Below are 44,851 nucleotides of genomic sequence, written 5' to 3'. Positions count from 1 at the left end.
CTCACTATAACTCTAAAAAGAAAAATAGTGGGTAAAGTCATCCGTCGATGACTTTACCCACTAATCTTAGTATGTTTTTATCATTAGTCAGTTATTTTCTTGTCGGTCTTCTTCCTGTCTTTTTTCCGCCTCATCGGCATTTTCAATCTTTTTGTTGACGGAAGTCGGATCTCCCATTTCTTCTGCTCTTTCTTTTTTCAATTCGAAATACTTGTCCATAACACGCTGTGAAATATACTTATTCACATAAGGGTCGGCGACTCCGCTCGCCTGCACATGTGATGCAGGTACCAATGTTGCGTATGCCACTTCGGGCTGATTGAATGGAGCGTAGCCGATCAATGTCGTATTATAGCTCAGCTTTCCGTCAATATATGTCTCGGCGGTACCGGATTTACCCGCTGCGTTATAAGGGGCATCCTTGAACTGTGCATAGGCCGTTCCCTCAGGACTGTGATACACACGGTAAAATCCTTTTTGAACATGTTCAATCTGTGATTGAGTCGCTTCTACGCGATTCAATACATTCGTTTCTTTTTCATAAAGAATTGGACCCAGCCTGTCTTTCTCGTCTATCGGTTCCCTGATTTCTTTCATGATATGCGGCTGTACCCGATATCCGTCATTCGCAATCGTTGAAACATACTGTGCGAGCTGCATCGTAGAATACGTGTCAAATTGTCCGATGGCGAAATCCAGGAGCAATCCGGGATTTGTAAGGTTTCCTTCGATACCGCTCGCTTCACCTGGAAGATCGATTCCCGTTGATACCCCCAACCCAAATTGGGAGAAGTGGTTCCGGAACGTCTTGATTGCCTGCGGATTGACCGGCATATTGGCGTGCGGCACGTATTCCTGACCATTGATCCTCATGGCCACTTTGAACATATAGGAGTTAGAAGACTTCTCCAAGGCATACAGGTCAGACATCGGTATCCTTCCATATCGGTTGAACCAGGATGTCTTCGGGGTACCCTCTTTACCGATGATGATCGGTTCATCAATCTGCACTTCACCCGGAGTCAGTTTCCCTGTCATATATCCGGTCAGCACGGTTGCACCCTTTACCACAGAACCCACTTCATAAGTGGTCGTGAAGGTGCCGAGCGCTGCATCGCGCATTTCATACTTCCCTGTTTCCGGGTCCTTGACGTATTGCTTTCCGGCCATAGCGAGGATTTCACCTGTATTCGGGTCCATCATGACTACATAGGCACGGTCAAGATCCGGTGATTCACTGCGGTTGACCACTTGCTTCATCAATTCTTCTTCGATGATTTTTTCGACTTCGCGCTGCAGTTCCATATCGATTGTCAGTACGACGTCCTTGCCTCGCTGCCCTTCCTGGATCAGAAGGGATTCGAGTACACTTCCGCCTTTTGTGACGTTTTTAATCTGTTCTTTCTGGCCTTGCAGCACTTCTTCGTATTCCAATTCAACATAGCTTTTCCCCACCCGGTCATTGCGGTTGTAGTCTCTAGCTAAATAGGAATCTACCAGATCCTTTGGAAGCCCTTCACGTGCGGATGAAACATTTCCAAGGATTGTCCGGAGTGTATCATCGAACATATAGGACCGTTTCCAGTCAGTTGTTGTATTGACGCCCGGAAGTTCACTCAAGTGTTCACTGACAACCGCAAATTCCTGGGGTGTGACCCCTTCGTTTTTAACGATTTGAGGATTCAGTGCATAGCCGGTTGTAAACTCCCTATAAATCGCAATCACTTCCAGGTCTTTATCCGTCAGTGATGAGAGCTCCTTCTCAGTGATCCGGTCAAGCCTCATTTTATAGACTTTTGCGTTCACCTCTTCTTCTGATAAATCTTCATTGTTCTGAAGCTTTTCAATTTCCTTTTCAGACACCTTTGCCTCTGCTTCTTCCTTGTTGTTGATGATCCAGTAATCTTTTTTATCCCGCTCGGTCACTTCTTTTGTATCTTTCTCGATAAAATCCGAAAGCTTAGAAGCTACATCAAGCATTTCTTCAATCGAAGTGTTATTTGTCCGTGTATAGGTAATCGCATTTAAAGGGATGTTATCGACAATCACATTCCCGTAGCGGTCAAAAATTTTGCCGCGGGGCACACTTGTTTTCACCACTACGTCTTCTGTTCGTTCGACTTCTTTTTTGTAGCTTTCACCGTTCACGATTTGAACGAGCCCAAGTCTCAGAACCAAAAGAGAAAACAACAAGAACACCGCAAAAAACAGCAAATTCATTCTTACGGGGACATGTGTCTTTTTCTTTCTCTTACTTTTTTTCAATCGTTCCAGTCCTTCCTCTATGTAAAAGTAGTGCACATCTTTCTGTCCATCCCTTATTTTATAGAAAATAAACCAGTTTTTCTACTATCATGAAGCGGAAATCACACAACAAAGAGAGGAAATGATTCCCTCTCTTTGTACGTATTTACATATTCAGGATACAGGTAACTCCACTTTTTTCACAAAAAAGTATATTAATGAGTGGCCGGCTCCCAATATTAAAAGCAGAATCGGTATGCTCTGATCCTGATTGAAGTAAGTCACCGCTATTATGAACGCTGCAACCGATACGATCCTCCCAAGATTGAGGAACAACTCCCTCACTACGATGTATTCGATCCTCATTTCCGCTGCCTGCCATCCGGTCCCTATCACATCATAGGTCATGGAAATATAAGGTACCAGCAGGATAGGATAAGCGATGGCGATCGTAGCTGCATAAATGAGCAGCTTTGTATAGGTTACATCAAACACAATCAGGAATATGGCCAGATAAAGAAGCATTCCGCCAAGAAGGATGGCGCGTTTCCGGAACTGTTTCTTAATGACCCTGGAGACGACATAATAGCCGACAAACGCAATTCCCGAATTGATCAGGCCGAATGTCCCGATGGCAAACTCACTTCCGGTGCTGATAAACACAAAGACGGAAATGATGAATACAAAGGTCCCTTCCCTCAGGCCCTGAAAGAAGTGGGCATTGGTGATCAGCCTCCAGTTATTGTTATGTTTTCTTTCCTCGAATATCCTTACAAACAGATACCGTCCCGAAGCAGGACGTCTCTTCAAGAAAAAGCTTAACAGAACAGCAACGGTAAATAGTGCAAGTGAGATGCCAAACACGATAGTATATCCTTTAAATGAAGCAAATCTTGAAATGATATAACCGGCAAGAATAGGGCCAAGCATTCCCCCTGCAGATGTCAGGGTCCCCAGGAATCCATTGAAAAAGTCCCTTGTCTCCGGTTCGGTTATTTCGAATGTCAGCACATTGAAGGCCAGCCAGTAAAAACCATATCCTATCCCCAATAGGGCACCCAGGACAATCAGGAAGTCCTCGGCCGATTCCCCGAAAGACAATACGGATATGTAGAATACAGCCAAAAAGATAACACCGAACCTCAAGACGATCACCCGGTCCACTTTTTTTGCCAGCCTTCCCGCCAGGATGAATGTCAACGGTTGAAAAATCACGACGGTCAAGTTGTAAATGCCAAGATCGATAAATTCACCGGACTGTTTCCATAAATAGATATTTACGAATGTATTCGATAACGCGATACTAAGTGAATATAAACCGCCAATAAGCAATAACAAGGTAAGGTCTCTTGTTAAATCAATGTCGCCTAAGATCTTTTTAAAGCTGCTCATCATTAAAACTCCCCTTTTGCGTACCCCTATCTTTTGAAAAAGGGCGGGAAGTTATGCAGAAAAAAGAGAGGTTCTAAAAAGAACCTCTCTGCTCAGTTAAATGATAATTATTTTGCAGCTGAATAACGCTTAGCCACTTCATCCCAGTTTACTACATTCCAGAATGCACTGATGTAGTCAGGACGACGGTTTTGATAATTCAAGTAGTAAGCGTGCTCCCAAACGTCAAGTCCAAGGACAGGTGTCTTACCTTCCATCAATGGGCTGTCCTGATTAAGAGTGCTTGTTACTTCCAACTCACCATTGTTAACGACCAGCCAAGCCCAGCCTGAACCGAAGCGGGTTGCAGCAGCGTTTGCAAATTCTTCTTTGAATTTGTCAAAGCTTCCGAATTTTGAAGTGATCGCGTCAGCCAGTTCACCGCTTGGAGCTCCTCCGCCGTTTGGAGAAAGGATCGTCCAGAATAATGAATGGTTAGCGTGTCCCCCGCCATTGTTGCGGACTGCTGTGCGTGCTCCTTCTGGAACTGCATCCAGGTTGGATACAAGATCTTCGATTGATTTGCTTAGAAGGTCGTCATGTCCTTGAAGGGCATCGTTTACTTTTGTTACATATGCGTTATGGTGCTTTGTGTGGTGGATGTTCATTGTTTCCTTGTCGATATGAGGCTCGAGGGCATCATAAGCGTAAGGAAGTTCAGGTAATTTGTAAGCCATAATAAAATTCCTCCCTATGTAAGTTTCCTGAAGATTTCTTCAGGTCGTTTCAGTATAAGATTACCAAATCTCCTATATGTGTTCAAATATTTTGATTGGTTATTCTTACAAGGGTTAAAATGCCCTTTTTTTTAGTATTTAACCAACGATATATTCGGTTATAAATGCCGCTTTTGATTTCCGTGCAAGACTTCGCTTTCCGCGGGCGGTTGGTGAGCCTCCTTTGACAAGTGGGTTAACTGTCTAGCTGCAGGGCTTAGAGGAGTCTTCGTCTTGCACTCCAATCAACCACTGGAAGGAACCAAAACCTTTAATTTAGACCAAGATTAAAGCACCAAGAAAAAGTAAATCACCATAACCAGTTGAATCAATCCTTTTGTGAACACGCTTGAGATGAATCCCACCACCGAGCCGATCCCGACTTTAATGGTCTTTTTGAATGAGGATCGGTGGACGATCCATTCTCCGATTATGGCCCCGAGAAATGGCCCCAGGATGATACCGAAGACCGGTATGATGAATGGGCCGATCAGAAGACCGATTGTACTGCCCCATATCCCTGCTTTTGTCCCTCCAAAACGTTTGACACCGAATAAATTCGCTAAGTAGTCTGCACCGAATAATAACAGCACAAATAGGACCTGTATAGTCCAAAACAGCCAGTTGAATGGGGAGAAGTCAAAGAAGATACCATAGAGCAAAAAGCTCGCCAACAGAAATAAAACACTCGGTATGATCGGATAGACAAGTCCGACGAACGCTAAAACCATGAGTACGATGATGATCGTCCAATATAACACATCCATTATTACTGCACCCTCCCTTTAAAAAAAAGACTGACTCAAGCTAATTGAGTCAGTCTTTACTATGCTTTCTTCTATTATTCTACACCGAGTACTGCTTCTGCAATATTTACGGCGTGATCCCCTATACGTTCCAGGTTAGAGATGATATCGACAAATACGATTCCAGCCTGTCCTGAGCATTTTCCTTCATTCAGGCGAAGGATGTGCTGCTTGCGGAGCTTTCTTTCCATTTTATCGATTTGATCTTCTTTTTCTGCTACTTCACGTGCGATGTCTGTGTCATTCAGATCGAGTGACGTTAGAGATCTTTCAACAGTATCGATAGTCAAACTGAACATTGTTTCAAGATCCTGCATCGCATCATCCGTGATTTTCACTTTGTTGGACTGCTGATACTCGATCAGTTCAACGATGTTTTCGAAATGGTCGCCGATCCGCTCTATGTCACGGACAGTGTCCATCAAGATAGAGTGACGCTCTGATTCATTTTCAGATAATGAAGAAGAAGACAGATCCACTAAATAATTTGTGATTTTCTTATCCAGGTTATTGATGGCCCCTTCGATTTGATAAGCAGCCTCTGAATTTTTTGAGCTTTTCGTCTTCAGGAACTCATTTGTCTCCTGCAGACCTTTCACCGCAAATTGACCCATTCGAAGGACTTCTTCCTTGGCTTGTCCCAATGCGATCGATGGAGACTGCTCAATGAACACTGGATCCAAATGCTTTGAGTTTGAATCGACGAATGTGTCCTGTCCAGGGATCAGTTTCGTCACGATCACTGCGAGTAAAGCAATGAAAGGGAACTGAATGATTGTATTGGTCACATTGAACGTCCCGTGAGCAAAAGCGATGGTCATTGGATCATTCAGGTTAAGCTGTGATTGAAGGAACACAATGAATTTTTCAAAAAACGGCAATATGATCAGGAAGATCGTTGAACCGATCAAATTGAACATGACATGAACTGCCGCTGCCCTTCTGGCTGCAACAGAAGCACCAAGTGCCGCAAGAACGGCGGTGATGGTCGTTCCGATATTGTCACCGAATAAAACCGGCAGAGCTGCCTGTAAATCGATCAGGTCAGAACTATAAAGTTCCTGAAGGATACCGATTGTCGCAGATGAACTCTGTACGATCACCGTGAATAAAGTACCGATGACCACTCCAAGGATCGGACTTGAACTCATACTGACGGTCAGATCATGGAATGATTCCAATGAACGGAGCGGCTTCATGCCGTCCCCCATCAATTCGAGACCATAGAAGAGCGCCCCGAAACCGAAAACCAGTTGTCCGATATTCTGGATCTTTTTATTTTTAAAGAAGAACAATAAGATGGTTCCAACTGCAATGATCGGCAGCGCATACGCACCAATATCAAAGCCGATGATGAACGCAGTGACGGTTGTCCCGATGTTCGCACCCATGATGACCCCGATTGCCTGTCTGAGCGTCATGAAGCCCGCACTGACAAGTCCGACCACGATAACCGTGGTACCACTGCTTGATTGAATCAGGACAGTTACAAAAATACCTGCAAGTACACCCATGAACGGGTTGGTCGTGAACTTATCAAGAATATCCTTCAGACGTTCACCTGCAGACTTCTGCAGTCCGTCCCCCATGTATTTGATTCCAAAGAGGAAGATCCCCAGTCCACCAAAGAACTGAAACAGCATCTCTTGCCAATTTAATTCCATTTTTTCAACCCCTACTTAAATTTTCGACATTAACTAACAAAAACCCCATACCATTTTTAAACTATTTTTGAGTTTACGTAAATAGATTTCTGTGCAAATTTACAATAGGTTAATAAAAGGGGATTTTTATTACAGTTACATTACAAATTATAATAATTATAAAATAATGAACACCCGTTTTTCATGGATATATTTATTACTGCCTATTCCTTGATGAGATTATTTATTTTTACTTTCCCCCGATGGCCAGCGAGCATGTAAAAAAGAATATTCACCGCAGAGAATAGAAAGCTAATGATGTACATACCGGTATCATTTTTCATCCACGAAGAGTATGCAATCGGTCCAAGTGCAACTCCAAGAAACCTTGCAGCTCCGTACATACTTACCACAAACCCTCTCTCTCCTTCCTCCACACTTCCGGTAATGAATGTGTTAAGTACGGGAAGGATCAACCCTAATCCTCCGAAACATACGGTGAGGAGGAAAAGGAGCGCACTCAATGAGTGAAAGAATACCAATATACCCAGCGGGACACTCATCAATCCCAATCCCCATTTTATGTAGTACCATCCCCGTTCTTCATCCGTCTTAATCCTTTTTCCGCTCCAAAAGGAAGAAATCGTCATGGCTCCCAGCGGGAACATAAATGTAAATCCTTTAAAAAAGCCGTCGATGTGAAAAGTATTTTCAATATGGTAGGAAAGGAAGAACAGGATGCCGAATAATAGGAATAAGCCTATTCCGCCTATCGCATATAGAGGGAGCAGCAATTGCCATTTCGTCATCATTACAGATGCAAGATCCCTTGCATACTTTTTCACTCCCTGTGTATGTTTTTTTTCATTGATAAGCTCCAAGCTGCTTTTCAGACCAAAGAGAATCGCTAGACAAAGAAGGGGAAAAACCCAAAATGCATGATTCCAGCTCAGGAAAATTGTCAGGCCCGCACCGATAATCGGGGCCAACACCTTTCCCATGCCGTTAAATACTTCCAGTGCCCCCAAAACTTTGGATCGCTCTTCACCATTGTAAAGATCACCTGCCAACGCGATCGCCAGCGGCGCAGTGCCGGCAGCCCCAACCCCCTGAAGCCCCCTTCCTCCCATGAATAGGAAAGCCGGGTCTTTCAGCATTACACTCACGGCACATAAAATACTTCCAGCCAAGATGGTCCATAACGAATATCTGATCAGGCGATTACGCCCGAACCTGTCTGATAAGAAACCTATGAACGGGATGCAGACTGCTGCAGGAATTGTAAATGAACTTAATATCCATCCAGACCACCTTTCATCGATATCAAGCCCCTTCTCAATGCTCGGCAGAATGGGGATCAGCATGGAGTTGCCGAGTACCATGAGAACCGGAAGCAATCCGATCACGGTAACCAGTTTTTTGTTCGTCATTGCCTTTGTCTCCTTTACCCAACTTCATTTACAGGAGGTTCATTATGAAACGGATGTTTATTTTCTTCGGTATTATCATTCTTCTTTACAGCGTCTATTATGATTTAAATAAGGGTACTTTAAATTTATTAACCGAAAAACATTCCACCGTTGTAACCGCCCGCCCGCAGGAAATGGAGAAAGAAGATGTTGAATCTGTGCCACTGCCCTCCGGACCCGATGTATCCCAAAAGTATGTCGAAAAGGAAATCAAACCAGGCGACACTGTGTTAAGCCTCGTAGAAGAATCACTGCAGGGCAGGCTGCCCGTCTCCATCGAACAGGTCGTCTCGGACTTTGAAGAGCTGAATGACACCACGCCGGGTAAGATCCAGATAGGCAGGACGTATAAAATTCCTCTATATGCCGACTGACTTCTTCACTGCAGTACACCTAATTCTTGTCAATTGATGCAAAACACTGTTACAATGGCTTCGTATTATTTATAATGTATAGTTGAAGAACCTTTCTAAAGGAGCGAATTACACTTGAGTGAAATTATACATCGTTCAAAAACACGTCCAGTAAAAGTCGGGGACTTAACAATCGGCGGAAACAACGAATTAGTTATACAGAGCATGACGACCACCAAGACTCATGACGTTGAAGCGACAGTAAAGGAAATTCACCGTCTTGAGGAAGCAGGATGCCAGGTTGTCCGGGTTGCGTGCCCAGATGAGCGGGCGGCAAATGCCATCGCTGATATCAAGAAACAGATCAACATTCCGTTAGTCGTGGATATCCATTTTGATTACAAGCTTGCCTTGAAAGCGATCGAAGGCGGAGCGGATAAGATCCGGATCAATCCGGGGAATATCGGACGCCGCGAAAAAGTGGAAGCAGTCGTAAAGGCTGCGAAGGAAAAAGGCATCCCTATCCGTATCGGGGTGAATGCGGGAAGCCTGGAAAGAAAAATTCTTGAGAAATATGGCTATCCAACAGCCGACGGCATGGTTGAGAGTGCGCTTCATCATATCAAGATCCTTGAGGACCTTGATTTTCACGACATCATCGTTTCAATGAAGGCATCAGATGTCAATTTAGCCATTGAAGCTTATACGAAAGCCGCTCAGGCGTTTGACTACCCTCTTCACCTTGGGATCACGGAGTCCGGAACGTTATTTGCCGGAACCGTAAAAAGTGCGGCAGGTCTCGGAGCCATCCTCAGCCTCGGAATCGGTAACACGTTAAGGATCTCCCTGAGTGCCGATCCTGTGGAGGAAGTGAAGGTTGCCCGCGAGCTGTTGAAATCTTTCGGTCTCGCTTCAAATGCGGCAACATTGATTTCATGTCCTACATGCGGCCGTATCGAAATCGACCTGATTTCAATCGCCAATGAAGTCGAAGAATACATCCAAACCATTAAAGCACCAATCAAGGTCGCAGTGCTCGGCTGCGCGGTCAATGGACCTGGTGAAGCCCGCGAAGCGGATATCGGGATTGCCGGTGCACGCGGGGAAGGTCTCTTATTCCGTAAAGGAAAAACCGTCCGGAAAGTTCCTGAGGAAACAATGGTCGAAGAATTGAAAAAGGAAATCGACAAGATTGCACAGGAATACTACGATAAGCAAGAAGCAGAGAAGAAAGAAAAAGAAGGACAATTATAAAGAAAAGCTCCAGCGCCTTGTTCAGCCCCCATTTGTTTCACGGGCCCGGCGCTTCAGTAAAGCAAAGAGGACTGATCACTCAGTCCTCTTTTTACTTTTTTAAAACGCTCCCCATTTTAAAAAAGTGATTTATTTAAAAGAAGGGCAGTACAAACAGTCCAACGATGATTGATACTGCGCCTATCCCTATTGCCCATGCCCCAAGAGTTTCTGCTCCCCGCCTTCTGGCAACGAATCCGAGTACAATCCCGGCCGCCCCCATGATGACTGGGAGAATGAAAAGGGAAAGAATAGATAGTGCAAGTGCCGAGTATCCGAGCACCCGCCCTGAAGTCGTGCTTTCCTCTGCTGCATCTTCCTCAAAATCGCGGCTTACGTTTACCGGCGCAGCGATTTCTGCAGCCGTTTCTTCATTGAATTCCTGGTCTCTGTCCAAAATTTCCGGATTGTCGTAATATACGTCGATCTCTTCACGATCTCGATGTCGTTCATCTGCCATACAGCAATCCCTCACTTTCGATGTTTGGGAGCCTTCTTATTGTTTGTCACGGACTGTATTTTACTATGCTAATGTTTGTCATTTATGTAAGATGTACTTTTCTGCATCGAGCAAAACTTAGTCTTATGGGATAAGCTGTTATGTGTTACACTTGAATAAGTTTGGATAAGAGGAGCATGATAACGCATGAAACGCTTTGGAATTGATATAGACGGCACTGTGACGTCTCCGGAATCTTTACTGCCTCATATAAATGATTTCTTCAATTTAAATCTTTCTTTAAATGATATAACTCAATACGAACTGACTAAAGTACTTGATATTTCCCCGGAAGTCTTCGGCAATTGGTTCAAAGAAGCTGAACCGCTTATTTATAAGCAGTCACCGCTCGCTTCAGGGGCAAAGAAAATCCTTGATGACTGGAAAGAACATCACGAACTGTACTTCATAAGCGCCCGTCCATCAGAGCTTCTTCAATTGACCAAAGAATGGTTTGATGCAAAGGACTTGATGTATCATCATATTGAATTGATCGGTTCTCATAATAAAATTGCAACCGCACAGAAACACGATGTCGACATCTTTTTTGAAGACAAGCATGACAATGCAGTCATGATCAATGAGGAGTTGAACATCCCTGTCATCCTCTTCAATACCCCTTATAACCAAACGGCCATCCCTGAAGGGGTCATACGCGTGAATGACTGGATGGAAGCCAATCATTGGGTTCAAAATTGGCTCCGCAATAGTAAATAATAAAAAAGCCTTGGACACTACTAATTGTCCAAGGCTTTTTTTATGATTACAGATCACTGGCACTGTGGGCACTTTCCGTAAATTTCAAATTTATGGCCTGAAATATCATAACCTGTTTCTTCAATGCTCTCTTTAAGTGCATCCATCGGGCATGTGTGGATTTCCTTAGTTTTGCCGCAGTCCATGCAAATGAAATGGTGGTGGTGATGGCTGCTTTCACAGGTAAACCTGAAATGCCTTTCCCCTGATAACTCTGTTTCTTCAAGGATCCCGAGTTCGACAAATAAACTTAAATTTCTATAGATGGTGTCAAAACTCAAGGATGGATAGTCACTTTTCATATGTTCCAGGACATCCTTCGCCGTAAGATATTTATTGGAATCGGAAAACAGTTGAAGCAGTTCCTGTCTTTTGCCCGTATGTTTATATCCTTCAGATTTTAAAAGGTCCATTGCTTGAGTTACATTCATTTTTTACACCTCTGCTTTTTCAGAATGCCTGGATGAAATGATCTTCTTTACGGCTATCGTAATCAATAATATAAGAATTGCCGTGACGACAATCGTTCCACCCGGGGCAAGATCTAAATAAAACGCGCTGATCAATCCAACGACGACGGAGATTTCCCCGAACAGGACAGAAAAGCCGATTGTCTGCTTGAACCCCCTTGCGATCCGGATGCTCGCTGCAACCGGAAGCGTCATTAGTGATGACACCAGCAAGATTCCTACGATCCTCATCGAGGCAGCTATGACCAATGCCACCATCACCATGAAAATAAAATGAATTGCTTTAGCCGGAATCCCGGATGCCTTTGCATGGTCTTCATCAAAAGAAAGAAGGAACAATTCTTTATAAAGCAGGAAGATCACAAGTATGACCACAATGCTGATCCCTGTAATCAGATATAAATCACTCCTGCTCACTGCACTGACACTTCCGAATAGATAACTGAATAAATCTGTTGTAAATCCGTCAGCGAGTGATATGAAAATGACCCCGATTCCTATTCCGCCGGAAAGGATGATCGGGATGGCGAGTTCCTGATAATGCTTATACAATGTCCTCAGGCGCTCGATGAAGAGGGAACCCGTAACGGAAAAAAGCATTCCGAAATACAGCGGGTTAAGTCCCTGCAGCGATGGAACCGTCTTGCTGAAGTACAGACTTGCCGCAATCCCGGATAATGTTACGTGACTGAGAGCATCCGCTATCAGTGAAAGTCTCCTCACCACAATGAACGCCCCTAACATCGGAGCGATGATTCCAATCAGGATCCCTGTAAGAAAAGCATTTTGTAAAAATTCATATTGAAAAATTGCCTGAAGCACCCGCTTTTCCTCCAATCAATGGTGTTCGTGCTGCAAAAAGTGGACATCGTGCCCATAAAACGAAGACATCTCACCTTCTCTAAGCTGTTCGAATTCTTCCGTCCGCCCGTGAAAATGCAGATGTTTATTCAAACATGCGACATGGGTTACTTTATTGGAAATGGAGCCGATATCATGGGTCACCAGTAAGAGTGTGATTCCCAAATCCTTATTCAAATGATCGAGCATGTCATAAAAATGCTGGACATTTTTACTGTCCACCCCGACTGTCGGCTCATCCAGGATCAACATATCCGGCTTGCTGACAAGAGCCCGCGCAATAAATACCCTCTGCTGCTGGCCGCCGGATAATTCACCGATGTTCCTCTTTGCGAAAGGGGTCATCCCCACTGATTCGATTGCTTCCTCGATGTCTTTTCGATAGGTATAGGACACCCTCCTGAACAATCCGGCTTTTTTTGATAATCCGCTGGCCACAACTTCCTGTACCGTAGCAGGAAAGCCGGTATTGAAACTATTTGCTTTTTGAGAGACAAATCCGATGCGGTCCCACTGCCTGAATTTCTGCTGCGGGGTCCCGAACAATTCGATATCCCCCTGCTTCACTTTCAATAGACCGAGCATAAGCTTCAATAAGGTCGATTTACCGGAACCATTCGGACCGACAATGCCGAGGAACGCACCCTGCGGGATGGAAAGATTTATATCTTCGAGCACCCGTTCACGATCGTATCTATAGCTCAGGTTTTCTATTTTTATTATAGGAGTCTGATTTTGTTCCATTGTATTCAACTCTCTTTTTAAGAATCATTACGATTTAAAGCACTTAAGAAAGTATACAATATGGGAAATTGATTGTAAACTGCAGTGCTTCCCGTTTTCTCTTTTTCTCCTTTAAAAAAATGTCACTTTCTTCACTGAAGTCACATATGTATTTTTTGAGGAGTGATTTGAATGAAACTATTACAAAATGTGATCAATCATAAGATCAATACGATCAACCGTGCAGAATTGCTTAAGTATGCCAATCAATACAATGTTTCGTTGACAACCAAGCAGGCAGATGCGATTGTTGACAAAGTCAAAGGGAAAAACATCAATATCTTTGATGACGCCGGCAGGAGCAAACTTGTAAAGGATCTTGCTAAAGTAATCGGCCCTTCCAAAGCAAAAGAAATCAATCAGCTTTTCATGCAGCTGATCAGATAAATACTTAAAAAGGAGGCTGCTTCAATACGAGAAGAGCCTCCTTAAAATTATTGATTTTCAATTTTGGTCAAAACGTCTTCATCAAATTGCTGATTACGGAGCATATTGATCTCAAATTTGTAAGGGGCCTTCTTGTTTTTCTTATCTTCCCCTACATAAGGCGTCTCGAGAATCTTTGGCACCTCTGACAGCTGAGGATGATGGACGATATAGTTCAATGCCTTGAATCCGATATGGCCGAAACCGATATTTTCATGACGGTCTTTCCTCGCACCTGTCGGATTCTTGCTGTCATTGATGTGAAGGACCATAAGTCTGTCGATTCCGATGATCTTATCGAATTCTTCCAATACACCATCGAAATCTTCCACTATGTTATACCCTGCATCATGAGTATGGCATGTATCGAAACAGATCGACAGCCTGTCATTGAGTTCCACTCCATCAATGATCTGAGCGAGTTCTTCGAAGGACCTTCCGCATTCAGATCCTTTGCCAGCCATGGTTTCAAGGGCAATTTGAACAGTATGATCTTTCGTCAATACTTCATTCAGCCCTTCAATGATTCTGGCAATCCCTTTATCTGCTCCCGCACCAACATGGGCACCCGGATGAAGAACGATTTGACCAGCACCGAGCGCTTCGGTACGGTCGATTTCAGATCTGAGAAAATTAACACCCAATTCATACGTCGCTGGATTGGTTGTATTCCCGATATTGATTATATAAGGGGCATGTACAACAATATCTTGAATATTGTTTTCCTTCATATGCTGAAGGCCTGCTTCAATATTCAAATCCTCGATTTTCTTCCTTCTTGTGTTCTGAGGTGCACCGGTATAAATCATAAACGTATTGGCACCATAGGATACAGCTTCCTCACTGGAAGCAAGCAGCATCTTTTTGCCGCTCATTGAAACGTGCGATCCGATCTTGACCATTCTCCTCAACTCCTAAGAAAATCTCTTCGTCCATTTTATCGAATGTGTGAAAATGAATCACGTCATATGACTTATTTGCTTCTGTTTTTCTTTCTTCTTTCTTTCTTTTTGATTTGTTCCATCTTGTATTTCATTTTCTTTTTGTAACCAGGCTTTACATTCTTGGGTTTACGCACAAGGGATTTTGCTTTTACATCAATTTCATCCGCCCCTGTCTTCTGGCGGCTTTTTCTCTTATTCAATGCCGGGAGCTCTATCCATTCACCCTTCTTCAGTTCCATGTTTTTGAATGAGATACCCATTTTTTCTAGACGGTTCAATGCATCTTCATCAGACGGTTCATAAATCGTGTATGCGATTCCTGAATTACCCGCTCTTGCTGTACGGCCAGATCGATGCACATAAAAATCCAGATCCTGAGGAAGTTCAAAATTGATGATGTGACTGACACCTTCAATATCGATCCCTCTGGCAGCAAGATCAGTCGCAACGATATATTGGTAATCAAGGTTGCGCACCTGCTTCATCATCTTTTTGCGCTCACGGGGAGAGAGATCGCCATGTATCCTGCCGACTTTCAGCCCTTTCATGATCAAGGCATTTGCCACTTCATCCGCATTTGACTTTGTATTGGTGAAAACGATCCCTAAATATGGGTTGATTTCCACTAAAAGATCGTACAGGACATTCACTTTGTCACGGCTTTTTTTCGGAATAATGATGTGTTCGATGTTCTTTGCCGAAATCCGTTCCGGCTCCACATGGGCATACTGTGGATTTTCCATGTACTTCTTCAAGAAAGGCTTCAGTTTTTCAGGAATAGTTGCAGAGAAAACCAGCATCTGCAGCTTTTCAGGCATTTTTGCGGCAATCTGATCGACATCTTCGATAAAGCCCATATCAAGCATAAGGTCCGCTTCATCAATCACGAGCATTGAAGCAGTATGAACAAACAGCGCCTGCTCCTTTACAAGGTCATTGATGCGCCCGGGAGTTCCGACCACGATGTGCGGCTGGGTCTTCAGCTTTTCAATCGTCCTTTGTTTATCCGTCCCGCCGATAAAGCAGCGGGAAGTGATTTCGCTGTTTTTCGTGAGTTTCAGGACTTCTGTATAAATCTGCTGAGCAAGCTCCCTTGTCGGTGCTGTGATGACAGCCTGTACCTGTTCCGCTGAAGCGTCTGCCTTTTCAATGATGGGCAGCAGATAGGAATGTGTCTTTCCTGTTCCTGTCTGTGACTGACCGATCGCACTCTGCCCCTTCAGGATCAAGGGAATCATTTTCTTCTGGATCTCAGTCGGCTCATAGAAACCCAGTTCTTCTATCGCCCCGATAATAAAGGGTTGAAAGTCATATTCCAGAAATAAATTCTTTTTCATCTGTTTCATCTCCTTATTGATAATATTCTTCTATTTAAACGTAAGTAGTCGTCGTTATATTTTAAAGAACATCTAATCATTATAATAAACTTTTCCTAAAACATCTAGTTACACTTTCAGAGATTCGCTCAATTTGATTCTATCCCCTTTTCACGCAACTTGCATACTCTATAATGATATAAAGTATTTTCAGCGAAAGGAGGCAGGCAGCATGCCGCCTAGATTACGAATGAGAAGGCAGAACCAGCAGCAGGGCAGCCCTTTCGGAATGATGCCCCGGGGCATGGGAAGAAGACCGTTCGGCCAGCAGCGTGAAATGAGAAATCAGAACCCTTTCGGAATGGGAAACGCCCAGCCATCTCCCTTTCAGATGGGTCCGCCAATGAATGGATTCATGGGCCAGCAGGGACGGCCGCCAATGAACATGCAGGGTATAGGTGGTAGACCGAGAAATGGGGGCGGAGGTGGACCGAGAAAAGGGCGCGGAGGTGGACTCCTGTCGAAGTTATTAAAAAAAGGTGATCGAAACAATGGCCAGGGCCAGGCACAGGGAAATATCCTTCAGCAATTCAGCAGGGGGGATTCAGCAGGAGCAGCTTCGGGATTTGAACGCAGTCCGGCAGCAGGGGCAGCTGGCGCATCAACAATCGGCAGCCTGCTTAATCCAGGGAATATCACCTCTTTTCTCTCAAATACTCAGCAGGTCCTGAATGCAGCTCAGCAATTCGGCCCGATGATTTCACAGTACGGACCCATGGTGAAGAATATACCGGCACTTTGGAAGCTTTACCGGGGAATCAAGGACTTTTCGGCAGACGACGCTTCTTCAGGAGACGGCCCTAAAGAAGAAGCTGATAAGAAAGACGGTTTAAAGGAATCAGATGAAAAACCGTTAAAGAAGAAAAAGAAAAAAACGAAGAAAAAAACGGAATCAGCAGAAGGATCGGCTGATCATCTTCCAAAGGAAAAACATTCACAAGGAAGCTCGAAGCCCAAATTATATATATAATACCCAATCCCTCAGGCATGCCTGTTTGCAGGGATTTTTCTTTTGTCTTGAAAAACTGCCCCCCCTTCTCTTTGTCAGAATATCCATTCTCCTTTATAATAGAATCACAACCTTTTCTCAAAGTAGGAGGATTTTCATAGATGGATATTATTAAGATAACTCCGAGGGGCTATTGCTATGGTGTTGTTGATGCAATGGTCATTGCAAGAAACGCCGCTCTCGACAAATCGCTGCCTCGTCCGATTTATATACTGGGGATGATCGTCCACAATAAACACGTCACTGATGCATTTGAAGAAGAAGGCATCATTACGCTCGACGGAAAAAACCGAAAAGAAATCATCGAACAGGTAAATGAAGGGACCGTCATCTTCACCGCGCACGGAGTCTCACCTGAAGTGAAGGAAATCGCAAGGAAAAAAGGTCTTGTCACACTTGATGCCACCTGTCCGGACGTAACGAAGACACATGACCTCATCCGGGCCAAACAAGCTGAAGGATATGATGTCATCTACATCGGCAAGAAGGGGCACCCCGAACCTGAAGGTGCTGTAGGGGTCGCTCCCGATATCGTCCACTTAGTGGAGACAGCTAAAGATGTAGAAAAATTGACCATAGAGAATGACAAAATCATTGTGACGAATCAGACGACCATGAGCCAATGGGATGTTCTTGACACAATGGATAAAGTGAAAGAGATGTTCCCGCACGTTGAACTGCATAAGGAAATCTGCCTTGCAACCCAGGTGCGGCAGGAAGCGGTAGCGGAACAGGCAGGCGATGCAGATGTGCTGATCGTCGTCGGTGATCCCAAAAGCAATAACTCAAACCGTCTCGCTCAGGTATCCAAAGAAATTGCCGGAACGCCGGCCTACAGGATTTCAGATATCAGCGAGCTCGATATCGAATGGATCAAGCAGGCAAAAGTTGCAGCGGTCACAGCAGGGGCTTCAACTCCTACGCCAATCGTAAAAGAAGTCATCAAATTTCTTCAGGCGTTTGATCCGGAAGATGAAACGACCTGGACAAGGGAAAATAGTGTCCCGTTGAATAAAATTCTTCCAAAGGTAAAGAAATCAAAGCTAAGCTAAAATAGCAGAAATCCCCCCGGCATACTTGCCGGGGGGATTTCTATTAGAATTACATGAATGTAAATGGGTTCGTATTTGCCTTTGAGGCGAAAATATTTACGATATATCCTTTTTTTGCACATTTTTTCGCTAAATACTCCGCAACCCCATCCTTCATGACCTTCTCAATGTGATGGCCGGCATCCACGACATTCAGCCCCATCATCATGGCATCATGGGCAGTGTGATAGTAAATATCACCTGAAACAAATGCATCTGCGCCCTGCCGCTTGGCCGCAGAAATGAATTTATTCCCGTCACCACCCAGAACGGCGACTTTTCTCACTTTCGCTTCCATATCCCCGATGACCCTGATTCCGTCCATGCCGAAGGTTTCCTTAACGGCCGCGGCAAATTGTTTCAGTGGCACTTCCTCCTGGAGCTTGCCTATCCTTCCAAGCCCGAGGGCTTCTCCCTTATTTTCGAGGGAATAAATATCATAGGCCACTTCTTCGTACGGATGGTGGGTGAACATTGCTTTCAGAACCTTTTTTTCAAGTGAGCGGAGGTAGATCGTTTCGATTTTTTCTTCACTGACCTCTTCAAGTTTCCCCTTCTGGCCGATATGGGGATCTGTTTCTTCACCAGGCAAAAACCTGCCCGTTCCTTCTGTCGAAAAGCTGCAGTGTGAGTAATTCCCGATGTGACCAGCACCTGCTTTGCCCAATGCATTCCTCAGCTCTTCACTGTTCTCCTTCGGAACATACACAACAAGCTTTCTTAGTTGTTCAGAATGGGTTGGAAGCAAAACAGTCGTTTCTTGAAGGCCAAGGGCATCTGCCAGAAGATCGTTAACCCCTCCGGAAGCCACATCCAGGTTCGTGTGAGCTGCATAGACAGCAATATCATGTTTGATCAACTTTTCAATCATTCTCCCTTGATAGGTGTCTGTATGGAGGGACTTAAGCGGCCTGAACAATGGCGGGTGATGGGCAATGATCAATTTGACATTATTTTTAATCGCTTCATCCACGACATTTTCAAGCACATCCAATGTAATCATGACATTTTCCATTTTTTCATTCAGCTTCCCTATCTGCAGACCGATCGGGTCACCCTCTTCTGCGAGATGTTTCGGTGAGAACTCTTCAAAGAGTTGAATGATTTCGTGTCCGTTTACCGTTTTCATTTGGAAAGAGCCTCCTCAACCATTTGAATTTTGTGCATTAATTCAGCTTTTCTTTCATTCAGCGCATCTGTTTGCTCTGCTTTTTCCATGTTGGCCAGTATGTTTTTCCACTGGCCACTCTCCTGTGTCCATTTCTTACTGAACGCGTCATTTCGTTCCTGCATTAAGAAAGGACCGAGCAGGAGTTCTTTTTGGCGTTCGTCCCTTGAGTATGGACGTTCAGGTTCGCCCTTGTCGGCAGTCAGTATTTCATACACCTTGCCGTCTTCCTCGAGTATTTCTTCGGCCGTCAGCTCCCAGCCGTTTTGGAGAAGCCACACCCGTATCGATTTGGCACTGACATTCGGCTGAAGGATCAACCTTTTCACAGAGGCAAGCTTATCTTTTCCCTCTTCCAATATAGAAGCGATAAGAGCTCCGCCCATCCCTGCTATCGTGATGCAATCCACTTCCCCCGGTGCTACGACTTCGAGTCCATTGCCAAGCCTGACCTCGATTTTATCGTGGAGGCAGGCATCTTTCACCTGCTTCTCTGCTGACAAATACGGGCCTTTCACGACTTCGCCTGCTATGGCCGTTTCGGCTATTCCTTTTCTCACTGCAAAACAGGGAAGATAAGCGTGGTCTGATCCGATATCAGCAATTCTGGATCCTTTCGGTATATATGAAACGACTGTTTCTAAACGTTTGGATAATTGTTCGATATTCATGACTTCACCTTTTTATTTTAATTTGATACTTAGTATGTACGTTTTACATTCTATCTGACTTTCTTCCATAAAAAAAGTCCTTTGCCCCAAGAGACAAAGAACCTTTTAAGCGTATACATTATTTAAGTGATTTGACCCACTCAGCCATTGCATCGAGATTTTCGTCTGCAATCAGGCCGGCCGGCATCGGAGACTTACCGTTCTTGATGATTGTTTTAATCTCATCAACAGACTTGTCCGTTCCTTTAAGGGCAGGACCCATGCCGCCTTCATAGTTTCCACCGTGACAAGACAGACAGTTGTCCTTGTATGCTTGTTCCGGGTCGAATTCGCCGCTTGAAGCCTGTTCGCCTTCTCCGCCTGCTTTTTCGCCGTGTTCCGCTTCTTTCGCTTTTTCATCAGCATTGTTCAGGCCTTCAAGAGACATGAAGAATACAAGGCCGATCCCCATAGCCATGATCAGAATGAATGGAATGATTGGATTACGATTCATGATTTAACCTCCTTTATGTACAACATCCAAAATAGTGCTAGTAAACACCTTATATTTTACTTTAAAAAGGGACAAAGGAAAAGTCCTATAGATTAACTTTTCCATCTTTCTCACAAATTAGACACATTTGTTTGTTTTTCTTATCCTTACTATTTGAATTGCCGCTGTTGGTTTCCGTGCAGGACTTTACTTTCCGCGGGCGCTTGGTGAGCCTCCCTTTCTTATTCATGGTGGCACGCTGTCCAGCTACAGGACTTAGAGGCACATGTCATAAGCTTCTGGGCCAAGCCTGCTGCTTTTCTTATAGGAGCCTTCGTCCTGCACTCAAATCAGCAACTGGAAGCTATGAATAACAAAACTATCTCATTCATCTTACCGACAAACAGTCTTCTTGAAAATAAAATCAACTATTAAAACAAAGAGCTGCAGGTGCGGTTAGCCAGCCTACAGCTCTTTGTTATTGTTATGTTGGTTAGTTATTAACCCCGATCAGGCGGGAGATGACCATGCGCTGGACTTCGGATGTTCCTTCACCGATTTCGAGCAGCTTGGCATCACGCAAATACCTTTCGACGTGATATTCTTTCATGTAGCCGTATCCACCATGTATCTGGATTGCTTCATCCGCTACTTCCATGCTGATTTCTGAGGCATACAGTTTACACATGGAGGCTTCTTTAGAGAAAGGTCTTCCTTGATCCTTCAGCCATGCAGCTTTGTGGACCATATTGCGGGCAAGTTCGATTTTCATGGCCATATCTGCGAGTTTAAACTGAGTGACCTGAAACTCGGAAAGGGTCTTGCCGAACTGTTTTCTTTCCTTGGAATATTGCAATGCTTTCTCAAATGCGGCCTGGGCCACCCCTACAGCCATTGCACCTATACCGATGCGGCCGCCATCAAGTGTGACGAGGAATTGTTTGAATCCTTCCCCGCGCTTACCAAGAAGGTTTTCTTTTGGAACTTCTACATCCTCCAGGACCAATTCAGTCGTATTGGAAGAATGCAGCCCCATTTTCTCGTAGTTGTCAATCACAGTGAAGCCCTTTGCCTTGGTAGGCGCGATGATCGCACTTATCTCTTTCCTGCCATTTTCCCTGCCTGTGATTGCAGTCAGCGCCAGGTGGTCAGCATAGCTTGCATTGGTAATATAACATTTATTGCCGTTGATCACCCATTTATCCCCTTTATCCTCTGCAGTGGTTTGCGTCCCGCCTGCATCGGATCCAGCATTGGGTTCCGTCAATCCGAAGGCTCCGAATGATTCCCCTGTACATATCGGAGTAAGATATTTTTCCTTTTGTTCATGAGTCCCGAACAGATTGATCGGAGCGCCGCCTAATGAAATATGCGCGGAATATGTGATTCCGGTAGATGCACAAGCCCTGCTCAATTCTTCCGTCACAATCGCAAAGCTGACCGTGTCTGCACCGGCACCTCCATATTCCTCGGGAAACGGAAGGCCCATCATTCCCAAATCAGAAAGTTTTTTAAAGATTTCTTTTGGAAATTCTTTAGTCCTGTCCCTGTCCAGTGCACCTGGAGCGACTTCCTCCTCAGCGAATTCACGGATCGTTTTTTTAATCATTGCCTGTTCTTGCGTTAAGTCAAAATTCATCCTTATCCCCCTTGTATTTACTTGATGAACGAAAGCCTGTTTTGGCTCAGGCTGTTAATCGCGCAAGCCTATCAATATTTCTATGAATGCGCTCTCATTCCTATTATAAAAGGGAATGGTGAATTTTCTCAACTTTAAAAAACTTTTAAAAATTCAGAAGTTATTGTAATATAGAGATTAGCAAGATGAGCATGCCCAATGCGCCAGACAAAGTGAAATAATGCAGCTTTCTCTTCAATCCCCATCCCACCCACAAAAAACAGTTCAAAAACAATACTGCATAGGTCATGTATGGGGAATCACCAAACAAGGGTTCCGTAATGTCCAATGAAATAAGCAGGAGGAGGAACGCTGCTGCAATACGAATAAATGAAGACGAGATTTTTTTCTTAGTATAATAATTTCGTATTCCAAATAATAATACGACAAAACCTGTCAAAATCGCTGTTTGCAAAACGACTGACAATTCAGTAAAATAAATGACAAATAATGAAATTGATATGATGGACACTGAAATGATAATGGCTATGATGTGGAGATTCCTTGTCCCTTTGTTCTCAGTGGATCCTGGAATATGTTCGCTGCCATTTGTATAAAGTGCCAACAAATAGTCGCAGTATTGATCGGGAAGCATATTATTCTGCTTCCAAAACTTGATTTCATTGATAATCACAGCTTCTCTGCCGTTTTTAGATTTTGACATAGTGAACTCTCTTTCTGTAAATTGACCTTTTTGTTTTATTCGTCACATGTCAGGAAAATTCCTTTTAAATCTCAAAAAACCTCTACCATTTACATGGTAGAGGTTCAGGATTCTATTCCAGGAAGTCCTTCAATCGTTTACTGCGGCTTGGATGGCGCAATTTACGAAGTGCCTTCGCTTCGATTTGACGAATACGTTCCCGTGTGACACCGAATACCTTTCCAACTTCCTCGAGTGTGCGTGTTCTTCCGTCATCAAGGCCGAAACGTAAACGAAGAACGTTTTCTTCACGGTCGGTAAGGGTATCAAGAACATCTTCCAATTGTTCCTTAAGCAATTCGTAAGCTGCATGCTCAGAAGGTGACTGAGCTTCTGCATCTTCAATGAAATCTCCAAGGTGTGAGTCATCTTCTTCACCAATCGGAGTTTCAAGTGAAACAGGTTCTTGTGCAATCTTTAAAATTTCCCTGACTTTTTCAGGAGTCAGATCCATTTCTTCAGCAATTTCCTCTGGTGACGGTTCACGGCCGAGGTCCTGAAGCAATTGTCTTTGGACACGGATCAATTTATTGATCGTTTCAACCATATGAACCGGTATACGGATCGTCCTGGCCTGGTCTGCAATGGCACGGGTGATTGCCTGACGGATCCACCAAGTGGCATACGTACTGAATTTATACCCTTTACGGTAATCAAATTTCTCTACTGCTTTAATCAGACCCATATTACCTTCTTGAATCAGGTCCAGGAAAAGCATACCGCGTCCTACATATCTCTTGGCGATGCTCACGACAAGACGGAGGTTCGCTTCTGCGAGACGCCGCTTGGCTTCTTCATCACCATCTTCGATTCTTTTCGCAAGATTGATTTCTTCTTCTGCCGACAGGAGATCGACTCTTCCGATTTCCTTCAGATACATTCTGACGGGATCATTTATCTTAACTCCCGGAGGAACACTTAAATCATTTAAGTTGAATTCTTCCTCTTCTTCTTTCTCAAGTTCATTGGCACCCGGATCGTCATCTTCTTCATTTTCATTGATGATTTCTACACCCTGCTCACCTAAGTGATCGTAGAATTCATCCATTTGATCTGAGTCTAATTCAAATCCGGACAGCTTATCAGCAATATCCTCGTAAGTAAGGACGCCTCTTTTCTTTCCTTGGTTTACTAAAAATTCTTTCACCTGATCAACAGATAATTCAGACGCTATTTGTTTGGAACGCGCGGACTTTTCAGCCATTTGTTCCCCTCCTTCCAACTTCCTTGAACAATACTTTATAAAGACTTACGCAGCTGTAAGATTTCCATTGCTATTTGAGCTTCTTTGCGGTAATCATTTTGTCTCTGTGCTTCTTTTCTTTCGGATTCCTTTTCTTTTATCTTCAACATCTTTTGATGTTTTAAGACGGACTGCACATAATCCAGCAGCTCTTGATCCGAGCATTCATCGCTGATGGACATCATTTCAATCTCTGTGACAATCCTCCTCAACCGTTCATCTGGCAGAAATCCTATGAAAGAACTGGTACCCGGAGGCATCCCTTCCTCATAATAACCGAATAAATAAGTAATAATGGCTTGATGCTCATCAATATTAAGGTGGGTGCCGTCAAGCCAGTCCTGAACCTTAAAGGCTATATTGGGATCTTTAAGCATATAGGCAATGAGACGTCTTTCTGCAGTCTGATATGCAGGCAGGAGTTTTGTCTGCACATGCGGACGATATGGCTTTGGTGCCGGAGCCTTTTTGACAGGCTTTGAATTCTCCTTCAACGCGCCGCCGATCTCAGCAAGCTGCTGCTGGAGGGCTTCTAAAGAAACATCGAATTCTTCTGCCAGGTACCTTAGGTAATAGTCCTTTTCGACTGCGTTCGTAAGATGGATGATCTCCTTAAGTATGTCTTCTATATACTGAAGGCGGTCTCCTTCATCATTCAAATTTTTATTCAGCTTATAATACCTAAGCTTAAATGCCATAAACGTCAAACTGGCCCCTATTACATCCTGTTGAAACTTTTCTTTGCCATACTTTGAAATGTAGTCATCAGGGTCCAGACGTTCAGGTATCATCGCCACCCGTATGGATAACTGGTGCTTCAGGAGCAGGTTACCTGCCCTGAATGCAGCTTCCACACCGGCTGAATCACCGTCGTAGCATATGACAACTGAGTCTGTCAGCCGCTTGATCAATCCAATCTGTCCTTCAGTCAGTGATGTCCCCATTGTGGCTACACCATTTTCGACAGAAGCACCATTGGCGGAGATCACGTCTGCAAATCCTTCGAAAAGGATGACTTGCTGCTTTCTTCTAATGATCGTCCTTGATTCATGAAAGTTATAAAGAATACGGCTCTTATTGAAAATCTTTGTTTCAGGGCTATTCAGGTATTTAGGCTCATCATCAGAATGAAGGCTCCTGCCTGAAAACCCTACGACTTTCCCTTTTGGATTGGTAATGGGGAACATGATCCTTCCCCTGAAGCGATCGAGGAATGATTGGTCTTTTTCCCTTCTGACCAATAATCCGGCCGCTTCCATCAAATCGAGCGAGTACCCTCTCTTTTGCAGGAATTTGACTGTGAAATCCCAGCTCGGCAAGGACCATCCAATCTGGAACTTGCTGATACTCTCGGTCGTAAACCCCCTTGAAAGTAAATATTCAAGAGCTTCCTGACCCTCCTTTGTATTTAAGAGGAGATGATGGTAAAATTTACTTAACAGCTCATGAGCCTGAAGCATTTGCTTTTCATCTTCCCGAGGCGGCGCTTCCTGTTCACCTGAAGCCGTCGGGACAGAAATTTCTTCCCCGATCTTGCTTCCAAGCTTCCGTGCCGCTTCAACGAATGACAGGCCGTCGACGTCCATCAGGAATGTAAAGGCATTTCCTCCTGCCCCGCAGCCGAAACAATGAAATATTTGTTTGTCTGGCGCTACAGAGAAGGATGGTGTGTTTTCCCCGTGAAAAGGACACAGGCCGAAATAATTACGGCCCTGCTTCTTGAGCTGTACATAATCACTGACAACATCTACGATATCCGTAGAGGATAAAATCTTATTTATTGTTTCTTCAGGGATTCTCTCAGACACTATATATCACCTGGTTTTCATTTCCCTCTTTATGCATTCGGTAAGAATAATCATTCTCCTGCAACCTTCGACAAAATTTTCTCGAACTGCGCAGAAAATTCTTTCCGGTCATCATCCGTAAAAGGCTTTGGCCCTTTACCATAATTCCCTTTCCTTCTTTCCTTCGCTGCCACATAACGGTAATCAAGCGCAGTCACTATGCTCTCTTCTCTGTAAACCTTTCCCCTGGGGGATAGGACGTAAACTTTTTTCGGAAGCACCAAGCTTGCGAGTCCAATATCCTGTGTCACCAGGATATCATCTGTCCGGACATGGTTCATGATATAAAGATCTGCTGCTTCTTTTTCACTGTCCACGTAAACCCATGTCCCTTCATCAGGGCTATTCTTCCTATGGGCATGGGAAGCAACAAAAACCACTTCAAAACCAAAAATACCGGAAATCCGGATGACTTCCTGTTTAACCGGGCAAGCATCGGCGTCTACAAAAACTGTAGATTTTAGTTTGCTATTACTAACTATTCTACATCACTCCGCATTATCCTTCTCTCCTCAGGAACTTTTCCCGGGAATTCAGGTAGAATATCGAAAAAAATCGAGATGAGGCTTGACATATCACAATAATTAGTTTATTCCTTAAGAGTTTAGTCTAAACCTATTTTAAATATTTTTATCACAATTTTTTATTATAGTACAATCGGACAAGTTTGACCACTAATTTACCCGAAAGAATTTTATGGTTTTTTTTTCACAAAAGTAAAGAACGATCCTCACCATAAATGGGCCAGGATCGTTCCATTATTAATTATTTATTCGCTGGTAGATGTTTGTGATGATATTGGCTGTTTCTTCTACTGCTTTGTTGGTCACATCGATTACATGACAGCCCATTCTTTCTGAAATCTTTTCGAAGTAAGTGAGCTCTTCTTCTATGCGCCTGATATTCGCATAACTCGCCTCATCATTGAGGCCGAGTGATTTAAGCCGTTCTCTCCTGATCGTATTGAGCTTCTGAGGAGAGATCTTCAAACCAAAACACTTCTTCGGTGAAACCTTGAAGAGTTCTTCAGGAGGATCCACTTCGGGGACCAGCGGGACATTCGCCACCTTGAACCGCTTATGCGCAAGATACTGGGAAAGAGGGGTCTTGCTTGTTCTTGATACCCCGACAAGGACGATATCCGCTTTAAGAATGCCTCTTGGATCTCTGCCATCATCATATTTCACAGCAAACTCGATTGCTTCCACTTTTTTGAAATAATCATCATCAAGCTTTCTTACTGTACCAGGTTCGAATAAGGGTTCTTTTTCATAAATCGTCTGGTACGTATCCATCAAGGGACCGATGATATCAAAAGCGTAAAGCTCTTCTTTTTCAGCCTGCTCTTTAATATAGGCCCTCATGTCCGGCTTTACAAGCGTGTAGACAATCAGTCCCTGATTCAGTTTCGCAAGGGAAATGACTTCATCGATATTTTCAAAGTCCTCAATATACGGAAAGCGTTTGATGACCGTATTGGAACCATTAAATTGACTAATGGCCGCTTTAGTTACTAATTCAGCAGTCTCACCCACCGAGTCGGAAACAACATAAATAATCGGTTCTTTCACGATCGTTCACCACCTTCTACTCTTCTTCTGCAAGTGCAACAAATGCTTTTGTAATGTTGGTCTTCGTGACCCTTCCGGTGACTTCCATGTCCCCGTTTTCTGTTTTCTTCACTACCGGTACGGAATCAATCTGTTTATGAATGAGATCCTTTGCCACCGAAATCAACAAATCGTCTTTTTCACAAGTCGTGATATTGGGCATCCTCGTCATTATGATATTCACCGGCAATGTGCTGAGTTCTTGCTTCCCGATACTTGCACGCAGGAGATCCTTCCTGGATAATACACCAACAAGATATGTATTAGCATCCACCACAAATAAAGTCCCTACGTCCTCCAGGAACATTGTAACAATGGCATCATATACCGACACATTCTCATTCACTACGACTGGAATGGATTGATAGTCTTTAACATAAATTTTATTCAGGTTTTCTGTCAAGAGCTGAGTACCCGTTTTACCTGTGTAAAAATAGCCGACACGCGGCCTGGCATCCAAATAACCCGCCATAGTCAGAATAGCGAGGTCGGGTCTGAGCGTTGCCCTTGTAAGGTTTAACTGGTCGGCGATCTGTTCCCCGGTAATTGGTCCATTGTCTTTAACGATCTGCAAAATATGTTCTTGCCTTTTATTTAGTTCGATTGTTACTCACCACCTAACGAACAAACGATTAATGTCATACTTTATAATAAATATTATATACTATTTACGGAAAATGAAAAGAGAATATTGTCTTCACATTGTGACAACACTATGCATATTATCAAAGAGTATCTTTTTTTCACAAAAACATCAAATGTTTTATCTTTGCAGCGGTTGGAGTTGTTATTTCAGCACCGTCATGATAAAATATCTTCATCTTACAACCTTATAGATGCTGAGACGGATACATAAGTACTTGCATTCTAAAGCGACCGGGGATGGTGAAAGCCCGGAAAGCAGGGAAACGGCAGTCCTGAGCTGATCTAATCTAAAGTGGGTATACGGCAGCACCGTATATCAACTAGGGTGGAACCGCGAGTTACAAGCTCGTCCCTAGGCTTAGCCTAGGGACGAGCTTTTTTTATTTTCTCAACCAAATGGACTGGTAATGAACAATTGTGTGATTTACCGGTTCCAGCTGTTGAATTGGAGTGCAAGACGAAGACTCCTGCGGGAGAAGTGGCCGATGTGAGACTTGTCCAGCTGCAGGGCTTAGAGGCACATATCATAAGCCAACTCGCCCAAGAAGGCAAAGAACGCCTTCGTGGTCAATTCGTCTTATGCCACCCGCCTCTCTTCAAAGCCCCTCCGCTTTTCTTCTCGGAGGTGAAGCCGAGGAGGGTTACGGGTCACCCGCGGAAAGCGAAGTCTTGCACGGAAATCAACAGCGGTGATAAAAGGGTGAACTACAAAAAGGAGTGACTTATATGTCAATGGAACAAGTAGTAAATTTAGCAAAACACCGCGGATTTGTATTCCCGGGATCCGAAATCTACGGAGGCCTTGCAAATACATGGGATTACGGACCACTTGGTGTAGAACTTAAAAACAACATCAAAAAAGCATGGTGGAAAAAATTCGTACAGGAATCCCCATACAATGTCGGACTTGACGCAAGCATCCTTATGAACCCTCAAACTTGGGTAGCATCCGGACACGTCGGAAACTTCAACGATCCGATGATCGACTGTAAGGAATGCAAGACACGTCACCGGGCGGATAAAATCATTGAAAATGCACTTGAAGAGAAAGGCATCGAAATGATCGTTGACGGCCTTCCATTCGATAAAATGGAAGAAATCATTAAAGAACACAATATTAAGTGCCCGGATTGCGGAAGTGAAAATTTCACAGAAATCCGTCAATTCGATTTAATGTTCAAGACACACCAGGGTGTAACAGAGTCGTCTACAAATGAAATTTACCTGCGTCCCGAAACAGCTCAGGGTATTTTTGTAAACTTCAAAAATGTCCAGCGCTCCATGCGTAAAAAGATGCCATTCGGTATTGCACAAGTGGGAAAAAGCTTTAGAAATGAAATCACTCCAGGTAACTTTACATTCAGGACCCGTGAATTTGAACAAATGGAACTTGAATTCTTCTGTAAACCAGGCGAAGACTTGGAGTGGTTCTCTTACTGGCGTGAATTCTGTAAGAACTGGCTGCTCAACCTGGGAATGAATGAAGAAAACATGCGCCTGCGCGATCATGATAAAGAAGAGCTTTCCCATTACAGTAATGCGACAACGGATATCGAATACAAATTCCCGTTCGGCTGGGGGGAACTTTGGGGAGTTGCAGACAGAACGGACTTTGATCTTAAGCGTCATATGGAACATTCCAATGAAGATTTTCATTACATGGACCCTCAGACGAATGAAAAATATGTCCCATACTGCATCGAGCCATCCCTTGGAGCCGACCGTGTGACCCTTGCCTTTCTATGTGATGCATATGAAGAAGAGGAATTGGAAAATGATTCGAGAACAGTCCTTCGATTCCATCCGGCACTCGCCCCGTTCAAAGCGGCGGTACTGCCTTTATCGAAGAAGCTTTCCGACGAAGCGTTCAAAGTGTATGAAGAATTGTCAAATGAGTTGATGATCGATTTTGACGAAACGGCATCCATCGGTAAACGCTACCGCCGCCAGGATGAAATCGGTACACCGTTCTGCATCACATTCGATTTTGACTCAGTCGAAGACGGTCAAGTTACAGTCCGCGACCGTGACACGATGGATCAGGTCAGAATGCCGATCAGTGAAGTGAAATCCTTCTTGATGGAGAAAATCAAGTTTTAATTTGGTTAAAAAGCGTCCAAGAGGCTATCCTTTTGGACGCTTTTTATGTTATGTCTGCTTTTGGGTGAAATGGAAGTATACCGTTAGAAGATCGCCAATACCACAATAGGTTTCTTCAAGTTTTTATGGGCGAAATAATATTTTATGAGCCAAATTCCGGATATATGGGCGAAATTTTCATTTTAAGGGCGAAATCCAGAATTTATGAGCGAACTGCCGATTTTTCGAAAAATACTTCGAAGTACCCTCCTTACGAAACGAACATCCCCTCAATCAAAAAAACATAATAAAAAACCGGCCCTAATCAAAGAGCCGGCAAAAATCACAATATGCTTTAAAAACTAGAATAAGTCCTTAAGGTTATTCATTTGATCAAGGAATCTCCTGGATTTTAATGTAAGCCCTGAATTTTCGTCGTAATAAGTCCTGATTACCCGTTTGAGCTGAGCTTTTGTTTCATCTTTAACCGAGATATTTCCCAACCTGGTGATATCAAAATAATAAAACAGCCTCAGTAATTTTACGGTACTTTGTGATAAAGGCAGATGGTGCGGATCCTTCCCGACACATCGGTGGCAGATAAAGCCATTTTCCTTGAATGAAAAACCGAATGTCCCTTCGGCTTCACCACAGACTGAACAACCATCCAAGTACGGATGCAGCCCCAGGACAGGGAGCATCTTCATTTCAAAAATATACATCAATATCTCGGGGTCGTAATCTTCATTTAGGTACTGAAGCACCTTATACAGCAATTCAAACAGAAAGGGGTTGGGCTTTCTGTCTTCTGTACTTTTATCGAGGAGATCCACGATATAAGTGGCATATGCCGTCTTGAACAAGTCCTCTCTCACATGCCTCAGTGATTCAGCAATTTCACCTTGCTGAAGGGTCCCCAGCCCACTGCCTTTAATGAATAAGAAATACCCATATGTAAACAATTGGGAAATAGCGGAAAGACGGCTGTTGGACTTTTTTGCGCCCCGTGCCATCAATCCGATTTTCCCGAATTCCCTGGTGTATATGGTAACGATCTTATTTGACTCACCATAATGGTTCGTTCTGATTACAATTCCTTCACACTTCTGCAGAATGTTGGCCACCTCCCGGATTCACGCTTGGGTGATGACAACCTATTACGTCAGGGGAAAGTCGACCTCCGACACTTCTTCTTCCAGTTGAAATGGTTGGTCCACTCTTTCTTTTTCAAGCTCCTTAAAAAGTAAATATGTGTCGATATTGCCTGTTTGCGAAAACACTTTCCAAGTTAAGTCTAACATCAAAAACCCACCTTTCTGGATTTAAACTAGCAAGACTTCAAAGCTTTCTTGTGATTAGATTTAGCATCTTTTTAGCAAAGCATGTGAACTAAATATTGTTAATTCTGTTCGCTTGACATTCTTAGAACGGGAAGATCAATATTCATCATCATTGAAACCATAATCGCGTAAATTTGACGCACGGTTTCTCCAATCTTTTTGGACTTTCACCCATAATTCCAGATACACTTTGGAACCAAGCAGATTTTCGATATCCATGCGGGAGCGCTTCCCTACTTCCTTCAGCATCGACCCCTGCTTTCCTATGATGATCCCTTTCTGCGAATCCCTTTCGACTATGATCGTAGCGAGTACATCAATGAGATTCTTGTCGTCTTTTCTTTCCATTTTATCAATGACGACTGCTATACTGTGCGGGATTTCTTCCCTCGTTAAATGAAGTACTTTTTCCCGGATCAATTCCGAGACGATAAAGCGTTCAGGGTGGTCGGTAATCTGGTCTGCCGGGTAAAATTGCGGACCTTCGGGAAGGTTCTCCTGAATCAATTCAAGGAGATGTTCCACATTATTGCCTTCAAGCGCTGAAATCGGTACAGTTGCTGCAAAAGGATACAGTTCATTGTACTTCTGGATGATGGGCAGCAGCTCATCAGGATGGATCTGATCGATTTTATTGAGAATCAGGAATACCGGGGTTTTGACCCCTTTCAGCTTCTCAATAATGAATTGATCTCCTTTTCCCAGCCCTTCTTCCACATTCACCATAAAGAGGATGATGTCTACTTCTTTCAATGTGTTTTGGGCGATCTTCATCATGAAATCCCCCAGCTTATGTTTGGGCTTGTGGATCCCCGGGGTATCGATGAAAATCATTTGTGATTGATCAGTTGTCAGAACACCTTGAACTTTATTGCGTGTAGTCTGCGGTTTGTCACTCATGATGGCGATTTTCTGACCGATGACCCGATTCAGAAACGTTGATTTACCTACATTGGGACGTCCTATGATCGAAATGAACCCTGATTTATATGCTGCGTTATCTGTATTATTCATGTAAATCCTCCGGAGAAAATGCTCCCGGCAATAACTCTGCAACGGATAATTCTTCAACATCGCCCTTGAGATTCGTCAATACCACTCTCATATCCTTCGAACAAAGCTCGGAAATTACCTGACGGCATGCCCCGCACGGCGGTACCGGCCTTGCCGTATCAGCGACTACTGCAATCATGGAAAATTCTTTATCGCCTTCTGAGTAAGCTTTGAAGAGTGCCGTTCTTTCTGCACAATTACACATACTGTATGCTGCATTTTCAATGTTGCATCCGTGATATACTTTTCCATCTTTCGTAAGAAGAGCTGCACCGACCTGGAATTTGCTATATGGTACGTATGCTTTTTCGCGTGCGGCTTTTGCTTCTTGGATTAATTGTTCTTTATTCATTCGATTAACTCTCCTTTTGACCCTTACATATTTCATTTTACTATAATTTTCATAAAAGAAAATGGGCTGTTATCATTTTGTAATAAAATAGTTAGATAATTCAAACTATTTACGGGCACCTTGTGTATGCGCGCTTAACTTATTCTATACAACAATAAGAGCGTTTTCAAATTAAAAAGAGGCTTGTACGAAGAAAAACTCTCCGTGCAGCCTCTTTTCAATCGATAAAGCATTGATTACGATAAAATTTTCGGGATGAAAATGATGCATCCTATGATGAAGGCACCGATTGCGTACAAAAGAACAGCGGCCGCTGCGGCGTCTTTGGAAATTTTGGCGAGCGGGTGATACTCGGGAGTGACGAGGTCGACCGCTTTTTCGATTGCGGTATTCATCGTTTCAAGCGCCATCATTCCAGAAATGAGTAAAATGACGATGATCCACTCGGTTACTGAAATTGATAACATCACCCCCAGGGCGACTGCAACGGCTGCAGCTGCTGTATGGATCCTGAAATTCTGTTCCGATGACCATACAAATCTGATTCCCTGCCAGGCGTGGCCAAACGATTTCCGGAGACGTTTAAGCCCGAATTTACTCTCTTGGGAGCCCGTAGTCATTAAGGATGTCCTTTTGTCTTTGGAACATTACTTTTTCATCCTGCTCATCCATATGATCATACCCCAATAAATGAAGGAAACCATGGAGTGCCAGGAACCCAAGCTCCCGCGAAAAAGAATGATTGTATTCTTCTGCCTGCTCTTTCGCCCTTTCGACAGAAATGATGATATCACCGAGTACTCTCGGGATATCCGCTCCTACTATTTCAATTTCATCTTCACCCATTTCTTCCAGTGCAAAAGAAATTACATCTGTCGGCTGATCTTTATCGCGGTATTCGCGGTTGATTTCTTGGATCCTTTCATTCGAAACGAAGGTCACAGAAACCTCACTGCCCTCTTCCAATTCCTCTTTGCCGGCTGCAAAATTCAGTATCCCGTTGATCATTCCGGTCTCTTTATCTGATAATTGTCCGGTCTCATCTATAAAGTCGATTGATAATGTCATTCTTTATTCTTCTCCTTTATCCTTAAGTTCAGGGTATTCAATTCTTGGATGGTAAATGCCGTTCAACGTCTCACATAAGGACTTTTTAACCTTTTCAAGTTCTTTTAACGAAAGATCGCACTCATTGAATTGACCGTCATTCAAGCGGTCTTTAACGATTGCTGCCACAAGGTTCCTGATTTCCTCCTGGGTCGGGGATGTTTTGGAACGGACGGCAGCTTCGACACTGTCTGCGATATTGATGATTGCAGTCTCTTTTGTTTGAGGCTTGGGACCTGGGTATCTATATTCTTCTTCACTTACATCTTTCCCCTGTTCCTTCGCCTTATAATAAAAATATTTCAGCAGCGTGGTTCCGTGATGCTGTTCTGCAATATCGATGATTTCTTTCGGAAGCTTGTGTTTCCTCAGCATGTCTGCACCGTCTGTGGCATGATCGATGATAATTGTCCTGCTTGTCTCAGGTGTCATCCGATCATGCGGGTTCTCTATATTCATCTGATTTTCAATAAAGAAATGGGGACGCTTCGATTTACCGACGTCATGGTAATAACATCCGACCCTTGCAAGAAGTCCATTCGCCCCTATGGCTTCACAGGCAGATTCAGCCAGATTGGCAACCATTACACTATGATGATAGGTACCCGGGGCTTCTGTCAACAACTTCTTTAATAACGGCTGATTCGGACTCGAAAGCTCAACCAGCCGCATGGAAGACAAGATCCCGAATCCGGTTTCAAAAAACGGAAGGAATCCAATGGTCAGGATGGAGGAGCCGATTCCGGATACCAATGCGAACACAAGATAATAAATGTATTCGGTACTCGTATAAGACACATCACTCAAAAGGACCAGGAAGGCAATGATCAAAATATTTACGAATGCCACATAAATACCTGCGCGGAGCACATTGGTTCGCTGATTCCGGCTGATGAGCGTCATGATTCCTGCGACACCGCTGAACAACGTATAAATCGCAACCTGGATATCGATGGAACCGGAAAATTCCTCATTGAAAACGATACTCGCACATGCAGCAATGATGAATACCATCATCATCGCAATGCGCTCATTCAGGAGGATACGGAGAATCATCCCCGTAAATGCCGCCGGGAATAAGAATGCAATATCATTGATCTCAAGCTGCTTCAACAATCCGGTGATTTTCATGATTAGCAGGGATATGACAAACACGATACTCGTTAAAATCAAGTAGTTCTGTTTCTGTTCTTCCTTTACTTCGAGTGTGTAAAAGAAATAATATAACGAACTTATGATCACAACAATGAACAGAATAAGTCCGATGATCGGCTTTAAAGAAAAATCCTCTTCTACCATGCCAAAGTCATTCAATGTATCATAGATAGCCGGGGTGACCAAATCTCCCTCTTCTACAATGACTTCACCATCGATGACTTTCACTGGCTGGACTTCCTTTACCGCTTGTTTTTTCAGCTGTTCTGTTTTTTCCTCGTCGTAATACTCGGTCGGTTCTATTGCAACATTCCCGAGAGCAACAGCAGCATCGGATAAAGTCCCTGAAAACGTAAAATTCTTTATCCGCTGCTCCAAATTGACCCTTGCCTCTTTCAATTCTTCTTCCTTCACTTTATCCTGCATGATGACCTGCAGCTGTGTCGTAACGATGGATTCCACTCTTTCCAATTCTGTATCAGACGCAGACAACAGAGACTCCAATATCTTATCGGTCAATGATTTTGTTACAAGGTTATCATTGCGGTCGGGAAGACGCTTCTTCAACTCTTCGATCTGCTTGTTGATTTGAGAGTTTTTAGGATTGGCCGCCTCCTCTTCCGGAGAAACTTCTTTGAATTCACCTTTTACATCTAGCACACTGTCGATCAATGAACTCACCAGCGTGACTGCATTATCAACAGCCCCCTCCTTCGCGCTGTAGACTTTTTCAATCTGGGCGGCAGCGTCCTCTTTTTTCTTTTCAGTGGCTTCTTTATCTTCAAGGGTCTTAGGCGCCCTGATGGTGGACGGGGCTTCCTCGTAAAGACTGATATCGAGCGGCTTGGGCTTAACGTTGCCGTAGAGGATGCCAAACACGATGAGTCCTAGCAGAATGAACATTAAATTTGTGAATAAGCGGTAACTCAGAAACTTTCTTATTTTATGTAATAATGGGTGCGTCTGCATAAAGTACCCCCTGTAATCTAACGGATCAGGTTTGATCTACGATGTATAGCATTCTTCTAATATGTAAAATCATAACAGTTTTTAACTTATTTATCTATTCCAATCATGGAAAAGCTTGCAGCATGTGATAAAAAAAGATTGACCTCCCTTTAACCAGGTACGGTCAATCTTTACGAAAACATTATTCATTTTTTTCGAAAGCGTCAATGATTTTAGCGACCAGGGGATGCCTTACTACGTCTGCCTGTTCCAGATAGATGAAGGAAACGCCTTTTACGTCTTTCAGTATCCTTTCAGAAGAGACAAGACCTGACTGTACGCCCCTAGGCAGATCTACCTGTGAGCGGTCTCCGGTGATGATCATTTTTGAATCGAACCCAAGACGCGTCAAGAACATTTTCATTTGTGCCTGCGTCGTGTTCTGGGCCTCATCCAGGATGACAAATGCATCGTCCAGGGTCCGCCCTCTCATATACGCAAGCGGAGCGATTTCGATTGTTCCTCTTTCGATGAGCCGCGCCGTATGCTCTGCACCCAATACGTCATGCAAGGCATCATACAGCGGCCGCAGATACGGGTCAACCTTTTCTTTTAAGTCCCCTGGAAGGAAGCCCAGGCTTTCACCCGCTTCAACCGCCGGCCTTGTAAGGATGATTTTCTTTACCTGTCCGGTTTTCAGTGCATGGACTGCCATGACGACGGCAAGATACGTTTTTCCCGTACCCGCTGGCCCGATGCCGAAAACCATATCATGTTTGCGTATGGCATGTATATATTGTCTTTGGCCGAGGGTTTTCACTCGGATCGATTTCCCTTTGGCATTCTTCGTGATTTCTTCATTATACAAGTCGATGAAATACTCCAATGTGCCGTTCTTGCCCATTTGAACGGCGTGGAGGACATCGCGCTGGCTTATATTGATGCCTTTCTTGATGACACTCACTAAAACGTCGCAAATTTCAAGGGCCAGCCCGGCTTGTTCTTCTTTCCCTGAAACCAGCAACTCTTCGCCTCTTGTTACAATTGAAACGCCTAACTCTTGTTCGATTATTTTAAGGTGAGAATCTGAAACCCCAAATAAAGCGATTGCTTCGTTTGGATTTTCCAGCTGTAATTTCATTAAGATATCATCTGACATTCATTAGTCTCCTTGGATAATTGGTTGTCCTTCAGCAATATTTTCTACTACTTTAAAGTGAAGATTTACCTTAACTTTACCATTCTCCACCTGTTCTTGCAAAATTTTTTCACCGATTATTTCTGCTTCATCAGGCAGGTTTGATTCCAGATTGTTTCTGGCCAGTTCTTTTGCTTCCTTGACGGCCTGCTCCCTTGTATAAGATCTTTCAACTTGCTCCTTTTCTTTCATACTCTGATCGATGTAGGAAACCGGCAGCTCCCATTTCAGGAATTTGACTGGCTTCTCCATCTCTTCTGTTACTGCTTCTTTAAACTCAGGTTTCCCAAAACCCCAAATGGGGATTCTTAAAGAACCGATTTCGATATAATGCTTTCTTTTCTCGTTCCCGCTGAACACAACGAAATCCGTTTTCATTGGAAGTTCTACCGAGGTTTTATACCAGGTCTCCCCCATTATTTTTGCTTTTGCAGGAACGCCTTTTGACTTTTCTTCATTTCCGATCACTCCAGAGACGAGGAGTTGTCCCTTCTGAACGTAATCATTCACCTTAACCTGCGGATCCCCTTCTTCCACAAACATATCGACGATGATCGCTTTTTTCTTTGCGACTATATGCTGCAGACCCGTGGATTCAACTTGTTCAGGTGCATTTTTTTCAACGACCTGGAAGTGAAAGGTTGTCCCTCTTAACTCGACACCCACCCATGTAATATTGTCCATTCTTGAGGATAGTTCCCGCTGAATATTTTCAACATCGGGAATTGAGAATTGGAGTTTACCGGTCTTGACCCCCATCGCTGTGAGTTCCTTTCGGATGTGATGTTCAGTTTCAGGAGTCGCACCCTTGATCTGGATACCCCAAACCATATTAGACAACAGCATGACAATGATGAGGAATGATAGGCCGCCGAGGAGAAAACCGGAATTTTTGAACGCCCGTTTCAAAAGGAACGGCCCTCCCTGCCCCCTGAGGAATGTCACTTTGCACCCTGATGACCTTACCGCTCTCCTGAAGTTATGTACATCCTCTAAGGCTATATAAAACGTAATCGTATCAGTCCCTGCCCTTTTTACATTCCAAATGGATATATCTGAACGCAGCAATTGGTTGATTACGCTCTCGATCAGCCTGCCTTCCATTTTCACGAACACATTCCCCTTCAACGAGGTGATCCATTGGTTCTTCAAATTTGTCCCTCCTAGTTTTCTAAATAAGTGACTTCTATGATTTTACCCTGGAGAAGTATTTCTTCCGGCAGTATCATTTTTATGACAAACTGTTCCCCTCTGATCAAGAGTTGACCTTGTTTGAGCAGAAGCCTTACTTCACGGTCGGTGAACGTCAAAAGCCCCCGATGGTTCTCTATATAGATATGGATTTGTCCAATCATAGTGACGCGCGGAAGGTCCATCATGACATCTTCAGGCAGGTCCATGGTCTGCGTCATCCATTTCCGCATTTGCTGCACCCAATTTTTCGCCATAAAAAAAGAACCCCCTTTCATCTCATATTTATGAAATGAAAAGGGGATTCATCACTGTTATTTTCGATGATTCGCTTTTTTTGCACGCGGCGGGCCGAAGACTTCAGAGAAGATGAGTCCTTTTACGATGTCATCTTGGTTCCCGAAGTCAATGGAGTATTGTGAATCCTTCCTTTCTTTGATGGACTTCACCTTGCTGCGCTGCATTTTCACCTGTTCTTTGTAATCTTTTTCCTGCTTTTTCATCTGGGCGTACTTACTCTCGATATCTTTCTTTTTCTCTTCGAATTGTGACTGAAGAGTATAAACAGGCTCTTCACGCACGGGCTCCCTTTTTGTACGGGGTTCCTCCCTGTACGTCTGTGCAGGGCTTCCTGTTGATATCGGTTTAGGCTTTGGCCTGCTTTCCTGAGAAGACGAGTCTTTCACCCGATTGAAAATTGCCGTCACTAGCCCGATGATGACGGCGACGATTAGTCCTTCCATGGAGAAGTCTCCTTTCTCACCCGGGGATATTATTCACCTTTAGGATTTTTCCCATCCTTTTTATCACCCGTCAGTTTTCCGATGGAGTCCCTCATATCCGTGTCGGCATCGATATTCTTTATGTTCATGTAATCCATCACACCGATATTGCCTGAACGGAGCGCTTCAGCCATAGCAAGCGGAACTTCTGCCTCTGCTTCCACAACCTTGGCTCTCATTTCTTCTACTCTTGCTTTCATTTCCTGTTCGTTAGCTACAGCCATCGCTCTTCTTTCTTCTGCTTTGGCCTGTGCAATGTTCTTATCCGCTTCTGCCTGTTCAGTCTGAAGTTCGGCACCGATGTTCTTGCCGATATCAACATCCGCGATATCGATTGAAAGGATTTCAAATGCAGTACCTGCATCCAGACCTTTGGAGAGGACGGTCTGAGAAATCATATCCGGGTTTTCGAGTACCTTTTTGTGATTGTCGGAAGAACCGATCGTAGATACGATCCCTTCACCTACACGGGCAACGATTGTTTCTTCCCCTGCTCCCCCGACAAGACGGTCAATATTTGCACGGACGGTTATACGTGCCTTCGCTTTCACTTCAATCCCGTCCATCGCCACACCGGCGATGAATGGTGTTTCGATCACTTTCGGATTAACGCTCATTTGAACAGCTTCAAGGACGTCGCGCCCAGCGAGGTCGATCGCTGCACAACGTTCAAAGGTCAGTTCGATGTTTGCACGATGTGCGGCAATCAATGCATTCACGACGCGATCGACGTTACCTCCCGCCAGATAATGACTCTCCAGCTGATTAATGGTGACATTGATCCCAGCTTTGTGCGCTTTAATGAGGGGATTGATGACCCTGCTCGGGATAACGCGGCGCAGCCTCATACCGATTAAGGTAAAGATGCTGATCCTCACTCCTGCCGCAATGGCTGAAATCCACAGCATCACAGGTACGAATGTAAATAGTACAGCCAGTAGAATAAAACCTACCACAATGGCTACAATCAATAAAATGGTACTAGGTCCGATTACCATGTAATCATCCTCCTGAAAAATTAAGATATAAAGTCCCCATCAGTTCCATTAAGTACTGATGAGGTTGAATCTGAAGCTAACCCATCCGGCAAAAACCTTAGGACAGGTCTCTCACCACAATCCGGGAGCCTTCGACTTTCACGACTTTCACTTGTTGATTTACGGCAATATAACCGCCTTCCGTCACGGCATCGATTCTTTCATCTTCAATGATGATTGTACCCGACGGCCTTAACGGCGTTTTGGTCAATCCCGTCTTCCCGATGAGTTCCAGCCTGTTCGCATTCGAGACATAGCCGCTTTCGGTATTGGTTGAATCCTTCAAAATAATTTTATTGAATAGTTTCATCTTTTTACCAAACACCTTTACAAAGATAATCATGGCAATCACAGCAATCAGTAACGCAATCAGAATGGAAATTCCCATTTGCATGATGTTCCCTCCCGCAAGCATGATACTGCCGATTACCGCAGCGGCCCCGAGGCCTCCCGCTATTCCGCCGGGAAGGAAGAATTCTGCGATGATCAGTATGATTCCTATCACGAATAGAATGATCGTTTCATACCCCGCTAGCCCTGCGACCAGATGGCCGTAAAAGAATAACAGCAGTGAAACCAGCCCGATTGAGCCTGCTACACCGAATCCTGGTGAATATAACTCCACCACAAGCCCCAGACTTGCCAATGATAATAGAATGGGAACAACGATTGGATTCGTGATGAACCTTGCCAGTTTCTCAGCAAAGGATTCTTCCACTACCTGAACAGAAGCCTTTTTGATACCAAGCTCACTATACAGTTCGTCAAGGTTTTTTACCGTTCCCTCTGAATAGCCGATTTTTTTGGCTTCCTTTGAACCAAGGGTCAACAGCTCACCCTTTTTCAGGCCAAGCTCAGGTATTTCTACATTTTCATCTGCCATCGCTTGTGCATAGATCGGATCTCTTCCGCTTGATTCCGCTGCACTCTTCATAGCCGACAGCCAGTAGCTTTGTGCTTTTTTATCAGCTGCGTTACCTGCTTGATCGATGACTGCCGCGGACCCGATATGACCATTGGGAACCATATAGATTTTATCTGCATGAAGGGCGATGAACGCACCCGCCGATAAAGCATTGTTATTTACAAATGCAACCGTATCGGCTTCTACCCCATCGAGCAGCTGACCGATATCCCCTGCAGCATCGACCAGACCTCCAGGTGTATCAATATCAAAAATGATCGTATCAGCCCCATTTTCCTCGGCTTCCTCCAGTGCTCGCTGAAGAAATGCATGAAGACCTTTTTCGACTTCTTTTTGGATGGGTATCACGTATACATTTTTATCGCCATCTGCAGACCCGGACAAGGGAAGCAAAAAACTGAACCCAAGGATCATCATATAAAAGATCAGTATACTCCTTCTCACTTTAACCCCCTCGTTTCAATCATATTCCTTGCTAGTTTATGTACGAATGAACCATTTAAAAAGTTTCATTTTTATAAAATAAACATTTTAGAGTGAGGATGACAAATGAAAGGCCTTACAAGGACACCATTAAAAAAACCGAGAAACGCAGGGCTTCTCGGTTTTGGTTGTTATGATAGATGTTGAAGAACAAGTTTATTGACGAGAGCTCCATCTGCTTTCCCTTTAACTTTAGGCATGATAGCCCCCATCACTTTACCCATATCAGCCTTAGAAGAAGCACCAACCTCAGCCATCGTTTCCTGAACTATGGCTGAAATCTCTTCTTCAGAAAGCTGTTTAGGCATATATATTTCGACGTAAGTCAGTTCTGTTTGAATTTTCTCAGCCAGATCGTCACGACCGGCTTTCGTAAATTCATGGAGGGAGTCTTTCCGTTGCTTGACTTCTCGAGAAAGGACAGTCAACTCTTCGTCTTCAGAGAGCTCCTGTTTTCCAAACTTAATGGCTTCATTTTGAAGTGCAGCCTTAAGCATGCGGATCACGGAAAGTTTCTCTTTTTCTTTATTTTTCATCGCTTGTTTCATATCATCATTTAAACGATTGAGAAGACTCATGGTTACACCCTCTCTTAGAACTTACGCTTTCTTGCAGCTTCTGATTTCTTTTTGCGTTTTACGCTTGGCTTTTCATAAAATTCGCGCTTTCTAAACTCTTGTAAAGTTCCTGTTTTAGAAACTGAGCGTTTGAAGCGACGAAGAGCATCTTCAAGCGATTCGTTTTTACGAACAACTGTTTTTGACATCTCTCTTTCCCTCCCTCCGAACACACTACACTTACATGTTCAAGTCAGAAAATGGATAACACCATTTTTCCAAGGACGACTAATCGTCCTTTTACTTTACCAATAGGTTTGGCTTAGCCCTTGTATCTTTGTCACAAGGGGACAGAAAGTGTATGTCTTTCTTGAATGAATTCTTTAAAATATAAAGAAATCCATGTACTTTGCCATTATAATATATGTCTGCGTGCAGGTCAACAACTTCTGCATATTTGCTTGTAATATTAGGCATGTCTCCCTTCCGCCTCCCATACATTAGTGGTAAGCATGTACCGGAGCGGAGGGAGCAGTAGAATGTTGAACTTACTATTATTTATTTTGCTTATTTTGTGTTTCTTATTGGGTATGCTGTGGCTTCGGTCAGGATTATTTAATATCGCGAACATGAAAGTGAAGAAATGGCTTCATTTCCTTACAGACACACCTGTCAAAGGTGCCGCCACTGGTACCGTCGTGACCGCATTCATCCACAGCAGCTCGGCTGTGATGGTCCTCACCGTAGGCCTTGCTTCTTCTGGGATCATCCCGTTCAGGCAGACAATAGGAATCATGCTGGGTTCCAATATCGGTACTACATTTACACTTGAAATGTTCACTCTGAATATGAATTACCTCATTGTGCCTTCCATCATTATCGGATGCATACTGATCGCATTCAAAAAAGACACGTTAAGGAGTGCAGGGTTCATATTCACGGGGTTCGGCCTGATCTTTGCATCCATCAAGGGAATCCAGTGGGTTGCCGAACCTATAACAACTCATCCCCTTCTCCATGAATACATAGATAAAGTGAACAATCATCTGCTGATTGCACTCCTCATCGGGTGTATCCTGACTGCCATCATTCAATCCAGCACTGTCGTCACCGGAGTCACGATGGGATTCCTGGCTGCACAATCAATCGATCTCCATGCCGGCATCGCCGTCATGCTTGGCGCAAATGTCGGTACATGCATCACTGCATTCATCGCAAGCATAGGAGGCGGGGTGCAGGCAAGGCTGACGGCTTATGCTCATATCTGGCTCAATGTAATCGGTGTAATGGTATTCATCCCGCTTATACCGCTGCTCGGTACAATCGTTCAGAAGCTAGCCGGTTCACCGGACCTTCAGCTTGCCCATGCAAGTGTGATCTTCAATCTGATTTGCTCGCTGCTGGTACTTCCTTTCGCCTTTAAGTTCGCAGGATTTATCGAGAAAGTGCATCTGCGGAAATAGGTCGCAGGACTCGCTGCAGCAGCATGCTGGTAAATACAAAAAAGCCGGATGAATTATCGTTCATCCGGCTTTTTTCATCACTGATTAATAATCAGAATCACTTGTCAATCCTTGTACAATTTTCACACCTGAACTGGCTCCAAGACGAGTCGCACCTGCGTCGATCATCGCCTGAGCATCTTCAGCAGAGCGTACTCCGCCTGAAGCTTTTACGCCGAGATCAGGCCCTACTGTCTTTCTCATCAAAGCGATGTCTTCTACAGTAGCACCGCCTGTGGAGAATCCAGTAGATGTTTTCACATAATCTGCACCTGCTTCAACAGATAACTCACAAGCTTTCACTTTTTCTTCATCAGTCAACAGGCACGTTTCAATGATCACTTTTGATAATGCTTTTCCTTTTGAAGCTGCAACAACAGCTTCAATGTCACGCTTCACAAGATCGTAGTCTCCGCTCTTCAAAGCACCGATATTGATGACCATGTCCACTTCGGTTGCACCTTTTTCAATGGCATCCTTTGTTTCGAAGGCCTTTGTTTCAGGAGTGGAGGCTCCTAATGGGAAACCGATTACAGTGCAAACTTTCACTTCTGTGCCTTTTAAAAGTTCGCTTGAATAGTTCACCCAAGTCGGATTCACGCATACAGATGCAAATTTGAATTCTTTGGCTTCCTGGCAAAGAACTTCAACTTGATCTTTCGTTGATTCTGGTTTAAGTAAAGTATGATCGATCATACTTGCAATATTCATAGTCATATCTCTCCTTTAACAGTTGTCCGTACCTCTTTTATAATACCAAAACAGACAATAAAAAACGAGTTTTTATTTTAGGATATCCCGTTTTTTTGCTGGGAATGTATCTTTTTTGTAAGTGGTTACATTAAGTGGCCGGTTTTTAATCGAGTAGGAGGGGGTGACTAACCCCCGACCTCTCACACCACCGTACGTACGGTTCCGTATACGGCGGTTTCATT

At 43.9% G+C, this 44,851-nt stretch carries 46 protein-coding genes; 8 read left to right on the top strand and 38 right to left on the bottom strand.

All coding sequences use genetic code 11. From position 1 onward, the window contains the following. Positions 1–87: 87 nt before the first annotated feature. From ACKA06_RS19345 to ACKA06_RS19320, 6 genes are all read right to left on the bottom strand, one after another. Positions 88–2,286 (bottom strand): peptidoglycan D,D-transpeptidase FtsI family protein, encoded by a 2,199-nt coding sequence (locus ACKA06_RS19345; protein WP_032087668.1) that lies wholly within the window; start codon positions 2,284–2,286, stop codon positions 88–90. A gap of 132 nt (positions 2,287–2,418) precedes the next feature. Continuing rightward, a complete protein-coding gene (locus tag ACKA06_RS19340; protein ID WP_032087667.1) occupies positions 2,419–3,636 on the bottom strand; it encodes an MFS transporter in 1,218 nt (405 codons plus the stop codon). A 107-nt stretch (positions 3,637–3,743) separates the two neighbouring features. Further along, the gene (gene sodA / locus ACKA06_RS19335; protein WP_032087639.1) at positions 3,744–4,352 is read right to left on the bottom strand and encodes a superoxide dismutase SodA; all 609 of its coding nucleotides are present in this window, start codon (positions 4,350–4,352) and stop codon (positions 3,744–3,746) included. Positions 4,353–4,678: 326 nt separating this feature from the next. After that, positions 4,679–5,158: a DUF456 domain-containing protein gene (locus ACKA06_RS19330; protein ID WP_411160408.1), complete on the bottom strand. Its 480-nt coding sequence runs from the start codon at positions 5,156–5,158 to the stop codon at positions 4,679–4,681. 74 nt (positions 5,159–5,232) lie between these two features. Then, positions 5,233–6,861, bottom strand: a complete 1,629-nt coding sequence (locus ACKA06_RS19325; RefSeq protein ID WP_032087637.1) for a Na/Pi cotransporter family protein — start codon at positions 6,859–6,861, stop codon at positions 5,233–5,235. A 203-nt stretch (positions 6,862–7,064) separates the two neighbouring features. Then, entirely contained in the window at positions 7,065–8,270 is a 1,206-nt protein-coding gene (locus ACKA06_RS19320; protein ID WP_411160407.1) for an MFS transporter, read from the bottom strand. Between the two features lie 44 nt (positions 8,271–8,314). Here ACKA06_RS19320 and ACKA06_RS19315 point away from each other — a divergent pair, with 44 nt between their 5' ends. Both ACKA06_RS19315 and ispG read left to right on the top strand, forming a co-directional pair. After that, on the top strand, positions 8,315–8,683 hold the full coding sequence (locus ACKA06_RS19315) for a hypothetical protein (RefSeq protein ID WP_411160406.1): 369 nt from the start codon (positions 8,315–8,317) through the stop codon (positions 8,681–8,683). 123 nt (positions 8,684–8,806) lie between these two features. Beyond that, entirely contained in the window at positions 8,807–9,916 is a 1,110-nt protein-coding gene (gene ispG, locus ACKA06_RS19310; protein ID WP_176716082.1) for a flavodoxin-dependent (E)-4-hydroxy-3-methylbut-2-enyl-diphosphate synthase, read from the top strand. Positions 9,917–10,049: 133 nt separating this feature from the next. Here ispG and ACKA06_RS19305 read toward each other — a convergent pair whose 3' ends face one another. Next, entirely contained in the window at positions 10,050–10,415 is a 366-nt protein-coding gene (locus tag ACKA06_RS19305; RefSeq protein ID WP_032087633.1) for a DUF4190 domain-containing protein, read from the bottom strand. 186 nt (positions 10,416–10,601) lie between these two features. Here ACKA06_RS19305 and ACKA06_RS19300 point away from each other — a divergent pair, with 186 nt between their 5' ends. Beyond that, positions 10,602–11,171, top strand: coding sequence for a hypothetical protein (locus tag ACKA06_RS19300; RefSeq protein WP_198258819.1), 570 nt, complete (start codon positions 10,602–10,604; stop codon positions 11,169–11,171). Positions 11,172–11,224: 53 nt separating this feature from the next. Here the strand turns inward: ACKA06_RS19300 and ACKA06_RS19295 are convergent, their stop codons facing one another. Genes ACKA06_RS19295 through ACKA06_RS19285 form a run of 3 tightly spaced genes read right to left on the bottom strand, consistent with a single transcriptional unit; the run spans position 11,225 to position 13,285 of the window. Continuing rightward, the gene (locus ACKA06_RS19295) at positions 11,225–11,641 is read right to left on the bottom strand and encodes a Fur family transcriptional regulator (protein ID WP_032087631.1); all 417 of its coding nucleotides are present in this window, start codon (positions 11,639–11,641) and stop codon (positions 11,225–11,227) included. A 3-nt stretch (positions 11,642–11,644) separates the two neighbouring features. Then, positions 11,645–12,502 (bottom strand): metal ABC transporter permease, encoded by an 858-nt coding sequence (locus ACKA06_RS19290; RefSeq protein WP_032087630.1) that lies wholly within the window; start codon positions 12,500–12,502, stop codon positions 11,645–11,647. Positions 12,503–12,517: 15 nt separating this feature from the next. Further along, positions 12,518–13,285 (bottom strand): metal ABC transporter ATP-binding protein, encoded by a 768-nt coding sequence (locus ACKA06_RS19285; protein ID WP_197671319.1) that lies wholly within the window; start codon positions 13,283–13,285, stop codon positions 12,518–12,520. Between the two features lie 171 nt (positions 13,286–13,456). Here ACKA06_RS19285 and ACKA06_RS19280 point away from each other — a divergent pair, with 171 nt between their 5' ends. Beyond that, positions 13,457–13,711: a DUF2624 domain-containing protein gene (locus tag ACKA06_RS19280; RefSeq protein WP_032087628.1), complete on the top strand. Its 255-nt coding sequence runs from the start codon at positions 13,457–13,459 to the stop codon at positions 13,709–13,711. Positions 13,712–13,758: 47 nt separating this feature from the next. Here ACKA06_RS19280 and ACKA06_RS19275 read toward each other — a convergent pair whose 3' ends face one another. After that, entirely contained in the window at positions 13,759–14,652 is an 894-nt protein-coding gene (locus ACKA06_RS19275) for a deoxyribonuclease IV (protein ID WP_411160405.1), read from the bottom strand. Positions 14,653–14,723: 71 nt separating this feature from the next. Next, the gene (locus ACKA06_RS19270) at positions 14,724–16,031 is read right to left on the bottom strand and encodes a DEAD/DEAH box helicase (protein ID WP_032087626.1); all 1,308 of its coding nucleotides are present in this window, start codon (positions 16,029–16,031) and stop codon (positions 14,724–14,726) included. A gap of 211 nt (positions 16,032–16,242) precedes the next feature. Here ACKA06_RS19270 and vrrA point away from each other — a divergent pair, with 211 nt between their 5' ends. Both vrrA and ACKA06_RS19260 read left to right on the top strand, forming a co-directional pair. Beyond that, positions 16,243–17,040, top strand: a complete 798-nt coding sequence (gene vrrA, locus ACKA06_RS19265) for a VrrA/YqfQ family protein (RefSeq protein WP_411160404.1) — start codon at positions 16,243–16,245, stop codon at positions 17,038–17,040. A 140-nt stretch (positions 17,041–17,180) separates the two neighbouring features. After that, positions 17,181–18,131: a 4-hydroxy-3-methylbut-2-enyl diphosphate reductase gene (locus ACKA06_RS19260; protein ID WP_411160403.1), complete on the top strand. Its 951-nt coding sequence runs from the start codon at positions 17,181–17,183 to the stop codon at positions 18,129–18,131. A gap of 49 nt (positions 18,132–18,180) precedes the next feature. On the opposite strand, the gene ACKA06_RS19255 is transcribed toward ACKA06_RS19260, so the two are convergent. From ACKA06_RS19255 to ACKA06_RS19210, 10 genes are all read right to left on the bottom strand, one after another. Beyond that, positions 18,181–19,299: a Nif3-like dinuclear metal center hexameric protein gene (locus tag ACKA06_RS19255; protein ID WP_411160402.1), complete on the bottom strand. Its 1,119-nt coding sequence runs from the start codon at positions 19,297–19,299 to the stop codon at positions 18,181–18,183. After that, positions 19,296–20,009, bottom strand: a complete 714-nt coding sequence (locus ACKA06_RS19250) for a tRNA (adenine(22)-N(1))-methyltransferase (RefSeq protein ID WP_411160401.1) — start codon at positions 20,007–20,009, stop codon at positions 19,296–19,298. Before ACKA06_RS19250 ends, ACKA06_RS19255 begins: the two co-directional genes overlap by 4 nt. Before the next feature lie 118 nt (positions 20,010–20,127). After that, positions 20,128–20,502 (bottom strand): cytochrome c550, encoded by a 375-nt coding sequence (gene cccA, locus ACKA06_RS19245; RefSeq protein ID WP_032087622.1) that lies wholly within the window; start codon positions 20,500–20,502, stop codon positions 20,128–20,130. Between the two features lie 472 nt (positions 20,503–20,974). Beyond that, positions 20,975–22,120 (bottom strand): acyl-CoA dehydrogenase family protein, encoded by a 1,146-nt coding sequence (locus ACKA06_RS19240; RefSeq protein WP_032087621.1) that lies wholly within the window; start codon positions 22,118–22,120, stop codon positions 20,975–20,977. A 160-nt stretch (positions 22,121–22,280) separates the two neighbouring features. After that, positions 22,281–22,823 (bottom strand): hypothetical protein, encoded by a 543-nt coding sequence (locus tag ACKA06_RS19235; protein ID WP_058297808.1) that lies wholly within the window; start codon positions 22,821–22,823, stop codon positions 22,281–22,283. A gap of 112 nt (positions 22,824–22,935) precedes the next feature. Next, positions 22,936–24,066, bottom strand: a complete 1,131-nt coding sequence (gene rpoD / locus ACKA06_RS19230) for an RNA polymerase sigma factor RpoD (protein WP_032087619.1) — start codon at positions 24,064–24,066, stop codon at positions 22,936–22,938. 35 nt (positions 24,067–24,101) lie between these two features. Beyond that, a complete protein-coding gene (gene dnaG / locus ACKA06_RS19225; protein ID WP_032087618.1) occupies positions 24,102–25,913 on the bottom strand; it encodes a DNA primase in 1,812 nt (603 codons plus the stop codon). Between the two features lie 50 nt (positions 25,914–25,963). Then, complete coding sequence (locus tag ACKA06_RS19220; protein ID WP_074439956.1) at positions 25,964–26,434, bottom strand: YaiI/YqxD family protein; 471 nt, start codon at positions 26,432–26,434, stop codon at positions 25,964–25,966. A gap of 279 nt (positions 26,435–26,713) precedes the next feature. Continuing rightward, positions 26,714–27,526, bottom strand: coding sequence for a pyruvate, water dikinase regulatory protein (locus ACKA06_RS19215; protein WP_032087616.1), 813 nt, complete (start codon positions 27,524–27,526; stop codon positions 26,714–26,716). A gap of 13 nt (positions 27,527–27,539) precedes the next feature. Beyond that, a complete protein-coding gene (locus ACKA06_RS19210; RefSeq protein ID WP_032087615.1) occupies positions 27,540–28,166 on the bottom strand; it encodes a helix-turn-helix transcriptional regulator in 627 nt (208 codons plus the stop codon). A 767-nt stretch (positions 28,167–28,933) separates the two neighbouring features. Here ACKA06_RS19210 and ACKA06_RS19205 point away from each other — a divergent pair. Beyond that, complete coding sequence (locus tag ACKA06_RS19205; RefSeq protein ID WP_197671326.1) at positions 28,934–30,307, top strand: glycine--tRNA ligase; 1,374 nt, start codon at positions 28,934–28,936, stop codon at positions 30,305–30,307. A 341-nt stretch (positions 30,308–30,648) separates the two neighbouring features. Here ACKA06_RS19205 and recO read toward each other — a convergent pair whose 3' ends face one another. From recO to rpsU, 15 genes are all read right to left on the bottom strand, one after another. Beyond that, the gene (gene recO, locus ACKA06_RS19200; RefSeq protein WP_411160409.1) at positions 30,649–31,401 is read right to left on the bottom strand and encodes a DNA repair protein RecO; all 753 of its coding nucleotides are present in this window, start codon (positions 31,399–31,401) and stop codon (positions 30,649–30,651) included. 42 nt (positions 31,402–31,443) lie between these two features. Next, positions 31,444–31,587, bottom strand: coding sequence for a YqzL family protein (locus ACKA06_RS19195; RefSeq protein ID WP_064564275.1), 144 nt, complete (start codon positions 31,585–31,587; stop codon positions 31,444–31,446). 135 nt (positions 31,588–31,722) lie between these two features. Beyond that, complete coding sequence (gene era, locus ACKA06_RS19190; protein ID WP_058297809.1) at positions 31,723–32,640, bottom strand: GTPase Era; 918 nt, start codon at positions 32,638–32,640, stop codon at positions 31,723–31,725. After that, positions 32,633–33,067: a cytidine deaminase gene (locus tag ACKA06_RS19185; RefSeq protein WP_074439957.1), complete on the bottom strand. Its 435-nt coding sequence runs from the start codon at positions 33,065–33,067 to the stop codon at positions 32,633–32,635. Before ACKA06_RS19185 ends, era begins: the two co-directional genes overlap by 8 nt. A gap of 200 nt (positions 33,068–33,267) precedes the next feature. After that, positions 33,268–33,651 (bottom strand): diacylglycerol kinase family protein, encoded by a 384-nt coding sequence (locus tag ACKA06_RS19180; protein WP_032087611.1) that lies wholly within the window; start codon positions 33,649–33,651, stop codon positions 33,268–33,270. Continuing rightward, entirely contained in the window at positions 33,626–34,099 is a 474-nt protein-coding gene (ybeY, locus tag ACKA06_RS19175) for an rRNA maturation RNase YbeY (protein ID WP_411160400.1), read from the bottom strand. Before ybeY ends, ACKA06_RS19180 begins: the two co-directional genes overlap by 26 nt. Before the next feature lie 3 nt (positions 34,100–34,102). Then, positions 34,103–36,262, bottom strand: a complete 2,160-nt coding sequence (locus ACKA06_RS19170; RefSeq protein WP_058297811.1) for an HD family phosphohydrolase — start codon at positions 36,260–36,262, stop codon at positions 34,103–34,105. 181 nt (positions 36,263–36,443) lie between these two features. Then, positions 36,444–37,400, bottom strand: a complete 957-nt coding sequence (locus ACKA06_RS19165) for a PhoH family protein (protein WP_058297812.1) — start codon at positions 37,398–37,400, stop codon at positions 36,444–36,446. Positions 37,401–37,403: 3 nt separating this feature from the next. Further along, on the bottom strand, positions 37,404–38,591 hold the full coding sequence (gene yqfD, locus ACKA06_RS19160) for a sporulation protein YqfD (protein ID WP_032087607.1): 1,188 nt from the start codon (positions 38,589–38,591) through the stop codon (positions 37,404–37,406). An 11-nt stretch (positions 38,592–38,602) separates the two neighbouring features. Continuing rightward, positions 38,603–38,887 (bottom strand): sporulation protein YqfC, encoded by a 285-nt coding sequence (yqfC, locus tag ACKA06_RS19155; RefSeq protein ID WP_032087606.1) that lies wholly within the window; start codon positions 38,885–38,887, stop codon positions 38,603–38,605. A gap of 57 nt (positions 38,888–38,944) precedes the next feature. Further along, positions 38,945–39,373, bottom strand: a complete 429-nt coding sequence (locus ACKA06_RS19150; protein WP_411160399.1) for a hypothetical protein — start codon at positions 39,371–39,373, stop codon at positions 38,945–38,947. 29 nt (positions 39,374–39,402) lie between these two features. Next, positions 39,403–40,410, bottom strand: coding sequence for a flotillin-like protein FloA (gene floA / locus ACKA06_RS19145; RefSeq protein WP_232353888.1), 1,008 nt, complete (start codon positions 40,408–40,410; stop codon positions 39,403–39,405). Between the two features lie 97 nt (positions 40,411–40,507). Then, positions 40,508–41,818: an NfeD family protein gene (locus tag ACKA06_RS19140; RefSeq protein ID WP_032087604.1), complete on the bottom strand. Its 1,311-nt coding sequence runs from the start codon at positions 41,816–41,818 to the stop codon at positions 40,508–40,510. Between the two features lie 170 nt (positions 41,819–41,988). After that, on the bottom strand, positions 41,989–42,435 hold the full coding sequence (locus ACKA06_RS19135; RefSeq protein ID WP_032087603.1) for a GatB/YqeY domain-containing protein: 447 nt from the start codon (positions 42,433–42,435) through the stop codon (positions 41,989–41,991). A gap of 14 nt (positions 42,436–42,449) precedes the next feature. Continuing rightward, on the bottom strand, positions 42,450–42,623 hold the full coding sequence (rpsU, locus tag ACKA06_RS19130) for a 30S ribosomal protein S21 (protein ID WP_032087602.1): 174 nt from the start codon (positions 42,621–42,623) through the stop codon (positions 42,450–42,452). A gap of 330 nt (positions 42,624–42,953) precedes the next feature. On the opposite strand from rpsU, the gene ACKA06_RS19125 reads away from it, so the two are divergent. After that, positions 42,954–43,877 carry a Na/Pi symporter gene (locus ACKA06_RS19125; RefSeq protein ID WP_411160398.1) on the top strand — a complete coding sequence of 308 codons (924 nt, stop codon included), beginning with the start codon at positions 42,954–42,956 and terminating at the stop codon, positions 43,875–43,877. A gap of 84 nt (positions 43,878–43,961) precedes the next feature. Here the strand turns inward: ACKA06_RS19125 and deoC are convergent, their stop codons facing one another. After that, entirely contained in the window at positions 43,962–44,633 is a 672-nt protein-coding gene (deoC, locus tag ACKA06_RS19120) for a deoxyribose-phosphate aldolase (RefSeq protein WP_032087600.1), read from the bottom strand. Positions 44,634–44,851 lie beyond the last annotated feature (218 nt).

The sequence above is a fragment of the Rossellomorea oryzaecorticis genome (assembly GCF_045897515.1).
Taxonomy (GTDB): Bacteria; Bacillota; Bacilli; order Bacillales; family Bacillaceae_B; genus Rossellomorea; species Rossellomorea enclensis.
This window is presented reverse-complemented; position numbering and strand designations above follow the sequence as displayed.

Excerpts from the sequence above, each read along its gene's own strand:
- ACKA06_RS19340 (WP_032087667.1), bottom strand. The coding sequence starts at position 3,636 with ATGAGCAGCTTTAAAAAGATCTTAGGCGACATTGATTTAACAAGAGAC.
- sodA (WP_032087639.1), bottom strand. The coding sequence starts at position 4,352 with ATGGCTTACAAATTACCTGAACTTCCTTACGCTTATGATGCCCTCGAG.
- ACKA06_RS19330 (WP_411160408.1), bottom strand. The coding sequence starts at position 5,158 with ATGGATGTGTTATATTGGACGATCATCATCGTACTCATGGTTTTAGCG.
- ACKA06_RS19325 (WP_032087637.1), bottom strand. The coding sequence starts at position 6,861 with ATGGAATTAAATTGGCAAGAGATGCTGTTTCAGTTCTTTGGTGGACTG.
- ACKA06_RS19320 (WP_411160407.1), bottom strand. The coding sequence starts at position 8,270 with ATGACGAACAAAAAACTGGTTACCGTGATCGGATTGCTTCCGGTTCTC.
- ACKA06_RS19315 (WP_411160406.1), top strand. The coding sequence starts at position 8,315 with ATGAAACGGATGTTTATTTTCTTCGGTATTATCATTCTTCTTTACAGC.
- ACKA06_RS19305 (WP_032087633.1), bottom strand. The coding sequence starts at position 10,415 with ATGGCAGATGAACGACATCGAGATCGTGAAGAGATCGACGTATATTAC.
- ACKA06_RS19300 (WP_198258819.1), top strand. The coding sequence starts at position 10,602 with ATGAAACGCTTTGGAATTGATATAGACGGCACTGTGACGTCTCCGGAA.
- ACKA06_RS19295 (WP_032087631.1), bottom strand. The coding sequence starts at position 11,641 with ATGAATGTAACTCAAGCAATGGACCTTTTAAAATCTGAAGGATATAAA.
- ACKA06_RS19285 (WP_197671319.1), bottom strand. The coding sequence starts at position 13,285 with ATGGAACAAAATCAGACTCCTATAATAAAAATAGAAAACCTGAGCTAT.
- ACKA06_RS19280 (WP_032087628.1), top strand. The coding sequence starts at position 13,457 with ATGAAACTATTACAAAATGTGATCAATCATAAGATCAATACGATCAAC.
- ACKA06_RS19275 (WP_411160405.1), bottom strand. The coding sequence starts at position 14,652 with ATGGTCAAGATCGGATCGCACGTTTCAATGAGCGGCAAAAAGATGCTG.
- ACKA06_RS19270 (WP_032087626.1), bottom strand. The coding sequence starts at position 16,031 with ATGAAAAAGAATTTATTTCTGGAATATGACTTTCAACCCTTTATTATC.
- vrrA (WP_411160404.1), top strand. The coding sequence starts at position 16,243 with ATGCCGCCTAGATTACGAATGAGAAGGCAGAACCAGCAGCAGGGCAGC.
- ACKA06_RS19260 (WP_411160403.1), top strand. The coding sequence starts at position 17,181 with ATGGATATTATTAAGATAACTCCGAGGGGCTATTGCTATGGTGTTGTT.
- ACKA06_RS19255 (WP_411160402.1), bottom strand. The coding sequence starts at position 19,299 with ATGAAAACGGTAAACGGACACGAAATCATTCAACTCTTTGAAGAGTTC.
- ACKA06_RS19250 (WP_411160401.1), bottom strand. The coding sequence starts at position 20,009 with ATGAATATCGAACAATTATCCAAACGTTTAGAAACAGTCGTTTCATAT.
- cccA (WP_032087622.1), bottom strand. The coding sequence starts at position 20,502 with ATGAATCGTAATCCAATCATTCCATTCATTCTGATCATGGCTATGGGG.
- ACKA06_RS19240 (WP_032087621.1), bottom strand. The coding sequence starts at position 22,120 with ATGAATTTTGACTTAACGCAAGAACAGGCAATGATTAAAAAAACGATC.
- ACKA06_RS19235 (WP_058297808.1), bottom strand. The coding sequence starts at position 22,823 with ATGTCAAAATCTAAAAACGGCAGAGAAGCTGTGATTATCAATGAAATC.
- rpoD (WP_032087619.1), bottom strand. The coding sequence starts at position 24,066 with ATGGCTGAAAAGTCCGCGCGTTCCAAACAAATAGCGTCTGAATTATCT.
- ACKA06_RS19205 (WP_197671326.1), top strand. The coding sequence starts at position 28,934 with ATGTCAATGGAACAAGTAGTAAATTTAGCAAAACACCGCGGATTTGTA.
- ACKA06_RS19195 (WP_064564275.1), bottom strand. The coding sequence starts at position 31,587 with ATGTTAGACTTAACTTGGAAAGTGTTTTCGCAAACAGGCAATATCGAC.
- era (WP_058297809.1), bottom strand. The coding sequence starts at position 32,640 with ATGAATAATACAGATAACGCAGCATATAAATCAGGGTTCATTTCGATC.
- ACKA06_RS19185 (WP_074439957.1), bottom strand. The coding sequence starts at position 33,067 with ATGAAATATGTAAGGGTCAAAAGGAGAGTTAATCGAATGAATAAAGAA.
- ACKA06_RS19180 (WP_032087611.1), bottom strand. The coding sequence starts at position 33,651 with ATGACTACGGGCTCCCAAGAGAGTAAATTCGGGCTTAAACGTCTCCGG.
- ybeY (WP_411160400.1), bottom strand. The coding sequence starts at position 34,099 with ATGACATTATCAATCGACTTTATAGATGAGACCGGACAATTATCAGAT.
- ACKA06_RS19170 (WP_058297811.1), bottom strand. The coding sequence starts at position 36,262 with ATGCAGACGCACCCATTATTACATAAAATAAGAAAGTTTCTGAGTTAC.
- ACKA06_RS19165 (WP_058297812.1), bottom strand. The coding sequence starts at position 37,400 with ATGTCAGATGATATCTTAATGAAATTACAGCTGGAAAATCCAAACGAA.
- yqfC (WP_032087606.1), bottom strand. The coding sequence starts at position 38,887 with ATGGCGAAAAATTGGGTGCAGCAAATGCGGAAATGGATGACGCAGACC.
- ACKA06_RS19150 (WP_411160399.1), bottom strand. The coding sequence starts at position 39,373 with ATGGAAGGACTAATCGTCGCCGTCATCATCGGGCTAGTGACGGCAATT.
- floA (WP_232353888.1), bottom strand. The coding sequence starts at position 40,410 with ATGGTAATCGGACCTAGTACCATTTTATTGATTGTAGCCATTGTGGTA.
- ACKA06_RS19135 (WP_032087603.1), bottom strand. The coding sequence starts at position 42,435 with ATGAGTCTTCTCAATCGTTTAAATGATGATATGAAACAAGCGATGAAA.
- rpsU (WP_032087602.1), bottom strand. The coding sequence starts at position 42,623 with ATGTCAAAAACAGTTGTTCGTAAAAACGAATCGCTTGAAGATGCTCTT.
- ACKA06_RS19125 (WP_411160398.1), top strand. The coding sequence starts at position 42,954 with ATGTTGAACTTACTATTATTTATTTTGCTTATTTTGTGTTTCTTATTG.
- deoC (WP_032087600.1), bottom strand. The coding sequence starts at position 44,633 with ATGACTATGAATATTGCAAGTATGATCGATCATACTTTACTTAAACCA.